The organism is Rhodococcus sp. BP-349 (genome assembly GCF_019835845.1).
In the GTDB taxonomy this organism is placed as follows: Bacteria; Actinomycetota; Actinomycetes; order Mycobacteriales; family Mycobacteriaceae; genus Rhodococcoides.
In genome coordinates this window covers 1-55,577 of the sequence record NZ_JABUDR010000002.1, presented here as the reverse complement: position 1 = coordinate 55,577, position 55,577 = coordinate 1, and the positions used below count along the sequence as shown (strand labels likewise).

The 55,577-nt window shown below is 69.0% G+C and carries 61 protein-coding genes; 25 read left to right on the top strand and 36 right to left on the bottom strand.

Annotation, left to right across the window (positions count from 1 at the left end; all coding sequences use genetic code 11):
* Positions 1-2: 2 nt before the first annotated feature.
* Positions 3-401: an MmcQ/YjbR family DNA-binding protein gene (locus HQ325_RS10705; protein ID WP_222629352.1), complete on the bottom strand. Its 399-nt coding sequence runs from the start codon at positions 399-401 to the stop codon at positions 3-5.
* Between the two features lie 680 nt (positions 402-1,081).
* Here HQ325_RS10705 and HQ325_RS10700 point away from each other — a divergent pair.
* A complete protein-coding gene (locus HQ325_RS10700; RefSeq protein WP_222629350.1) occupies positions 1,082-2,710 on the top strand; it encodes a hypothetical protein in 1,629 nt (542 codons plus the stop codon).
* A 37-nt stretch (positions 2,711-2,747) separates the two neighbouring features.
* Here HQ325_RS10700 and HQ325_RS10695 read toward each other — a convergent pair whose 3' ends face one another.
* From HQ325_RS10695 to HQ325_RS10680, 4 genes are read right to left on the bottom strand one after another with little or no spacing between them, the layout of a single operon-like run.
* Positions 2,748-3,287 (bottom strand): GNAT family N-acetyltransferase, encoded by a 540-nt coding sequence (locus tag HQ325_RS10695; RefSeq protein WP_222629348.1) that lies wholly within the window; start codon positions 3,285-3,287, stop codon positions 2,748-2,750.
* Between the two features lie 2 nt (positions 3,288-3,289).
* Positions 3,290-4,093, bottom strand: a complete 804-nt coding sequence (locus HQ325_RS10690) for a transglutaminase family protein (RefSeq protein WP_222629346.1) — start codon at positions 4,091-4,093, stop codon at positions 3,290-3,292.
* Positions 4,094-4,112: 19 nt separating this feature from the next.
* Positions 4,113-5,282 (bottom strand): zinc-dependent alcohol dehydrogenase, encoded by a 1,170-nt coding sequence (locus HQ325_RS10685; protein ID WP_222629343.1) that lies wholly within the window; start codon positions 5,280-5,282, stop codon positions 4,113-4,115.
* Between the two features lie 9 nt (positions 5,283-5,291).
* Positions 5,292-5,825 carry a hypothetical protein gene (locus tag HQ325_RS10680; RefSeq protein WP_222629340.1) on the bottom strand — a complete coding sequence of 178 codons (534 nt, stop codon included), beginning with the start codon at positions 5,823-5,825 and terminating at the stop codon, positions 5,292-5,294.
* 184 nt (positions 5,826-6,009) lie between these two features.
* Here HQ325_RS10680 and HQ325_RS22430 point away from each other — a divergent pair, with 184 nt between their 5' ends.
* Positions 6,010-6,141 (top strand): hypothetical protein, encoded by a 132-nt coding sequence (locus HQ325_RS22430; protein WP_261778232.1) that lies wholly within the window; start codon positions 6,010-6,012, stop codon positions 6,139-6,141.
* Between the two features lie 24 nt (positions 6,142-6,165).
* On the opposite strand, the gene HQ325_RS10675 is transcribed toward HQ325_RS22430, so the two are convergent.
* The 3 genes from HQ325_RS10675 to lysX are packed head-to-tail and all read right to left on the bottom strand — an operon-like array spanning position 6,166 to position 11,330.
* Positions 6,166-7,050 carry an oxygenase MpaB family protein gene (locus tag HQ325_RS10675; RefSeq protein WP_222629337.1) on the bottom strand — a complete coding sequence of 295 codons (885 nt, stop codon included), beginning with the start codon at positions 7,048-7,050 and terminating at the stop codon, positions 6,166-6,168.
* A gap of 26 nt (positions 7,051-7,076) precedes the next feature.
* Entirely contained in the window at positions 7,077-7,961 is an 885-nt protein-coding gene (locus HQ325_RS10670; protein ID WP_261778234.1) for an alpha/beta fold hydrolase, read from the bottom strand.
* Between the two features lie 9 nt (positions 7,962-7,970).
* Positions 7,971-11,330, bottom strand: coding sequence for a bifunctional lysylphosphatidylglycerol synthetase/lysine--tRNA ligase LysX (gene lysX / locus HQ325_RS10665; protein ID WP_222629332.1), 3,360 nt, complete (start codon positions 11,328-11,330; stop codon positions 7,971-7,973).
* A gap of 223 nt (positions 11,331-11,553) precedes the next feature.
* On the opposite strand from lysX, the gene HQ325_RS10660 reads away from it, so the two are divergent.
* Positions 11,554-12,129 carry a TerD family protein gene (locus HQ325_RS10660; protein ID WP_027505908.1) on the top strand — a complete coding sequence of 192 codons (576 nt, stop codon included), beginning with the start codon at positions 11,554-11,556 and terminating at the stop codon, positions 12,127-12,129.
* Here HQ325_RS10660 and HQ325_RS10655 read toward each other — a convergent pair whose 3' ends face one another.
* Both HQ325_RS10655 and HQ325_RS10650 read right to left on the bottom strand, forming a co-directional pair.
* Positions 12,130-12,417 (bottom strand): hypothetical protein, encoded by a 288-nt coding sequence (locus tag HQ325_RS10655; protein WP_308014537.1) that lies wholly within the window; start codon positions 12,415-12,417, stop codon positions 12,130-12,132.
* Positions 12,418-12,488: 71 nt separating this feature from the next.
* Positions 12,489-13,715 (bottom strand): diguanylate cyclase, encoded by a 1,227-nt coding sequence (locus tag HQ325_RS10650; RefSeq protein WP_222629330.1) that lies wholly within the window; start codon positions 13,713-13,715, stop codon positions 12,489-12,491.
* Between the two features lie 164 nt (positions 13,716-13,879).
* On the opposite strand from HQ325_RS10650, the gene HQ325_RS10645 reads away from it, so the two are divergent.
* A complete protein-coding gene (locus HQ325_RS10645) occupies positions 13,880-14,920 on the top strand; it encodes a nitronate monooxygenase family protein (protein ID WP_222629328.1) in 1,041 nt (346 codons plus the stop codon).
* Positions 14,921-14,924: 4 nt separating this feature from the next.
* Here HQ325_RS10645 and HQ325_RS10640 read toward each other — a convergent pair whose 3' ends face one another.
* Both HQ325_RS10640 and lat read right to left on the bottom strand, forming a co-directional pair.
* Positions 14,925-15,734, bottom strand: a complete 810-nt coding sequence (locus HQ325_RS10640; protein ID WP_222629326.1) for an alpha/beta fold hydrolase — start codon at positions 15,732-15,734, stop codon at positions 14,925-14,927.
* A 60-nt stretch (positions 15,735-15,794) separates the two neighbouring features.
* A complete protein-coding gene (gene lat, locus HQ325_RS10635) occupies positions 15,795-17,132 on the bottom strand; it encodes an L-lysine 6-transaminase (RefSeq protein ID WP_222629324.1) in 1,338 nt (445 codons plus the stop codon).
* A gap of 85 nt (positions 17,133-17,217) precedes the next feature.
* Between lat and HQ325_RS10630 the strand changes: the two genes are divergently transcribed.
* Positions 17,218-18,729: an aldehyde dehydrogenase family protein gene (locus tag HQ325_RS10630; protein WP_222629322.1), complete on the top strand. Its 1,512-nt coding sequence runs from the start codon at positions 17,218-17,220 to the stop codon at positions 18,727-18,729.
* An 80-nt stretch (positions 18,730-18,809) separates the two neighbouring features.
* On the top strand, positions 18,810-19,013 hold the full coding sequence (locus tag HQ325_RS10625) for an RNA-binding S4 domain-containing protein (protein ID WP_222630934.1): 204 nt from the start codon (positions 18,810-18,812) through the stop codon (positions 19,011-19,013).
* Positions 19,014-19,021: 8 nt separating this feature from the next.
* Here the strand turns inward: HQ325_RS10625 and rraA are convergent, their stop codons facing one another.
* The gene (gene rraA, locus HQ325_RS10620) at positions 19,022-19,516 is read right to left on the bottom strand and encodes a ribonuclease E activity regulator RraA (RefSeq protein WP_222629319.1); all 495 of its coding nucleotides are present in this window, start codon (positions 19,514-19,516) and stop codon (positions 19,022-19,024) included.
* 138 nt (positions 19,517-19,654) lie between these two features.
* Between rraA and HQ325_RS10615 the strand changes: the two genes are divergently transcribed.
* On the top strand, positions 19,655-19,954 hold the full coding sequence (locus tag HQ325_RS10615) for a DUF6480 family protein (protein WP_261778238.1): 300 nt from the start codon (positions 19,655-19,657) through the stop codon (positions 19,952-19,954).
* Positions 19,955-20,015: 61 nt separating this feature from the next.
* Here HQ325_RS10615 and HQ325_RS10610 read toward each other — a convergent pair whose 3' ends face one another.
* Positions 20,016-20,783, bottom strand: a complete 768-nt coding sequence (locus HQ325_RS10610) for a MerR family transcriptional regulator (protein WP_222629316.1) — start codon at positions 20,781-20,783, stop codon at positions 20,016-20,018.
* Positions 20,784-20,953: 170 nt separating this feature from the next.
* Here HQ325_RS10610 and HQ325_RS10605 point away from each other — a divergent pair, with 170 nt between their 5' ends.
* From HQ325_RS10605 to HQ325_RS10595, 3 genes are all read left to right on the top strand, one after another.
* The gene (locus tag HQ325_RS10605) at positions 20,954-22,498 is read left to right on the top strand and encodes a succinic semialdehyde dehydrogenase (RefSeq protein ID WP_222629314.1); all 1,545 of its coding nucleotides are present in this window, start codon (positions 20,954-20,956) and stop codon (positions 22,496-22,498) included.
* Positions 22,499-22,623: 125 nt separating this feature from the next.
* Positions 22,624-24,018 (top strand): hemolysin family protein, encoded by a 1,395-nt coding sequence (locus HQ325_RS10600; protein ID WP_222629311.1) that lies wholly within the window; start codon positions 22,624-22,626, stop codon positions 24,016-24,018.
* Entirely contained in the window at positions 24,015-25,031 is a 1,017-nt protein-coding gene (locus HQ325_RS10595; RefSeq protein WP_222629308.1) for a hemolysin family protein, read from the top strand. Before HQ325_RS10600 ends, HQ325_RS10595 begins: the two co-directional genes overlap by 4 nt.
* Here HQ325_RS10595 and HQ325_RS22785 read toward each other — a convergent pair whose 3' ends face one another.
* From HQ325_RS22785 to HQ325_RS10570, 5 genes are read right to left on the bottom strand one after another with little or no spacing between them, the layout of a single operon-like run.
* The gene (locus HQ325_RS22785; RefSeq protein ID WP_222629306.1) at positions 25,032-25,967 is read right to left on the bottom strand and encodes a CopD family protein; all 936 of its coding nucleotides are present in this window, start codon (positions 25,965-25,967) and stop codon (positions 25,032-25,034) included.
* Between the two features lie 3 nt (positions 25,968-25,970).
* A complete protein-coding gene (locus tag HQ325_RS10585; RefSeq protein ID WP_222629305.1) occupies positions 25,971-26,477 on the bottom strand; it encodes a copper resistance CopC family protein in 507 nt (168 codons plus the stop codon).
* Positions 26,474-27,139: a YcnI family protein gene (locus HQ325_RS10580; protein ID WP_222629303.1), complete on the bottom strand. Its 666-nt coding sequence runs from the start codon at positions 27,137-27,139 to the stop codon at positions 26,474-26,476. The genes HQ325_RS10585 and HQ325_RS10580 overlap by 4 nt, the downstream gene beginning before the upstream one ends.
* A 16-nt stretch (positions 27,140-27,155) precedes the next feature.
* Positions 27,156-27,653, bottom strand: a complete 498-nt coding sequence (locus HQ325_RS10575) for a hypothetical protein (RefSeq protein WP_222629301.1) — start codon at positions 27,651-27,653, stop codon at positions 27,156-27,158.
* A gap of 57 nt (positions 27,654-27,710) precedes the next feature.
* A complete protein-coding gene (locus HQ325_RS10570) occupies positions 27,711-28,349 on the bottom strand; it encodes a DUF6474 family protein (RefSeq protein WP_222629299.1) in 639 nt (212 codons plus the stop codon).
* A gap of 152 nt (positions 28,350-28,501) precedes the next feature.
* Between HQ325_RS10570 and HQ325_RS10565 the strand changes: the two genes are divergently transcribed.
* Positions 28,502-30,133 (top strand): TM0106 family RecB-like putative nuclease, encoded by a 1,632-nt coding sequence (locus tag HQ325_RS10565; protein ID WP_222629298.1) that lies wholly within the window; start codon positions 28,502-28,504, stop codon positions 30,131-30,133.
* Positions 30,134-30,392: 259 nt separating this feature from the next.
* Here the strand turns inward: HQ325_RS10565 and HQ325_RS10560 are convergent, their stop codons facing one another.
* On the bottom strand, positions 30,393-31,160 hold the full coding sequence (locus HQ325_RS10560; RefSeq protein WP_222629296.1) for an SDR family NAD(P)-dependent oxidoreductase: 768 nt from the start codon (positions 31,158-31,160) through the stop codon (positions 30,393-30,395).
* 84 nt (positions 31,161-31,244) lie between these two features.
* Between HQ325_RS10560 and HQ325_RS10555 the strand changes: the two genes are divergently transcribed.
* On the top strand, positions 31,245-31,739 hold the full coding sequence (locus HQ325_RS10555) for a nucleoside deaminase (protein ID WP_222629293.1): 495 nt from the start codon (positions 31,245-31,247) through the stop codon (positions 31,737-31,739).
* On the opposite strand, the gene HQ325_RS10550 is transcribed toward HQ325_RS10555, so the two are convergent.
* From HQ325_RS10550 to HQ325_RS10540, 3 genes are all read right to left on the bottom strand, one after another.
* The gene (locus tag HQ325_RS10550) at positions 31,681-32,379 is read right to left on the bottom strand and encodes a TMEM165/GDT1 family protein (protein WP_222629289.1); all 699 of its coding nucleotides are present in this window, start codon (positions 32,377-32,379) and stop codon (positions 31,681-31,683) included. The two genes, HQ325_RS10555 and HQ325_RS10550, sit on opposite strands and share 59 nt — an antisense overlap.
* Positions 32,380-32,696: 317 nt before the next feature.
* Positions 32,697-33,293 carry a peptidase gene (locus HQ325_RS10545; RefSeq protein WP_261778241.1) on the bottom strand — a complete coding sequence of 199 codons (597 nt, stop codon included), beginning with the start codon at positions 33,291-33,293 and terminating at the stop codon, positions 32,697-32,699.
* A gap of 143 nt (positions 33,294-33,436) precedes the next feature.
* Positions 33,437-34,060, bottom strand: coding sequence for a superoxide dismutase (locus HQ325_RS10540; RefSeq protein ID WP_027507329.1), 624 nt, complete (start codon positions 34,058-34,060; stop codon positions 33,437-33,439).
* Positions 34,061-34,261: 201 nt separating this feature from the next.
* Here HQ325_RS10540 and HQ325_RS10535 point away from each other — a divergent pair, with 201 nt between their 5' ends.
* Positions 34,262-35,452, top strand: a complete 1,191-nt coding sequence (locus HQ325_RS10535) for an acyltransferase (protein ID WP_261778242.1) — start codon at positions 34,262-34,264, stop codon at positions 35,450-35,452.
* Here the strand turns inward: HQ325_RS10535 and HQ325_RS10530 are convergent.
* On the bottom strand, positions 35,440-36,366 hold the full coding sequence (locus HQ325_RS10530; protein WP_222629286.1) for an LLM class F420-dependent oxidoreductase: 927 nt from the start codon (positions 36,364-36,366) through the stop codon (positions 35,440-35,442). The two genes, HQ325_RS10535 and HQ325_RS10530, sit on opposite strands and share 13 nt — an antisense overlap.
* A gap of 164 nt (positions 36,367-36,530) precedes the next feature.
* Between HQ325_RS10530 and HQ325_RS10525 the strand changes: the two genes are divergently transcribed.
* The 5 genes from HQ325_RS10525 to HQ325_RS10505 all read left to right on the top strand — a co-directional run bounded on the left by HQ325_RS10525 (position 36,531) and on the right by HQ325_RS10505 (position 40,130).
* A complete protein-coding gene (locus tag HQ325_RS10525) occupies positions 36,531-36,998 on the top strand; it encodes a hypothetical protein (RefSeq protein WP_222629283.1) in 468 nt (155 codons plus the stop codon).
* Between the two features lie 43 nt (positions 36,999-37,041).
* Positions 37,042-37,383 (top strand): rhodanese-like domain-containing protein, encoded by a 342-nt coding sequence (locus HQ325_RS10520; RefSeq protein WP_204869490.1) that lies wholly within the window; start codon positions 37,042-37,044, stop codon positions 37,381-37,383.
* A gap of 214 nt (positions 37,384-37,597) precedes the next feature.
* A complete protein-coding gene (locus HQ325_RS10515) occupies positions 37,598-38,428 on the top strand; it encodes a DUF4328 domain-containing protein (protein ID WP_222629280.1) in 831 nt (276 codons plus the stop codon).
* Positions 38,425-39,207 carry a glycerophosphodiester phosphodiesterase family protein gene (locus HQ325_RS10510; RefSeq protein WP_204869492.1) on the top strand — a complete coding sequence of 261 codons (783 nt, stop codon included), beginning with the start codon at positions 38,425-38,427 and terminating at the stop codon, positions 39,205-39,207. Before HQ325_RS10515 ends, HQ325_RS10510 begins: the two co-directional genes overlap by 4 nt.
* Before the next feature lie 11 nt (positions 39,208-39,218).
* Positions 39,219-40,130, top strand: a complete 912-nt coding sequence (locus tag HQ325_RS10505) for a DUF5926 family protein (RefSeq protein ID WP_222629277.1) — start codon at positions 39,219-39,221, stop codon at positions 40,128-40,130.
* A gap of 3 nt (positions 40,131-40,133) precedes the next feature.
* Here HQ325_RS10505 and HQ325_RS10500 read toward each other — a convergent pair whose 3' ends face one another.
* Genes HQ325_RS10500 through HQ325_RS10485 form a run of 4 tightly spaced genes read right to left on the bottom strand, consistent with a single transcriptional unit; the run spans position 40,134 to position 43,673 of the window.
* On the bottom strand, positions 40,134-40,727 hold the full coding sequence (locus HQ325_RS10500) for a ferritin (RefSeq protein ID WP_081821499.1): 594 nt from the start codon (positions 40,725-40,727) through the stop codon (positions 40,134-40,136).
* A 42-nt stretch (positions 40,728-40,769) separates the two neighbouring features.
* Positions 40,770-42,056 carry an LCP family protein gene (locus HQ325_RS10495; protein WP_222629275.1) on the bottom strand — a complete coding sequence of 429 codons (1,287 nt, stop codon included), beginning with the start codon at positions 42,054-42,056 and terminating at the stop codon, positions 40,770-40,772.
* Positions 42,057-42,081: 25 nt separating this feature from the next.
* Positions 42,082-42,855, bottom strand: coding sequence for a CPBP family intramembrane glutamic endopeptidase (locus tag HQ325_RS10490; protein WP_308014542.1), 774 nt, complete (start codon positions 42,853-42,855; stop codon positions 42,082-42,084).
* 41 nt (positions 42,856-42,896) lie between these two features.
* The gene (locus tag HQ325_RS10485; RefSeq protein ID WP_222629271.1) at positions 42,897-43,673 is read right to left on the bottom strand and encodes a DUF2470 domain-containing protein; all 777 of its coding nucleotides are present in this window, start codon (positions 43,671-43,673) and stop codon (positions 42,897-42,899) included.
* Between the two features lie 89 nt (positions 43,674-43,762).
* On the opposite strand from HQ325_RS10485, the gene HQ325_RS22420 reads away from it, so the two are divergent.
* The 3 genes from HQ325_RS22420 to HQ325_RS10475 are packed head-to-tail and all read left to right on the top strand — an operon-like array spanning position 43,763 to position 46,036.
* A complete protein-coding gene (locus tag HQ325_RS22420) occupies positions 43,763-44,458 on the top strand; it encodes a hypothetical protein (protein ID WP_261778244.1) in 696 nt (231 codons plus the stop codon).
* Between the two features lies 1 nt (position 44,459).
* A complete protein-coding gene (gene pheA / locus HQ325_RS10480) occupies positions 44,460-45,377 on the top strand; it encodes a prephenate dehydratase (RefSeq protein ID WP_308014543.1) in 918 nt (305 codons plus the stop codon).
* A complete protein-coding gene (locus HQ325_RS10475) occupies positions 45,374-46,036 on the top strand; it encodes a histidine phosphatase family protein (RefSeq protein ID WP_222629267.1) in 663 nt (220 codons plus the stop codon). The genes pheA and HQ325_RS10475 overlap by 4 nt, the downstream gene beginning before the upstream one ends.
* Here HQ325_RS10475 and HQ325_RS10470 read toward each other — a convergent pair.
* The 5 genes from HQ325_RS10470 to HQ325_RS10450 form a co-directional block, all read right to left on the bottom strand.
* The gene (locus HQ325_RS10470) at positions 45,979-46,809 is read right to left on the bottom strand and encodes an ESX secretion-associated protein EspG (protein WP_222629265.1); all 831 of its coding nucleotides are present in this window, start codon (positions 46,807-46,809) and stop codon (positions 45,979-45,981) included. The two genes, HQ325_RS10475 and HQ325_RS10470, sit on opposite strands and share 58 nt — an antisense overlap.
* A complete protein-coding gene (locus HQ325_RS10465; RefSeq protein ID WP_222629263.1) occupies positions 46,806-47,984 on the bottom strand; it encodes a PPE domain-containing protein in 1,179 nt (392 codons plus the stop codon). Before HQ325_RS10465 ends, HQ325_RS10470 begins: the two co-directional genes overlap by 4 nt.
* Positions 47,981-48,292 (bottom strand): PE domain-containing protein, encoded by a 312-nt coding sequence (locus HQ325_RS10460; protein WP_222629261.1) that lies wholly within the window; start codon positions 48,290-48,292, stop codon positions 47,981-47,983. The genes HQ325_RS10465 and HQ325_RS10460 overlap by 4 nt, the downstream gene beginning before the upstream one ends.
* An 85-nt stretch (positions 48,293-48,377) precedes the next feature.
* Positions 48,378-48,710 (bottom strand): metallopeptidase family protein, encoded by a 333-nt coding sequence (locus tag HQ325_RS10455; RefSeq protein WP_222630925.1) that lies wholly within the window; start codon positions 48,708-48,710, stop codon positions 48,378-48,380.
* A gap of 13 nt (positions 48,711-48,723) precedes the next feature.
* The gene (locus HQ325_RS10450; protein WP_374107233.1) at positions 48,724-49,830 is read right to left on the bottom strand and encodes a septum formation family protein; all 1,107 of its coding nucleotides are present in this window, start codon (positions 49,828-49,830) and stop codon (positions 48,724-48,726) included.
* Between the two features lie 179 nt (positions 49,831-50,009).
* Here HQ325_RS10450 and HQ325_RS10445 point away from each other — a divergent pair, with 179 nt between their 5' ends.
* Together HQ325_RS10445 and serS are read left to right on the top strand one after the other, a co-directional pair.
* Entirely contained in the window at positions 50,010-50,420 is a 411-nt protein-coding gene (locus HQ325_RS10445; RefSeq protein ID WP_222629257.1) for an ankyrin repeat domain-containing protein, read from the top strand.
* Between the two features lie 28 nt (positions 50,421-50,448).
* Positions 50,449-51,720, top strand: a complete 1,272-nt coding sequence (gene serS, locus HQ325_RS10440; RefSeq protein WP_222629255.1) for a serine--tRNA ligase — start codon at positions 50,449-50,451, stop codon at positions 51,718-51,720.
* On the opposite strand, the gene HQ325_RS10435 is transcribed toward serS, so the two are convergent.
* Entirely contained in the window at positions 51,707-52,135 is a 429-nt protein-coding gene (locus HQ325_RS10435; protein WP_308014545.1) for a hypothetical protein, read from the bottom strand. The two genes, serS and HQ325_RS10435, sit on opposite strands and share 14 nt — an antisense overlap.
* Before the next feature lie 43 nt (positions 52,136-52,178).
* Entirely contained in the window at positions 52,179-52,751 is a 573-nt protein-coding gene (locus HQ325_RS10430) for a TetR/AcrR family transcriptional regulator (RefSeq protein WP_222629249.1), read from the bottom strand.
* A gap of 86 nt (positions 52,752-52,837) precedes the next feature.
* On the opposite strand from HQ325_RS10430, the gene HQ325_RS10425 reads away from it, so the two are divergent.
* Together HQ325_RS10425 and HQ325_RS10420 are read left to right on the top strand one after the other, a co-directional pair.
* A complete protein-coding gene (locus HQ325_RS10425) occupies positions 52,838-53,851 on the top strand; it encodes an NADP-dependent oxidoreductase (RefSeq protein ID WP_222629246.1) in 1,014 nt (337 codons plus the stop codon).
* A 64-nt stretch (positions 53,852-53,915) separates the two neighbouring features.
* Positions 53,916-54,674 (top strand): 1-acyl-sn-glycerol-3-phosphate acyltransferase, encoded by a 759-nt coding sequence (locus HQ325_RS10420; protein ID WP_222629243.1) that lies wholly within the window; start codon positions 53,916-53,918, stop codon positions 54,672-54,674.
* Here the strand turns inward: HQ325_RS10420 and HQ325_RS10415 are convergent, their stop codons facing one another.
* Complete coding sequence (locus tag HQ325_RS10415; protein ID WP_222629240.1) at positions 54,675-55,103, bottom strand: VOC family protein; 429 nt, start codon at positions 55,101-55,103, stop codon at positions 54,675-54,677. It abuts the gene before it with no gap.
* Between the last annotated feature and the right edge of the window lie 474 nt (positions 55,104-55,577).

Genomic DNA, 55,577 nt, shown 5'->3' with positions numbered 1-55,577 from the left:
GGTCACGAGAGCGTTCCGAGTTCTGCCACCAGCCGTGCCGGCGCCGTCCGCCGGAACGACATGTCGAGCAGTTCGTCGACCTCGGTCCAGTCGGGGGTCCCGATCGTCAGGTCGAGCCCCACCCAGCCGCTCGCCGCGGTGTACGCGGGCTCGAAGAACCGCTCGTCGTCCAGCAGCGCTGCTCGCTCGTCGGTGTCGGGCAGGACCTGCAGCGACCGATCCCAGCGGGTGGAGTGGTGATCCCCCTTCACCGTGGCGCCGTAGATCGCGAAGACCTTCGTGGTGCGAAAGTTCGGGCGGCCGTGGGAGACCTTCTCGGTGGCGCCCGGCAGGCGCAGGGCTCGCTCCCGCACCGTGGCCAACAACGGATCGTCGTCGCGGAATCGCACAGGATGCTCCATGACCGAGGAGACTAGGCCCTCGTCATCGAGCCGGGCGGTCGATGTGCGGAAGCAGGTGGACCGTCGATGGGCACTGTTGTCCGCGCCTCGCGTCGGTACGCCAAGACGTGGGTTCAGCGGCACCGACAGAACCTGCGTGCGTGGGGACGGTCAAAGGCGGACGCTCGCATCAAGAATGTGCGTTGGACACCAAGAGGGTCACCACCCGCTTTCCAGAACGGCCTGATGAATGGTCCTGCAAGTCGCGATCGAGGGGACTGTTAATTCGAAGTAGTCCATTTGGCTGACTGTGTAGTCGCTCCTGGCCCGGGACACTTCCCACAGTCGTATCACTCCGTCGAAACGGGCCATTCGTGAAGTACCACCTCCGGCGGACCGTCATCGCCTCGGTTGCAGTTGTAGCAGCGCTGCTCGTGCCTGTAGCCACATCTGAGCTGCATCCCGCATCAGCTGAACCTGCTGCTGAGCCCACGGCCGTCGATTCCAGCTCGAACACACCAATTTTGTCCCAGCCGCTCATCAGGACCGAGGAGCCCGCGCCGTCGATTGTGGGGAACCACACGGACGCGGCCACGACCGAGGGGCGCGCACCGTCGATTGCGGGGAACCACACGGACGCGGCCACGACCGAGGGGCCCGCACCGTCGATTGCGGCAGATCCCGCGGAAAGCGCCGGAACCATGACGGCTCAGACCGAAGTGGTCCCCACCGCAACAGGTTCCACGCCTGCGACATCGACGGCGTCCACGGCTACCGGACCCGACACTGCCTCTGACGCAGCCGGCGGCGCCGAACGGCAGGCGACACCGGGTCGACAAATCACGCCGACGACCGATCCTGTCGCCAGTGCCGCCGTCACCGTTGCTCTCGCTCCCCCCGCACCTGTCAACGCGCCGATCTCCGCCACCGGCGGCTTCACTCGATTCGGAACAGGAGTGAGATACGTCAACGACACAGGCGCAGAGATCATCGTGTTCACGATGATGGACGGCGACGTCGTTGCATCGCAGACCGTGGGCCCGGGCGATTCGGCCGACCTCCCGTTCTGTGCGGGCGCGTCGTCTGAATGCTCGTTCGGTGCCTCAGTGTCCGGACGTCCCTATTCTGACGATCTGGAGGCCGGCATCTCGATCGATGTGACCGGTCAGCCTTGGACAGGACGCGTCGAGACGACCGTGGAGGGTGTGTCACCGGGCTTCGCTGATGGATTCACTGGAGACCGAACATCTCCGGCCTATACCAACAGCTCGACCAGTGCAGTTACCGTCCACGTCACCACCGGTATCGGATCCACGAGTCATGAAGTGCTGCCCGGATCGACGGTGGTATTGCCGGGCTGCGAGGGTGACTGCACCTACGACGTCCTCGAAGGTTTCGACGGCCCGCACGTCTCGTCGACGTTCGTGACTGCCGACGGAGTCGAGAACCAGTTCAGCACCGGATATGGCTCCGTCATCGTGAAGACCGCAGAGGGTTTGAGTTACACCAACACGTCGTCGGAGACGATGGTGGTCGGGTACAGCTTCGCGGGCGATATCTCCGCTCAGGTGACGGTTCGACCGGGCTCTACTGTGGTCGTTCCGGCATGCCCCACAACGGTGACAGAGTGCCAGTACCTCTTCGGACCTGTCATCGGCAGTGTGGACAACTCCACCGCTTTCGTCGTCACCAATCAGTTCCTCGAGGACATCGATCCGACTCAGCCGACGGACCCGGGAAGTGAACCGGTGCCGAACGTGCCGGGTCAGCCCGCCGCGGGGCCGGCCCGATCCGGCCGATCGTCGACTGGATCGAGTCGCCCGACCACGGATCGCACCCGCCCCGGCGCACCCTCCATCAGCGTCGAGAACCAGCGGCCGAACCGTCGCCCGGCTCTTCCCAGCGACAATTCCAACGGATGGGCGGTGCCCATCGATCAGCTCGACATCTGCGGCAACATCGGTGGCCTCGCCAATCTGACGCGCTCAGGATCGGTATCGAATGTTGCATTACTATGTCCTGCAACAAAATTCGGCTATCAACTCGGCAATGGCGACATCGGTGGAGCATTCTCGACGGCATGGGGTATGGGGTGGGGACAAGTTTCCTCGGTTCTGAAGACCCAGGGTCCAGTTGGGTATCTGTCGAGTGTCGCGATCGATACCTGGACGTACACCATCTCCGAGGCGACCAAAACCGATTTCAGCCGTCAAAGCGTGTCCAACACCGTTGCGTATGCAGTCGCTAATCCGCGCGTCGTGGCGCAGGAGACTGTGAAGGCAGTCGGGGTGGTTGCAGCAAACCTCTGGGCAGCGTTCCTCCCCTGGTGACAGGGTGAGACCGTGCCACGGTAGATGGCCCGCGTCGTCACCTTCCGGGGCGGTCGATCGCCATCACCACGTGGTCGGTGGGGTCGATCGGATTGTCCGGGGTGAGGTGGGCCTCGGCGACACGTCGGTACCCGGCCTTCTCGAGCGCCCGCCACGACGCCACGTTGCCCGTGGCCACCGGCACGACGACGCACGTCGCGCTCGGGTACCGCCGCCACGTGTCGGCCGTGAACTCGATCAGTATGCGGGTGCCGAGGCCGTGCCCGACGAGGTGCGCCTCGCCGATGAGGTAGTCGATGGTGACGGCCTCCGCGGGCACGGCCCAGAACGGCGCCAGCTCGTCGACGTACTCCGGGTAGTCGTGCCACCGGGCGCGCTGGAGCAGGCCGACGGGGGTTCCGTCGTCGAGAGCCAGCACATCCTCGGACGGCTCCTCGCCGCGGGCGGACGCTCCGAAGTCGCGGGCGACGGCCTCGGCGGTGACCTCGTGGTTCCACCACCGCGCCACGTGCGGGTGCGACAACCAGCGCGCGAGCAGCGGGAAGTCGTCCTCGGTGACCCGCCGGAAGGTGATCACGATCAGCGCATGGACACGAGTTCGTGCACGTCGTCGTAGGGGAGCATCCCGTCCACCGTGGCCATGACCTGCATGCGGTCCAGAACGATGTACCCGTCGTGGTTGTCGAGGAACGCGGTGTCGGACGCGTCCCGCCCGGTGGCGATGCGCACGAGGCTCTGCCGTGGGGCCAGCCGCGTCGCGTCGACGACGCGCCAGACGCCGTCGACATAGGCCTCCGCGACCGCGTGGAAGTCCATCGGGTCGCAGCCGGGCGCGTAGACCGCGACGAGGCGGGCCGGCACCGTCATCGCGCGCAGCAACGCGACGACGAGATGCGTGTAGTCGCGGCAGACTCCGCTACCCGCGAGGAGGGTGTCGGTGGCGCCGTCGATGGGGTCACTGCTGCCGGGGACGTAGCGCAGACGGCGGCCGACCCAGGCTGAGACGCGCTCGAGCACGTCGGCGTCGGAGGTGTAGCGCCCGAACTCGGTCTCGGCGAAGCCCAGGAACTTGTCCGACTCGCTGTAGCGGCTCGGCCGCAGGTAGACCGACAGGTCCCGCTCGACCACCGGGGCGGGATCCGCCTCGCCCTCCACTCGGGCGCGGTAGTCGACGACGAGTTGCCCACGCCCACAATCGAATCGGTGGATGCGCCCGCCGGTCTCCGCGCGGATCACCGTGGGCGTGATCTCCTCGCCGTCGAGCCGGAACGACAGCGACTCGGTGACCGTCGTCCCACGTAGTTCGGCGACCGCGATCTGGAACTCGAGGTTGCTGGGGTCGACGACGGTCACGTCGAGGTGGGCAGATACGTCACGCGTCACTCCCGCATGATGCCACCGGTCACGGCCGGAAGATCGCCCGGACGCAGTTGTCCGCCTTCTCCTTGAAGATCGCGTACCCCGCGGGTGATTCCTCGAGCGACATGTCGTGCGTGATCAGGAATGTCGGGTCCAGCTCGCCGGACTGCAGGTGGTCCAGAAGGCGCGGGACGTACCGCTGTCCGTGCTGCTGTGCGGAGCGCAGCGTGAGGCCCTTGTTCATGACCAGACCCATGGGGAACTTGTCGGTGACACCGTAGACGCCGAGCACCGAGACGACGCCGCCCTTGCGGACCGTCCGGATCGCCTCCCGCAGCGCCGTCGCGCGGTCGCTCTCGAGGCGCAGCGCCTGCTTCGCCTTGTCGTAGATCTGGCCGACACCGGTGCCGTGGCCCTCCATGCCGACGGCCTCGATCACCGCGTCGGGTCCGCGGCCGCCGGTCATCTCGCGGATCTCGTCGGTGACGCTGTCCGAGGCGGTGTAGTCGACGGTCTCGGCACCGATCTCGTCGCGCGCCATGGCCAGTCGCTCCGGGATCCGGTCGACGACGATCACGCGGCCGGCCCCCATCAGCTGTGCACTGCGCGCCGCCATCAGGCCGACGCCTCCCGCTCCCCACACGGCGATCGTCTCCCCGCCGGTGATCGAGCAGAAGTCCGCACCCATGTACCCGGTGGGAATCGCGTCCGAGGCGAACAGCGCCTGCTCGTCGGTCACGCCGTCGGGAACGGCGAAGCAGTTCTGATCGGCGAACGGCACGCGGATGTACTGCGCGTGCGACCCCTGGTAGCCGCCGAACGGATGCGTGTAGCCGTAGATGCCGCCGGTGGGGTAGCCCATGATCGGTCGCTGCAGGTCCGCATTCGGGTTGGTGGTGTCGCACAGTGAGTACTGCTCGTGGTCGCAGTACCAGCAGTTGTTGCACGCGATGAACGACGGCACCACCACGCGGGATCCCACACTCGTGGCCGTCACCTCCGCGCCGACCTCGACCACTCGGCCCATGAACTCGTGGCCGATGACGTCGCCCTCTCGCATGCCGGGGAGGTAGCCGCTCAGGAAGTGCAGGTCGGACCCGCACGTCGTCGTCACCGACACCTCCAGAATGGCGTCGTGGGGATTGACGATCACAGGATCGTCCACGGTCTCGACGGACAGGGTGTTCACGCCGGTCCAGCAGAGTGCACGCATGTCGGTCTCCTACTTCTCGCTCGGTCGGGCGGACGGAGTGGGAACGAGTGTCGGAATCTCGCCCGTCTGCAGCAGTGCCCGAGCGCGGTAGAGGATCTTGTAGGCCGCGATGCGCGCCGCGACGTCGGGGAGGGGGAGATCGAGCTCCAGCGTCACCTCGGTCCCGAGGTCGAGCGGAGCCTCGGCGAAGCGCACGACAGCGAGGTCGCCGCTGTCGTCGCGGCGGGTGAACTGCACACCGTGGTCGTCGGCCGACCGCGTGGTCTCCACCGCGACGGCGACGACGTTCCCGTCGGAGACCGTCCACGTGACCACGTCCCCGCCGTCGTCCGACACCGAGGCGATGTCGCCCAGCACGCGGGACAACTGCGGGGTGTCCGTCCAGAAGGCGCGCGCGGTGGGAACGTCCACGGCGATGGTCAGGGTCACGGGCCCGGCGGACTCGGTCTCACCGCGGCCGGTCACCTTCTGCACTGCGGGGTTCTGCAGCGCGGTCTCGGTTGCCGCCTTCACCGCGTTGCGCGCTGTCTCGACGATGCTCACGTCCACCACTCCTCAGGTCTGCGTGGCGGGCGCATACCCGAGGAGGAGTGAGGAAAACGTCGCGGGATCCTTCGACGTCCGCCGGCTGCTGGCCTGACGGCACTGGAAGTACGAGCGAGGCCGTCGGCCCCGCTCACACGCCGCTCCCCGAGCCGCCGCTTCTCCCGCTAACAGGAGAAGTGTCATGACCCTGAGACATGAGCGCGTTCGTGACGGCGGTGAAGTCCCGTCACGCCACGACCAGCAGTCGATGAAGGCCGCGGCACTCGTCGGACTCGGGGTGATCCGGGCGCGGTCAGGTCGGATCGACCGCTGAGATGCACACGGTTCGGACGCTGCGTCACGCCGTGGTGCGAGTCAGCTCGTCCTGCGCCGTCGGGCCCGCGCCCAGTGCCCACCGGATGGCGGTAGTGACGGCGATGCCGCTCGCGCGCACGGCGGTGGCCTCGGTGATCGGAAGGTAGGGCAACCGGAGGGGGAAGCGGGTCCACCGCGGCATCATCGACACCGCCACCGACGACAGCAACCCGTAGGCGGGGCGTACTGCCAACGGGATCGGTGGGTTGAGCAGGATGAAGCGGGCCGTGCGACGTGCTGCGGGAGTGCCGCGCAGTTCGGGCCGGTACATCGCCAGCATCTCGTTCAGCTCGTCGACCGTCTCGGGCACGTCCTCGGCGCCGAGCCCGCGAGCGACCCAGGCCGACTCCCGGACGTAGGCGTCGCGGCCGCCGGCATCGAGAGGTCGGGCACCGTAACGATCGTGCGCGCGCAGGAAGCTGTCGATCTCCGCGACGTGGACCCACCGCAGCAGGTGCGGATCCGACGCGGCGTACGGCCGCCCGTCCGGCGCGACTCCCGTGATGCGCTTGTGCACGGCGCGCACGATCCGCACGGCGCGCTCCGCGTCCTCGATGGTGCCGAACGTGGTCTCGGCGAGGAACGTGCTGGTGCGTTGCAGACGCCCCCACGGGTCGCCGCGGTAGCCGGAGTGCTCGTCCACGGCAGCCATCGCAAGCGGGTGCAACGACTGCAGGAGCAGGGCGCGCATTCCGCCGACGAACATCGACGCATCGGCGTGGACGCGCTGGATCGCCGAGTCGGGGCCGTACCGCCGCGGCCCCTCGGCCAGGTGGATCCGGTCGCGTCGAGCGGGGCCCTCGTCGCCCGCGACCCGCGCGAAGATGGTCTCGCCCACTCGGGTCTGGACCGTGCGCAGAGGATTCATCTCTCCAGTGTGCGCTCGCGCGGCGTTCAGCCGGTGGAGACAGTTCTCACCAGCGCCGCGACTCGCCGGGGCTGATCGATCATGGCGTGGTGGTGAGACGGGGACACCACGGCGAAGCGGCCGCCGAGGTAGCGGGCCAGACGCTGCTGGCGCCGCAACCACTGCGCTCCCCACGGGGTCCGTCGTCCCGTGTGCGCGGCGGCCACGATGACGGGGACGGACGGAACGGGCGTCGCGCGGCGCAGGCGGTTCAACTCGAGGGCCATGTCGGCGTACACCGCGTACTCGATCGCGGCGGCCTCCAGATAGGAGGGATCGCGATAGATGCGGCGGAGATCGTCGACCCGGTCGGGCGCGTACCCGTCCGGGGGAATGGCCTGCGTCAGGACGTGGCGCACCGGATCGGCCAGCAACCGTTGCAGACCGGCGGCCGAGACGATGCGGGCGATCACGCGGGTCACCGGAATGCGGATGCGCGGCGGCACCAGGGCCGACGGCGACTTCTCGACGCTCGAGTCGAGCAGCACGAGCCCCGCGGTGCGCGCGGGGTACGACCGCGCGAAGCCCTCGACGTAGAAGCCGGCCATCGAGTGCCCCACCAGGACCACGGGGTCCGTCATCGCGAGGGCGTCCAGGACGGCGAGGATGCGATCGGCCTCCTCGTGCACCGTCGGCACCCGGTCCGGAGGCAGCGGTTCGCTGTCGCCGAAGCCTGGTCGATCGATGGCCACCGTCGTGTGGCCGGCCGCCACGAGCAGCGCGGACACGTCGATCCAGTCGTGCCACGTCGAGGCGAGCCCACCGCACAGCACGACGACCGGGGCGGGCGCCGCCGCCGCGTCGGTACGGGAGACCACCACGTGCACGGCGGTCCCCAGTACGTCGACGACCACCTCGCCGTTCGGTTTCATGTGAAACATTCAGCTCCGCGGCTTGGCCAACGGGAACGCGAGGGTCTCGCGGATCGACCCGCCCGTGATGAGCATGACCACCCGGTCGACACCCATTCCGAGGCCACCGGTCGGCGGCATGCCGTGCTCGAGCGCCTGGAGGAAGTCCTCGTCCAGTTCCATCGCCTCGGGGTCGCCGCCCGCGGCGAGCATCGACTGCGCGGTGAGGCGAGCGCGTTGGTCCACGGGGTCGGTCAACTCGCTGTACGCGGTGCCCAACTCGACCCCCCACGCCACCAGATCCCACTTCTCGGCGACGCCCGCGATGCTGCGGTGGGGCCGGGTCAACGGGGACATCGACGTGGGAAAGTTGGTGTAGAACGTCGGGAACTCGGTGACGTCCTCGACGAGGTGCTCGTACATCTCCTGCGCCACGGCGCCCTCGTCCCAGGTCGACTGATACGGGACGTCGTGCAGATCGCACAGCCGATGCAATTCGGCGAGCGGTGTGTCGGGCCGGACGTCGGCACCGATCTTCTCCGCGACGGCGCCGTGCATGGTCTTCACCGGCCACTCGCCGGAGATGTCGATCTCCGTCATGGTGCCGTCCTCGGCCGGCCGGTAGATCACCTCGCGGCCGTGCGCGGCCACGGCGGCGCGCTGGATCAGCTCCCGGCACAACACCATCGCGCGTTCGTAGTCACTGTGCGCCTCGTAGGCCTCGAGGATCGTGAACTCAGGATTGTGCTTGAAGTCGGCGCCCTCGTTGCGAAACACGCGGCCGATCTCGAAGACGCGTTCCATGCCGCCGACGCACAGCCTCTTGAGGTACAGCTCCGGCGCGATGCGCAGGTAGAGATCGAGGTTGTAGGCGTTGATGTGCGTGAGGAACGGCGCCGCGTTCGCGCCGCCGTGAATCTGTTGCAGGATAGGCGTTTCCACCTCCATGTATCCGCGGTCGCCCAACGTGTCGCGCAGCGATTTCACCACCGCGCTGCGGGCACGCATGAGGGCGCGCGCCTGCGGATTGATCTCCATGTCGACGTAGCGCTGACGCACCCGCGCCTCGGGATCGGTGAGCCCGCGGAACTTGTCGGGCAGTGGGTGCAACGATTTCGCGTTCATGCGCCAGTCGCTCACCAGCAGCGCGAGCGCTCCGGTGCGACTGCGCCCGACCACTCCCGTGCAGGAGATCAGGTCGCCCAGGTCGAAGTCGGAGGTGAAGCGCCGCAACCGATCTCGATCGATACGCTCGCGGTCGAGCAGGATCTGCAGGTCGCCGCTCCAGTCGCGGACGAGACCGAAGACGACGCCGCCGTAGTCGCGGATGCGCAGCAGGCGACCGGACACGCGCACGGTGGTGCCCTCCGGGGCGTTCGCCGCGGCGTCCACGGTGTGGGTGGGCGGGTGCGCGACGGGGTAGGCGTCGACGCCGTCCGCGGAGAGCCTGTCCAGCTTGGACATCCGCACCCGGACCTGCTCCGGCCGTCGCCGACCGGGCACGGTGTCGACGGGTGTGTCGTCGGGCTCGCTCCCGTCGGCGTGCAGCGTGCCGTCGGCGAGCAGAGCGGCGGGGACCGCCTGTCGGGTGCCGGTGTGGGTGCGAGCACCGAGTCCCGGCAGCGTGAGGAACCCCTCCGCGATGGCCGATGCGGTACCCACCTTGGGCAGGTCGCGGTTGTCCTCGAAGCACAGGTACCGCGGCACCCACTCGGGCTGGTACTTGAGATTCGATCGGTAGAGCGCCTCGAGCTGCCACCATCGCGAGAAGAACACCAACGTCGAACGCCACAGGCGCAGAACGGGTCCGGCGCCGATACGGCCGCCCGCCTCGAACACGGAGCGGAAGACGGCGAAGTTCAGGGACACCTTGGTGATGCCCACTGTGTCCGAGCGGGACGCGAGCTCGGAGACCATCAGTTCGACGGTGCCGTTGGGTGATGCGGGGTCGCGGCGCATGAGGTCGAGCGATGCTCCGCTCGCGCCCCAGGGAACGAGGGAGAGGGTGCCGACGACGCGGTCGTCCGCATCGAGCACGGCTTCGACCAGCAGGCAGTCGCCGTCCAGGGGATCACCGAGGCGTCCGAGTGCCATGGAGAATCCGCGTTCGGTCTCGGTGTCACGCCAGCGGTCGGCACGCTCGACGATGGCCGGCCACTCGCCTTCGGGGATGTCTCGATGGCGTCGGATACGCACCGAGAGTCCCTTGCCGCGCGCCCGATTGACGGCCTGGCGCACCGGGCGCATGTCCGGTCCGTTCAGGCTGAACGAGCGGGTCTGCAGGATCGCCTCGTCGCCGAGTTCGAGCACGGCGAGTCCCGCCCGCCGGAACGCGGCGGCACCCGTCTCGCTCGCACCCATCACCGCCGGGGCCCATCCGTACCGCGACGACAACTCGAGCCACGCCTCGATCGCGTGCGGCCAGGATTCCTCGAGGCCGAGGGGGTCACCGCTGGCCAGGCACACGCCGACCTCGACGCGATAGGTGATGGCAGCCTTGCCGTTCGGTGCGAAGACCACCGCCTTGTCGCGGCGGGTGGCGAAGTAGGCCAACGAGTCGTCGTGACCGGAGCGGGCGATGAGCCCGCGCAGTGCCGACTCGTCCGTGCCGGTGAGAGCATTGCTCGCCCGCTGCGAGCGGAACAGTGTCACCACCGCGGCGGCGAGGGCGACGAAGGCGAACAGTCCGAGAAGAAAGTTGAGCAGACCGTGCGGTCGACCGCTGAACTGCTCGTTGTCCACCAGGGCCAGCCCGGCCACTCGGTTGAGCGACCACAGGAACGTCTCGTTCCGCGGCAACGAGCCGGGGAACGCCTCGAGCAGCGCCCAGCCGGCGAGGATGCCGGCGACGAGACCGGTGACGAGGACGCCGAGCGCCTTCCATCCGGCGCCGCGTCGGACCTTGGTGTCGAACTCGGCGCGGGAGGCGAGCAGCAGTGCGATCACCGCGACCTGCAGGACCAGGCCGATCCAGGATCCGACGCTTCCGGAATCGTCCACCAGGGTCAGGACGTTCACCACTGCCGACGCCGCGGTGTAGAGGACGGCGATCCACCACGCGACGCGTTTGCGCGTCGACAGCGCCGCGGCGACGAGCGCGACGACGAAGCCGTAGGACAGGCTCGTGTCGGGAGCGTCGATGACGTACGAGTCGAGCCACTCGCGGGGGACGTGGACGAGCGCTCGGAGCGCGGGCGACAGGCTCCACAGGAGGACCAGCGTCGCGTACACACCGAGCACGAGGCCGACGTGGTGCGGCACCTGCCGGAGGCGCCCCTTGTGCCGCGACCGGCGATCGGCGCGGGCGACGCGGGATGCGTCGGACAGGCCCGACGGGGACGGTGATGCAGTGCCCCCGGCGGGTGCCGCCGAGGTCGCCTGAGTGGCCATGATCGAGCGCCTCCTGCCGAGACCGGATCTACGGATGGGCCCGTGATCCGCAGGACACAGGCTGTGACAGACAACTATGCAACGTCCGCTGCCCACGCGCGTCCTTTGCCGCGCACCACACTGTCGGCGGAGGGTCGGGAACCGGAACGACGTGGGGTTCGTTGGCCGGGCAGCACCGATCCGAATACGGATGAATCGGGCGAAACGAGAAGGGATCTCTCACATGGGCGTCAGCCTGACCAAGGGTGGCAACGTGTCTCTCACGAAGGCCGCACCGAATCTGACCGCGGTGTCCGTCGGACTCGGATGGGATCTGCGCACGACGACCGGAACGGATTTCGATCTCGACGCCAGCGCCATCGCGCTCGGCCCGGACAAGAAGGCCCCCGGCAACGAGTACTTCGTCTTCTTCAACAATCTGAAGACTCCGGACGGCTCGATCCAGCACACGGGTGACAACAAGACCGGTGAGGGCGACGGCGACGACGAGGTCATCGACGTCGATCTCGCAGCGGTCCCGTCCACCGTCGACATCGTCACGTTCCCCGTCTCGATCTACGAGGCCGACGCGCGCTCGCAGTCCTTCGGGCAGGTCCGCGGCGCGTACATCCGTGTCATCGACAAGTCCAACGGCACCGAACTCGCCCGTTACGACCTCACCGAGGATGCCTCGACGGAGACCGCCATGGTGTTCGGAGAGCTGTACCGCAACGGTGCGGAGTGGAAGTTCCGCGCCGTGGGCCAGGGCTACGCCTCCGGACTCGCCGGCATCGCCCGCGACTTCGGCATCAGCGTCTGATCACTGTCGACGCGGGACATCGCGGCGGTCGGCTCGTCGCCTCGCGCGCACGACGCCGACCGCTCCGATGATCATTCCGACGATGGACAGCACGTCCGACTCGGTGAATCCGTGCTGGGGTGAGAACACCACCAACACCCGGCCCTCGAGGGGGCCGTTGAAGAGCAACCAGCCGATCGACGCGAGCACCACCGCGGAGATCGACCAGACGTTCGGCCCGGCCAGGCACCACGCCGACGCGGCGAACAGAGCGTTCATGACCACGAGTGCGTGGAAGACGTCGATCACGGGGTGGGTTTCCTAGTCTGAGTCCGGTGTGAAGCAGGGTGTCGGGAAGCAGGGTGTCGGGAAGCAGCGTGTCACAGAAATGTCGAGAGCAGCCGGTGCCCGCCGGCCGCCTTGGCGCGGTACATCATCGAGTCCGCGCCGCGGGTCGCACGGTCGATCGCCGCGGGTCCGGAACTCCACAGCGACGAGTCGGGACTCAACACGGCGACGCCGACGCTGGCCGTCACGGGAATAGCGTCCTGCTGATCGTGAACCGTCTCGGTGACGAGCGCGACCACCGATTCGAGTCGACCGTCCACATCCGTGAGGACCGCCACGAACTCCTCGCCGCCGGTACGCGCGAGCACCCCGTGGCCGTCGAAGAGCTCGGCCAGCCGGGTCGCGACCAACACGATCACGGTGTCGCCCTGATCGTGTCCGAAGCGATCGTTGACGCTCTTGAACCGATCGATGTCGATCATGACCACCACCACGGGCGTCGCCGTCGTCAGTGCTGTCTCCCACAGATCCTCGACCGAGTTCTGCAGACCGCGGCGGTTCTTGACGCCGGTCAACGAATCGAGATCCGATGCCTTCGCGTCCGTCGAGACGAGTGACCACGCGATGGACGCGAAGATCGGCACCCCACTGCTCGCACCGCTGGCCACCAGCACGGCGGCGATCGCGTCCCACGGTCCCCACAGGTCCTGGACGTATGCCAGGGCCCCGATGAGGACGATCACGGCATTCGTGAACGCCAGGTGGGCGAGCAGAACACGGGGACTGAGGAAGAACGTGCAGAGAGCGCCGTTGATCGCGAACAGGAAGGTGCCGATCAGCGCCGAGGTCGGGGTGTCCAACAGGATCACCGACGCGATGCCGACGTCTCCGAAGATCAGGAAGCCGAGGAACTGTGCCTTCGTGTCCGGCGTCGGTCCGGTGAGCACCCAGATCATCGCGGCGATCTGCAGTGCCAGCACGAGGAAGACGTAGACGATCGCCGGCGTGCCGGAGGGACCGTTGGGCGAGGCGAGCATCAGCATCGACACGGTCGCGTTGAGCAGCACCGCGCCGGCGAAGACCAGCCGGATGATGCCGTGGATGGACCGGGTCGAGTGGTGGACGAAGATCCAGTCGAAATCGTGCGGCGTGGTCAGCCACCGACGGACGACGTCGAGCGCGCTGTCCCGAGGCCGGTGGGTGAGGGGTCTGCGCTGCGCGTTGCGGACGCGGCGAGACCCACTGTGTCGACCCGGCCGAGAGCGATCGCGGGACGCGCGGACGCGCTGCGCGACCGGTCGACGGGTCGGGTGCGACATGCGTGGAGAATCCCTTCGAACTCGATGCGACCCCCGACGCGATGTGTGTCCCTGCTGGCGACCAGTGAAGTGTACGTGTAGTCGGTTTGGTCGGCCCGAAACCGGAGAAACATCGGGTATTCGTGGTGGGTCGGTGGAGGGACCGCCGACGTACCATCGGCCGCATGACCGCTGTCTTCCCTGCCAGGCTCCCCGTCGTGTGTGCGCCGATGGCCGGAGGTCCGTCGACTCCCGCCCTGACCGCCGCCGTGAGCGATGCCGGCGGACTGGGATTCCTGGCCGGAGCACTGCTGAGTCCGGACGCTCTCGACGACAGGCTCGCCGAGGTCGAGTCCCTCACGTCCTCGCCGTACGGCGTCAACCTGTTCCTCCCGTCCGCGCACATCGCCGTCGCCGACGAGATGGCGGCGTACCGCGCCGCGCTCGCCCCGATCGCCGCCGAGTTCGGGGTCGAACCCGGCCCGGCGACACCCGGCCCCGACGACATCGACGCCGTGATCGAGGTGGTGCTCGCCCACCGCCCGGCGGCCGTGTCGGTCACGTTCGGTCGACCCGGCGCCGAGCTCACCGCCCGCGTGCACGAGATCGGCGCCCTGATGATCGGAACCGTCACCTCGGTCGACGAGGCCCGCGCGGCCGTGGCGGACGGGGCCGACATGCTCGTCGTCCAGGGCAGCGAGGCCGGCGGACACCGGGGCGTCTACACCGACGACGCGTCCTCCCCTCGAGGCGGTGACGCGATGTCGCTGCCGTCCCTGCTGCTGGCCGTCGGACTCTCGGTCGACGTGCCCCTCATCGCGGCCGGCGGAATCATGGACGGGTCCGGTGTGGTGGCGGCTCTCGGACTCGGCGCCGTCGCAGCGCAGATGGGCACCGCCTTCCTGTGCTCCGACGAGGCCGGCACCTCGGCGGTGCACCGCGCCGCACTGCTGGACCGCCGCTACCGGCGCACCGTGGTGACGCGCGCGTTCTCGGGACGGCCGGCACGTGGCCTCGAGAACGAGTTCGCCGCGCAGTTCACGGCCTCCGCGCCGGCCGGATACCCCGACGTCAACGCGATCACGGGTCCGATCCGCACCGCGGCGACGGCTGCCGGAAGGGCGGACGTCCCCAACCTGTGGGCCGGTACCGGGTGGCGCTCGGTGACCGCCACGTCGGCCGCCGACATCGTCGCGCGGATCGTCGCGGAGATGGAGACCGCCTAGAACGTCAGGCGGGATCGGCGGTCGGGGTCCGGTCCTGACTCCCCGCGAGGAGGATCGACGCGATCAGCTCGGGGTTGTCCGACATCGGCACGTGGCCGACACCGGGGACCGAGATGACGCGGGCGTGCGGGAAGCGGCGACGGACGCCCCGCACCTGGTAGTGCGGCAGGATCAGGTCCCGCGTGCCCCACGCCACCGTCACCGGCACCAGCGGTTCGGTGAGCGTCGGGAACTCGAACGGTGCGTCGATGCCGGCGTCGATCATCGCGTTGGTGGTGAGTGACGAGGCGTCGACGACGGCGGCCTCGTACGACACCCTGCTCGGATGCGCGAAGAACGGCAGCAGCGTGGGATACCGCACCGCTCGCATCTTCAGTGCCGTGGGCGCGGCCTTGCCGAACGTCCGCGCGACGCTGCGCATCGCGCGGAACGTCACCATGGTCCGAGCCTGATCGGTGTGGTTCAGGAAGAAGCCCGCGGGCGACAGCGCGGTGGCCGACGCGACCTCCCCCTGCGCGGCGAGGCACAGTGCGACGAACCCACCGAGCGAGTTGCCGGCGATGTGGACTTGATGGTCCGGCTCCTCGATCTCGCGGACGAACTCGGTGACCTCGTTCTGCAGCGCGTGCAGTACGTTCTCACCGGACTCGCGCAGCGGCTCCGACTCCCCGTGCCCGGGCAGGTCCACAGTGACGACCCGCCGATAGGGCGTGAGCAGATCCAGCACCGCGTCCCACGCCTGGCGGCGGTGAACGACTCCGTGCACCAGCACGAGGGTGGGACCGTGACCGTCGACGTCGTAGCGCAGTGTCATGGGCGGATGGTAGCGGAGCCGCGCGCAGTGCCTGTCACTCGGCGTACACAGACAATCCGGTCAGGCGCTCAGAACCCGGTCGATCGCCGCGACGGCGTCGGCCAGTGCCTCTTCCGTCACGGTCAGCGCGGGACGGAAGCGGACGCTGCGTGAGCCGCACCCCAGCATGATCACCCGCTCGTCGACGAGGAGCCGCGTGATCAGTCGATCACGAGTCGCGGTGTCCGGCAGCGAGAACGCCCGGAACAGGCCGCGTCCCCGCACGTCGGAGATCGACGGGTGCCGCAGCGCGAGTGCGTCGAGAGCGTCGCCGAGGACCGCGCCCCTCTCCGCGGCGCGGGCGATGAGGCCGTCGCGTTCGATCACCTCGAGGATCCGCCGTGCCCGCACCATGTCGGCCAGGCCGCCGCCCCACGTCGAGTTGATCCGGGATCCGACCTCGAAGACGTTGTCGCGCACCATGTCCACGCGCCGGCCGGCCATGATTCCGCACACCTGGGTCTTCTTGCCGAAAGCGAGGACGTCGGGTTCGATGCCCAGCTGCTGGTGCGCCCACGCGGTGCCGGTGATGCCCGCCCCGGACTGGACCTCGTCGACGACGAACAACGCGTCGAACTCGTGGCACAGAGCCTGCAGCCCGAGGAGGAACGACGGTCGGAAGTGATGGTCGCCGCCCTCGCCCTGGATCGGCTCGACGATGGCGGCGGCGATGTCGTCGGGGAACGACTCGAACGCGGTACGCGCGGCGGCCAGTGAGCGCGCCTCGAGAGCGTCCATGTCCGCGCCCTCGCGCAGGTACGGCGACGGGATGCGTGGCCAGTCGAACTTGGGGAAACGCGCGACCTTGATCGGATCCGTGTTGGTGAGCGACATGGTGTAGCCCGACCGGCCGTGGAAGGCGTGCTCGAGGTGCAGGATCCGTCCGCCCAGTGCCGGGTCGAGACCGCGGGACTCGTTCAGCCGACTCTTCCAGTCGAAGGCCACCTTCAGGGCGTTCTCGACGGCGAGCGCACCGCCCTCGACGAAGAAGAGGTGGGGTAGTTCGGGGATGCCGAGCACGCGCGCGAAGGTCGCGACGAACCGGGCCATCGGCTCGGAGTAGAGGTCGGAGTTGCTCGGCTTGTGCAGCGCGGCCGTCAGCAGATCCGCCCGGAACTCGTCGTCCTCCGCCAGCGAGGGGTGGTTCATCCCGAGGGCGTTGGACGCGAAGAACGTGAACATGTCGAGGTACGACGCACCGGTCCGCGCATCGACGAGTGTGGAGCCGTGCGACCGCTCGAGGTCGAGAACCATGTCGAAGCCGTCGGCCAGGATGTGGCGCGACAGAACGTCGTGGACCGACTCCGGCGCACCGGCGGGAACGGGGGTGGTGGGCCGCGATGGCAGTACCTGCGTCATGAAGGCGAAAGTACGCGATAAAATACTGTCAAACAACAGCTGGGCCGGAATAAATCCTGTCACGACCATCGGAGACAATGAATCCATGACATCGACCGTCGACCTGTCCGCCCGTACGTCCGAGCTGCTCGCCGCAGTCGGGGCCGCGCCGCTCGACCACGACTCCGGCCTGGCCGCGACCAGCCCGATCACCGGTGCGGTGTTGGGCCACGTGCCGCTCAAGAGCGACGTGGACTCGGTGATCGCCGCAGCCGCGGACGCCTACCGGTCGTGGTCTCTCGTTCCCGCGCCGGTACGCGGCGGTCTGGTGCGTGAGCTGGGTGAACTGCTCCGCGAACACAAGGACGCACTCGGTGAGCTGGTGTCCATCGAGGCCGGCAAGATCGTCAGCGAGGGCCTCGGCGAGGTCCAGGAGATGATCGACATCTGCGACTTCGGCGTCGGACTGTCCCGCCAGCTCTACGGCAACACCATCGCCACCGAGCGGCCCGGCCACCGGATGATGGAGCAGTGGCACCCACTCGGAGTCGTCGCCGTGATCACGGCCTTCAACTTCCCGGTCGCGGTGTGGTCGTGGAACACCGTGCTCGCCCTCGTCGCCGGCGACACGGTGGTGTGGAAGCCGTCGGAGAAGACGCCCGTCACCGCGGTGGCCGTGCAGGCGCTGTTCGAGGAAGCCGCACGCCGTGCCGGAGTGTCGCCGGCAGTGGCGCAACTCGTCGTCGGTGACCGTGCCGTCGGGGAGACCCTCGTCGACGATCCGCGCATCGCCCTGGTCTCCGCCACCGGATCGACCCGCATGGGCCGCGAGGTCGGTCCCCGCGTCGCGGCACGGTTCGGCCGCGTGCTCCTCGAACTCGGCGGCAACAACGCCGCGATCGTCTGTCCGAGCGCCGATCTCGACCTCACCGTCCGCGGCCTGGTGTTCTCCGCGGCCGGCACGGCCGGTCAACGATGCACGTCCCTGCGCCGCGTCATCGTGCACGAGTCCGTCGCCGACACCCTCGTCGACCGACTGGGTACCGCGTACTCGTCGTTACCCGTCGGGTCGCCGCTCGACTCGTCGACACTGGTCGGACCGCTGATCGACGAGGCCGCGCACGACGGTTACGCCGACGCGTTGGAGCTCGCGCGGAAGGACGGCGGCACCGTCGTCGCGGGTGGTGAGCGGGTGCGAGTGGCGGGCGCCGAGGACGGTGTCTACGTCCAGCCGGCCATCGTGCGGATGCCCGCGCAGACCGACGTGGTGCGCCGTGAGACGTTCGCGCCCATCCTGTACGTCATGACCTACAGCGATCTGGACGAGGCCATCGCCCTCCACAACGACGTACCGCAGGGGCTGTCGTCGTCGATCTTCACGACCGACCTGCGCGAGGCGGAACGCTTCCTGTCGGCGGCCGGGTCGGACTGCGGCATCGCGAACGTGAACATCGGCCCGTCGGGCGCGGAGATCGGCGGCGCGTTCGGCGGCGAGAAGGAGACCGGTGGCGGGCGCGAATCGGGCAGTGATGCCTGGAAGTCCTACATGCGACGCACCACCAACACGGTCAACTACAGCTCGGAGCTGCCGCTCGCCCAGGGGGTGACGTTCCTGTGACTGCGGGAAGGCCGGAGGCCGGCCGGGATCACAGCGCGGGAAGGCCGGAGGCCGGCCGGGATCACAGCAGTGATCGAACAATCGAGATCCGCGACGAGGTGATCAGGCTGGGGCAGTTCCTCAAGCTGGCCGATCTCATCGAGTCGGGGTCCGAGGCGAAGGCCGTGATCGCGGACGGCCTCGTCGAGGTGAACGGGGAGACCGAACTGCGCCGAGGGCGCCAGCTCCGTGCGGGCGACACCGTCACCGTCGGCGGGGTGTCCGCCCGCGTCTCTCAGGCCTGAGCTGCCGGTCAGCCCTGAGGCGGGAGGGGCTGCGCAGCGACGACGACTCCGTCGTCGTCGCTGTAGACGAACTCGCCGGGGATGAAGGTGATCCCGCCGAACTCGACTGTGACGTTCTTCTCACCCGACCCGGTCTGCGTGCTCTTGCGCGGGTTGGTGCCCAGCGCCTTCACCCCGATGGCAAGGGTCGTCAGGATCGCCGAGTCGCGCACGGCACCGTTGACGATGACGCCCGCCCACCCGTTGTCCACACCGCGCCCGGCGATGATGTCGCCGACGAGGGCGGTGTGGACACTCGCGTCGCCGTCGACCACCAGGACTCCGCCGTTGCCGGGCTCCGACAATGTCTGCTTGACCAGCAGGTTGTCCTGAAAGCAGCGAATGGTGGTGATGGTTCCGCAGAACTCGCGCACGGCCCCGAGCTGACGGAACTGCGTGTCGCAGCTCCGGATGTCCGGCCCGATGGTGTCGGCGAGATCGGCGGTCGCGATGAAGGTGCTCATGGCGTCACAGGCTAGCGGCAGTGCTTCGGTCCGTCGGGTCACGCTGTCGGAGACACCCGCCGGGGCGGCGGTAGGTGCGTCGGCTGTTCGGTCCCTCGAGGTCGATTGGACGGTGCAGGTCGGGGGAACCCGCACGTCATGAGTACAAGTCACGACGGCAACGACGGTCACACCGGTGACGAGACTGCGCGCGACGCCACCCGAGAGGACCACCCCATGTCCGGCCAGAATCCCGATCCCGCAGAGACTGCAGGACTCCAGCCCGGTGGCAGCATCGTGCCGGGTGACACGCCGCCGGACTCCACGTCGGCCGCGGGTCCCAATCATGAACCGCCTCAGCGCACTCGGACACCCGCGATCGTGTTCCTGGTCGCGGTCGGCGTCGTCGTGGTGCTGATCGTCCTCGGTGTCGTGGGCAGGATCGCGGGCCTCGTCTAGAGCCCCCGAGAGAACCGACGACGGAGCACGTGGCCTCTCGGCCTCGTGCTCCGTCCTCGTGTCAGGCCCCGTGCTCGCGGGCGTTCGCTCCGACGACGGCGACGATCCACTCGGCCAGCCCGGCGGCCCGCCTGTCGTAGTGCGCGCGGAAGCGCTCGTCGGCGGTGTACATCCCGGCCACGCAGACGTGCATCGCGTGATCGCAGTCGTAGAAGCGGTCGATCGACGCTCGGTGACGTTCGGCCAGAACGTTCGCCTCGTCCGAACCGGGTTCCACGCCCCCGAGCATCGCCGCCGCGAGATCGGCCTCGAGATGCTCGGTGTCGGCCTTGATCGCACGCCAGTCGTCGGCCGACAACGCGGCAGTGCGCTCCGTGCTCTGGGCCCACGCGTCGGTGTCTCCCCAGCGCTCGCGGGCCTCGTCCTCGTACCTCTCGCCGGCCCAGTCGTCGCCCCAGATCTCACGCTGCTCGGCCGGGGTCAGGTTCGTACCCATCGTCTTCCTCTCGATCACGGTGTCCACGGCGTTCGCCATGGCGGTCAGGTGAGCGATGCGCTGGTCGAGCAGGGCGCGCTGCCGTCGGAGATGCTCGAGCGCGTCCGCGGCGGGATCGTCGAGAATCTCCTTGATCTCGGTCAGCGGGAACCCGAGTTCGCGATAGGTCAGCACGGAGTACAGGCGCTCCACGTCCCGCGCCGAGTAGGTGCGGTATCCCGCGGGAGACCTGCCGCCGGGCACCACGAGGCCCACCGCGTCGTAGTGGTGCAGGGTGCGCACGCTGACGTCCGCCAGCGTGGCCACCTGTCCCACGGTCAGTGCATCGTTCACACCGGTCACTGTCGTGCCTCCCGTCGCGTGAGGGTCAAGCACAATCTTGGCCCGATCCATCGAGGCGTCCGGTCAGGGGCTGTGTCCGAGCGCACTCCTGGCGTACCGTGTCGATACCGACGGTGTATCCGTCAACCGTCGTCACACTCATCCGCCACTGGGAGATACGCATGTCAGCGCCGACCGCAGACACGTTCACACGACTCGTCGCCCTCGCCTCGGTCGCACCGGGTCGGGAGACCAAGCCCGTCATCGAGGTGTTCACCGGCCGCGAGATGGCGACCATCCCCGTCGGCACCCGCGACGACGTGCTGGCGGCGAACGACAAGGTCCGCGCAGCCCAGAAGCGGTGGGCGACGACGTCCATCGCGGATCGAGCGAAGATCCTCCACAAGTACCGCGACCTCGTGTTGAAGCACCGCGCGTCGCTCATCGACCTGGCGCAGGCAGAGACCGGAAAGTCCCGGTCCGCCGCCCAGGAAGAGGTCCTCGACATCGCGATGACGGCGCGGCACTACGCGCGGGTCTCCGGCGAACTGTTGAAGAGCAGGCGCGTCAAGGGCATGCTTCCCGTGCTGACCAAGACGCAGGTCAACTACCAGCCCAAGGGCATCGTCGGCATCATCTCGCCGTGGAACTACCCGATGACCCTCGCGGTGTCCGATGCCATCCCGGCTCTGATGGCCGGCAACGGCATCGTGCTGAAGCCGGACAGCCAGACGCCGTACTGCGCACTCGCGTGCGTCGAGCTGCTCTACCAGGCCGGTCTGCCCCGCGACCTGTTCGCCGTGGTTCCCGGCCCCGGATCGGTGGTCGGCACTGCCATCGTCGACACCTCCGACTACCTGATGTTCACGGGGTCCACCGCCACCGGCCAGCTGCTCGCCGAGCAGACCGGTCGGCGACTCATCGGTTTCTCCGCCGAGCTCGGCGGCAAGAACGCCATGATCGTCGCCGCCGGCGCCAAGATCCCCGAGGTGGTCGACGCGGCCGTCCGTGCCTGCTTCTCCAACTCCGGTCAGCTCTGCATCTCCATCGAGCGCATCTACGTCGAGAAGTCGATCGCCGACAAGTTCACCGCCGCGTTCGGTGAGCGGGTGCGCCGCATGACGCTGGCCGCCACGTACGAGTTCGGGGTCGAGATGGGCAGCCTCATCTCGGAGGATCAGGTCAAGGCCATCTCGAACCACGTGGACGACGCGAAGGTGAAGGGTGCGACCGTGGTCGCCGGCGGCAAGGCACGCCCCGACATCGGCCCGCTGTTCTACGAGCCCACCGTGCTCACCGGCGTCACCGACGACATGGAGTGCTGGGGTGCCGAGACGTTCGGTCCCCTCGTCTCCATCTACCCCGTCGCCAGTGTCGACGAGGCCGTCGAGCGGGCCAACGCCACCGAGTACGGACTGAACGCCAGTGTGTGGGCGAAGACGAAGGCGCAGGGCGAGGCCATCGCCGCGCGACTGCACGCCGGCACCGTGAACGTGGACGAGGGCTACGCGCCGACCTGGGGAAGCACCGGTGCGCCGATGGGCGGCATGGGTGTCTCGGGCGTCGGTCGTCGACACGGACCGGACGGCGTCCTGAAGTACACCGAGTCGCAGACCGTCTCCACGACGCGCCTGATCAACCTCGGTGGACGGCGGTTGCCTCCGAAGCTCTGGGCGAAGACGCTGCCCATCTTCATCCGGGCGCTGAAGTACGTGCCGGGACGGTAGCGGCGCGCATCCCGTAGAATCGGGCGAAACACCCGCAGCGACAGAGGACGAATGGACAGCGACAAACCCGGGCCGGTCATGGCCCCCCTCGTATCGACCGATGCGACCAGGGCGGTGACCGGCAGATGAGCGAGTTGTTGACGCTTCTCCTCGGTATCGTCGTCGTCGTCGGAATCACCGCCGGCACAGGCTATTTCGTAGCCCAGGAATTCGCCTACATGACCGTGGACCGGTCGAGGCTCGAAGCGCGTTCGAAGGCGGGTGACACCGTCGCCGCGCGCACCCTGGCCGTCACGAAGCGCACGTCCTTCATGCTCTCGGGCGCTCAGTTGGGCATCACCGTCACCGGCCTGCTCGTCGGTAACTTCGCCGAGCCGCTCATCGGACAGTCTCTCGGGACTCTGCTGGGCGGCGTCGGCATTCCCAGCGGTGTCGGACTCGCCGTCGGTGCGGTGACGGCGTTGGTGGTGTCGACGTTCGTGCAGATGCTCTTCGGCGAGCTGTTCCCCAAGAACTTCGCCATCGCGCGCCCCGAACCCGTCGCCCGATGGCTCTCGCTGTCGACGACGATCTACCTCAAGCTGTTCGGCTGGCTCATCCGCATCTTCGACGCCTCGTCGAACGCGCTGCTGAAGGCGCTGAAGATCGAGCCGGTCCACGACGTCGAGCACTCGGCGACCCCGCGCGACCTCGAACACATCGTGGCCGAGAGCCGGGGCACCGGTGACCTTCCCGAGGAGCTGTCCACACTGCTCGACCGCATCCTCGACTTCCCCACCCAGACCACGGGTCACGCGATGATCCCCCGTGCGAAGGTGGCGACGGTGCGCTCCGACTCCACCATCGCCGAGGTGCGCGCCCTCATGAGCGTCGAGCACTCGCGGTATCCGGTGCTCCACGCCGACGACTCGATCGAGGGCGTCGTCCACCTGCGCGACGTGCTCGCCACCGACCTGCCCGGCGACACACCGGTCGCCGTGCTGTCCCGCGACGCACTGGTGCTCCCCGAGACCCAGATGCTCCCCGACGCCATGGGCGAGCTGCGCGCGTCGAAGAATCAACTCGCGTGTGTCATCGACGAATACGGCTCCTTCACCGGTGTCGTCACCATCGAGGACCTGGCCGAGGAGCTGGTCGGTGAGATCACCGACGAGCACGACGATGCCGACGGCGCGGAACCCGTGCCCGGCGACGACGGTGTGTGGACGGTGGCGGGCGACGTCCACCTCGACGAGGTGGAACGTGCTCTGGACCGCGAACTTCCGGAGGGTGACATCGAGACCATCGCCGGACTGGCCATCAGCGTCCACGGATCGCTTCCCGAGGTCGGCGACGTCATCGAACTCGAGCTGCCCATCGACCCCGGTGACCTCGCGACCGATGCCGAACCGCCCCGACGGTTCCTCGTCATGAGGATCCAGGAGATCGACAACCACGTGCCGTCGTCGGTCACGCTCGAGGTCGTCGAGCGCACTTCCGACGACGTCCCGGCCATGAGCGAGACGGAGGACGCGCTGTGAGCAACCCCCTGGTGTTTCTCGTCGTCACCGTCGGCCTGATCGCGCTCAGCGCCTTCTTCGTGGCCGTCGAGTTCGCGCTTCTCGCCGCCAAGCGGCACCGGCTCGAGGACGCGGCGGCCGATTCGCGCTCGGCGCGCGCCGCGCTGCGCAGTTCCACCGAGCTGACCGTGTTGCTTGCGGGTTCGCAGCTCGGAATCACGCTGTGCACGTTGGCACTCGGTGCGTTCACCAAGCCGACCGTGCACTACTGGCTCCGGCCGATGTTCGAGTCCGTCGGTCTGCCCTACTGGGCATCCGACGTGCTCGGCTTCGTCCTGGCCCTGATCATCGTCACCTTCCTGCACCTGGTCGTCGGCGAGATGGCGCCGAAGTCGTGGGCCATCGCGCATCCCGAGAAGTCGGCGACGATGCTGGCCATCCCGATGCGTGTCTTCATGTTCTTCACCCGCCCGATCCTGGTGTCGCTCAACGGAATGGCGAATGCACTGCTGCGCCGGGCCGGTGTCACGCCGGCCGATCAGGTGATGTCGGGCCAGAATCCGGACGATCTCGAGCAGCTGGTCGCACACTCGGTGAGTGTCGGATCGCTGGACAAGGGTTACTCGGATCAGATCTCGAGTGCGCTGGAACTGCAGAGGCTCACGGTGGCAGACCTCGTGCGCACCGATTCCGAGCCCACTGCGGTGGCGACGTCGGCGACGGTCGCTGACGTGCGGGCGGCGTCGCTGCGCACGGGCCATCTGCGCATCCTGGTGCGGGACGGGGCCGATGTGATCGGTCTGGTCCACGTGCGGGACACGTTGCAGGCCGAGGACTCCCGCTCCGTGGACGACTTCGTGCGACCGGCCTTCGAGCTCGACGCGGCCGCGCCCGTGTACGTCGCGCTCGCGGAGATGCGGGAGACCCGCAACCACCTCGCGGTGGTACGGAACGGCGGCGCGGTGGTCGGTGTCATCACCATGTCGGACGTGCTCGTTCGATTGCTGCCCAGCGCGGACCCGCTGCCCGCGTGATCAGGCCGTGGTCGCCAGTGCGGCGGCCACGCCGAACGCCACGGCCATCGCCGCGGTCTCGACGACAGCACGTCGGGTCGAGATCGCGGCGTCGGTGGTGTGGGCACCGATGACGCTCACCCACGTGCGCCGTCGCCACCACCCGCCGATCACCAAGGCGACCAGCAGGACCGTCTTGAGCAGGATCAGCCGCCCGTAGCCGGTGTCGACCAGGTCGGTCACCGAGGCGAGCCGCACGGCGGCGTTGACGACACCGGTGACGGCGACGGCGACCACACACCACAGCGCGGCCGCCGAGTAGCGCGGGAGCAGATCCGCCCAGGCGGTCCGTGACCGCAGGGTCACCGCCATCGCGATCAGCAGCCCGAGCCACACCGATGCCGCCACCACGTGCACGGCCACCAGCAGCGCGCCGACGGCTTGCTGCGCCATGTGGCCGGTCATCGGGCGAGCGATGAGGGCGACGGCGGTGGGTACGACAACAACGATGCCGGAGACTTCCAGATCGGTGCGGAGGGCAGTGGCCGCCAGCACGGCCATCGCGAGCGCGACGACCACGACCGCGGAGCCGATCCGGCCGTTGGCGATGTTCTGGACGTAGTCGGTGAACGTGCCGAGCGACACCGCGGTGGCGCTGACGGCCTCGGAGCGCGCAGCCCCCAGCACCATCAGCGTGACCTCGGCGACGGCCCAGCACGCGGCGGCGACGAGGGCGCCGCGCCACGCGAGGTGGTCGTCGACGTGCCTGGATTCGCGGGCCCACAGGATCAGCAGACCGAATCCGAGGACCACGGCACCGGCGACGTCGGCACCGGTCCGTACGAAGGAGTCGAGCGGAAGGTCGGAGGGCGCCAGTACGAGGGCGGCGATCACCCCGAGCAGTGCGGCCGGAACGACGGCGAGCGGTGACCACCGCGCGGTCGTCGTCCCGGCCACGACTCAGTTCTTCTTCCGCAGAGCGAACGCGAGACCGCCGAGGAACACCACCGCGGCGGCGACCAGGAACGGCCAGAGCGGCACACCGCCCCCCGACTCGGTCGAGGACGCGCCGGCGTCGGCCGCGGGACCGGGGGTCCCGGTACCGGCCGTCGTCAGCTCGAACGTCCGGGTACCGCTGACCGGGTGGCCGTCGGCGGACGTGACGCGGAACGCGATGGTGTACGTTCCCGTCGGGCCGAGCTCCCGGAGGTTCACCGCGACGGTGGAACCCGACACCCGCGGGTCACCGTCGGACCAGAGGTTGCCGTCGGGACCGACGACGGTCAGCGAGGCGAACTGCGACTGCACAGCCTCGTTGAACGTCACCGTCGCCTCCGCCGGACCCTGATCGACGGAACTCTCGTTCTCGGGAGAGCTGGACACCACCACCGAGTGCGCGGACGCCGTCGAGGTGCCGAGCAGCAGCGCCGCGGCGAGGGCGAGCAGTAGAGCGAGGAACCGTCTCACGAGCGTCGACTCCGCACCGTGGCGCCGATCCCGAGTGCGGCACCGAGTGCTCCGAGAACCAGGCCGATCCCGCCGAGCCACCGGGCCGTGGTGTCGGACGACGACGCGGCGGCCTCGGTGGTCGAGGACGCTGCCGACACCGTGGGGCTGCTGTGATGATCGCCGTTGCTCGCGGCGAGTTCCAGTGTGGGAGCCGGCAACTCGGGCTCGGTACCGTCCTCCGGTGTCGGCTGGTCCCAGTTCACGACCTCGCCGTCACTGTAGGTCTGGCGGGCCGGGAAGGACACGCTCTCCTCCTCCGGCAGGGGGCCGGCCGAGAGCTGGAACTGCTCGAACTGTCCGGGCCCGACACCGGGGTTGCCGGGATCCGCCGTCCAGGTGACCGAGGTGGCCAGTTCGTCCGCGGAGCGTTCGACGACGGCCGTCCAGCCGGGCATGGGCTGCGTGCGGGCCGAGGTGAGGCCGGGCAGCTGGACGGTGACGGAGGTGGTGGACGCCGCCTCCGACTCGGTCGGCACCCGGAAGGTGAGAACGCCGTATCCGCCCTGTGCCGCGTCCGGAGCGGACACGACGACGTGGGCGGACGCCAGTCCTGCGGAGGCGAGGAGGGCGGCGGCGGTGAGGACACTCGTGCCCAGGGCACGCGTGGAGAAGCTGGTCATGACAGATGTCTTCCGTTCAGGTGAGGGAGTACCGCGATGTGAGTGGCTGCGCGAGCACCTGCGGTGGTCCTCTCCTGGAGACGGCGGACAGAGCGGGAACCGGGACCGGTCGATCGAGCGGCGCGGTGGCGGTGACGGGTCGGGGGCGGCGCGGCGGCGAGAACGTGAGCCGCGGTGCGCGCAGCACCGACGTGATCGCGGCGAACAACCGCTCGGACGAGGCGACGAGGACGGCGCCGACACCGACGGCGACGGCGTGCGCAGCCAGCATGGACGCGTCGAGCGGGTGGGTGTGTTCCGCGACGGCGGCCAGTGCCTCGTGCGCGACGACCTGTCCGCCCACGAGCCACAGGAGGATCGGGAGTGGGCCGGTCCGGGCGGTCCCGACACCGGCGGCGAGCACGCCCGCACCGATCGCGACGGCGAGCAGCAGGGAGAGAGCGGACGAGGTGGGCACGCCACCACCGCCGACACCGTGCGCGGCGACGGCGAGCGTGGCAGTGAGTGCTCCCACGGCACCACCACGCCACACGCGCGTGCGCTCGGTCCCCATCGTCGACTCAGGCAGGGATCAGCGCACGCCGAGGCGCGCGAGGATGTCGGCCTCGATGCCGTCGAGCTCGTCGGAGATGGCGCCGTGAGCCAGCTTGCGGCGCGACGGCGGCATCTGCTCGGCGGCGTGCACCGCGGTGGTGAGCTCGGTCAGGCGCGACCGGATCGCGTCGGCGAAGGCGCCCGTCTCGGTGTCCTGGTGCGACGCGGCGACCTCGGCGACGGAGCGCTCGGCACCGACGATGCGAGCGCTGAGCTTCGCGCCGTGCCCGGTGTACTGGCCCAGCTCCTTCACGTCGACGCCGATGCGGCCGGCGCGGTACTGGTCGAGCTGACCCCGCAGGAGGGTCGCCGCGCGGTACGCGATCGGCACGAGGACGGGGGCCAGCACGCGACCGATGCCGACGTACTTGCGCACCCTCGCAGCGTTGATCTTGCCCTCGCGCGCGGCCTTCTCCCGTGCGGCCAGGGTCCTGATGTGCGCCTGATCGACCTTCTGTTGGCTGGTCAGCGCCTTGGCGTCGTTCTTCGCCAGCTTCTTGAGGTGCTTGCGCTCGTTACGGGCGGTGTACTTCGCCTCGAGGCCGGCCTTGTGGCGCAGGGCCTTGGCCTCGGCCTTCCGGGTCGCACGGCGAGAACGCTTCTTGCGCAGAGCCATGGTGTACGTGCCCCTATCGTGTCCGACTACGTCGCCAGAACGCTCCGACCGGATGACCGACGAGCGCCTGAATGCCTGCCGTCAGCCTATCGGTCCGCTCCCGGTGCGCTGCATCCGCGTGAGGTGTCGGCCCGTGGATCTACGCTGCGAGAATGTCCCACGTCGTGCCGCCCCCCGCTCCGGCGTCCGGCCCCTCCGTGCTGATCGACGCGTCGTCGCTCACCCGGTGCCGCCACCGCGTGTATCTCGACACCGCCTACCGCTCGTTGCTCGTCGACACCGCGGAGGACACGGGTGTGCAGATGCGCCGGGAGGCGGCCGCCGCGTACCGAGCCGAGATCCGGGACACCCTGGTCGCCGCGGATCCCGAGTCGTGGGTGGTGGTCTCGCCGTCTCGGTCCCGATCGATGCAGGTCCGCGCCACGCGCGCGGCATGCGAGTCCGGTGTCGAGCGCATCTGGAACGCCACCTTCGCCGACGACGAGGACGCCGGTCGGCGTGGTCGGTGCGACATGCTGATGCGCGATCCGGACGGCGGATACATCCCGGTGCTGGTGGTCAACCACAAGGTCACCGATCCCGGCAGCGGCGCGGTGACCACACCGTTCACGTCGTGGGCTCCCGCACTCGACCCCACGCGCAAGGTGCGACCGCAGTTGCGGGACCAGTTGGCGGCCGTGCACGTGCATCGGCTCCTGGGCCGCATCGGTCAGGCCGGGGTGTCGGCGCGCGCCGGTGTCATCGGCTTCGGTGCGGACGTGATGCTCGTGCACGATCTGACGGCGGTCGAGGCGGAGTACGACGCGCGATTCGGTGATCGACTGGCCATCGCGTCGGGCTCGGTCGTCACGTCGCCGTCCAAGGTGTCGGAGTGTCGGTCCTGTCCGTGGTGGTCCGAGTGCGGAGAGACCTTGCGGCGTACGCGGGACGTCTCGCTGGTGGCGGCGGGATCGCGAGCGGACGCTCTGCGGTCCGCCGGCATCGTCAGCATCGACGACCTGGCGGACTGGACGGGTGGCGTGCCCGACGAGTGGCCCCACGGCGATTTCGAGGAGACTGTGGTCATCGCCCGCGCGTGGATCGCGGACCTGCCGCTGGTCCGACGCCGCGACGCCGTGACGGTCCAGCGGGCCGACGTCGAGGTGGACGTCGACATGGAGAGCTACCAGGAGCACGGCGCCTACATGTGGGGAACGCTCCTCGACCGGAGGGACGGGGCCGAGCCGCAGTACCGCGCCTTCGTGACGTGGGAACCGGTTCCCACGATGGACGAGGCGCGCTCGTTCGGTGAGTTCTGGTCCTGGATGCAGGGCGTGCGTGCGGACGCGCACGCGGCGGGCCGGACATTCGCGGCCTACTGCTACTCGCGCGCTGCGGAGGACAAGTGGCTCCTGGGGTCCGCGCGCCGGTTCGCCGGCATGCCCGGTGTCCCCACCGAGGCCGAGGTCCGGGAGTTCATCGACGGGCCCGACTGGGTCGACATCTACATCGCGGTGTCCCAGAACTTCGTGTGTCCGTCGGGCAAGGGCCTCAAGAAGGTCGCACCGGTCGCGGGCTTCCACTGGCGGGACGACGAGGCGGGCGGCGAGGCGTCGATGGCCTGGTACCGCCGCGCGGTGGGTTACGACGGAGACATCGACGCGTCGCAACGCGCGCGGTTGCTCGAGTACAACGAGGACGACGTGCAGGCCACCCGCGCGCTGCGGGTCTGGATGGACGGGGCGGCCGCGCGGGAGATTCCGACTGCGGACGAGCTCGGCGGAAGTTCCTCTGTAACGAAGTGACACGCTCGCCCCGGCGTGTAACGAAGTGACACGCTCGCCCCGGCGTGCAACGAAGTGACACGCTCGCCCCGGCGTGCAACGAAGTGAAACGCTCGCCCCGGCGTGCAACGAAGTGACACGCTCGCCCCGGCGTGCAACGAAGTGAAACGCTCGCCATCGCTACCAGTCGGGGGTTGGCAGCGACGACGAGCGTCTCGAGATGTGATTCGTCCCAGTACCCGGTGTGGATGGGTGGTGACGAAAAACTTTTTTCGAGCAGTTACCGCGGTGCCATCCGGAGTGCGCCGTCCATGCGGATGGTCTCGCCGTTGAGGTAGTCGTGCTCGACGATCATCTGTGCGAGCTGCGCGTACTCGGTGGGCTGAGCGAGTCGGGACGGGAACGGGACGCCCGCCTCGAGGCCGGCGCGGTACTCCGGGGTGACGCCGGCGAGCATCGGGGTGTCGACGATGCCGGGGGCGATGGTGTTGACGCGGATGCCCACCTGGGCGAGGTCGCGCGCCGCGGGGACGGTCATGCCGTGCACGCCGCCCTTGGAGGCGGAGTAGGCGATCTGGCCGATCTGACCCTCGAATGCGGCCACCGACGCGGTGTTGATGATGACGCCGCGCTGCCCGGCCTCGTCAACGGTCGGCAGCGTCTGCATGTGATCGGCCGCCAGACGCATGACGTTGAAGGTGCCGAGCAGGTTGATGGTGATGACCGTGCGGAAGAGCTCGAGATCGTGCACGCCCTTCTTGGACAGGATGCGTCCCGCCCAGCCCACGCCGGCGCAGTTCACGACGATGCGCAGCGGGACGCCGGCCTCACCGATCTGTGCGAGGGCGGCCCGTACCTCTTCGTCGCTGGTGACGTCGGCGGCGATGAGCGTCACACCGTCAGGCACGGAGTCACCGGCCTTGTCGATGGACTGCTGCAGGTCGAGGCCGAAGACGGTGACGCCGTTGTCGGCGAACCGCTTCGCCGTGGCCGCGCCGAGCCCCGATGCGCCGCCGGTGACCAATGCCGCTGTTCCCGCGATCTCCACTGCCGTGTCCTCTCGTTGGACGGCCGACTCGGTTACCGGCCGCTCACTGAAACGAACCCTAGTCGGTGGGTGCAGACTCGGGACATGACGTTCCCCGGTTCCGCAGACGAGGTCCATGTCCGGCGTTGTGTCGCGCTGGCGCGCGAGGCATTCGAGGCCGGTGACGAGCCGTTCGGGTCGGTGCTGGTCGACGCGGACGGTCGGGTGCTCTTCGAGGACCGCAACCGCATCGGTGGTGGGGACTCGACGCGTCATCCCGAGTTCACGATCGTGGAGTGGGCCGTGCGGAACCTGACGAAGGACGAGCGCGCCCGGACCACGGTGTACACCTCGGGGGAGCACTGCCCGATGTGTTCGGCGGCGCACGCCTGGGTGGGACTCGGCGACATCGTCGTCGCGGTGACGAGTGCTCAGCTCACCGCATGGCGGTCGGAATGGGGCCTGGAGCCGGGCCCCGTCGTCGCGCTGCCCATCGGCGACGTGGCGCCGCGGATCAGGGTGCGGGGGCCCGTGCCGGAGGTCAGCGCGGAGATGCGGTCACTTCATCGTCGGAATGCCGGTCTGTCTTCGGACGGGTGAGCGCCCAGCTCGTCGCTGCGATACCGATGACGAGGACCACGGCCGCGGCTATCAGTCCGACGGGCGTCCCGGGGAGCAGCCCCTCGAGGATCAGCCAGACGCCGAAGACGAAGAACAGGGTCGCGGCACCGAGGGTGATGAGCCGTTCGGGCAGGTGCTTGCCCAGGGTCGCGCCGATGACGATCGCCAGAGCGTCCGCGGCGACCATGCCCAGCGTCGAGCCGATCCACACGCCGACCCAGTCGTTGTCGGAGGCGAGGGTGACCGTGGCGAGCATCGTCTTGTCACCGAGCTCGGCGAGGAAGAAGGCGGACGCGACGGCGATGAAGGCGGACTTGGTCACCCGGTCGGCCTTCGTCTTCTCCTCGTCGTCGAGGGAGTCGCCGCGCAGGGTCCACAGGCCGAAGACCAGGAACGCGACTCCGCCGACGATGCCGATCAGGTGCGTCGGCAACGCGACACCGAGGTAGTGGCCCACGGCGACGGAGACCAGGTGGACGAGCGTCGTGGCGATCGTGATGCCGCCGATGACGACCCACCAGCGGTACTTCAGGGCGAACGTCATGGCCATCAGCTGGGACTTGTCACCGAGTTCGGCGACGAAGATCACTCCGAAGCTGAGGAGCAGGGCGGCGAGCACGTCGAACCTCCAGGGCAGGGCGCGTCGGCCGACACGAGGGGAGAACCTGGCCGACGCTCGGTGCAGCGCACCGTGCGGTCATCGGGACCGGTGCGGGAAGGCCGGAGGCCGGCCGGTCGACGAAAGGTCTCGCCCACCTGCTGCCACGTGTGCGGCAGCTCGGTTGACCGAGCCGGGAGCGCTCCGGCGAACCGGTGCGCGCCAGGATCTCGACTGGGTGATCGGGGGCTACTCCCCTTCGCTGTTCTCCACGCTAAAGCCCTGGTCAGGCTTCTGCAACTTCGACAAACCAGTTCGGCTACCCGAAAATTTTCGTGTCATGCAGCCAGCAACATCGCGAGGACGGCCGTGTCGGGATGGCTGATGGGATCGAGGCCCACACGGCTGATCATCGACGTGACGGTGCCGTCCGCCTCGGCCTCCACCCAGGCGGCGCGATGGTCCAGACCGAGGTGCGGCAGCCCCGGCAACAGCACGCATCCTGACGCTGCCCCGGCGCACTCCGGCAGCGTCGGCATCGTCTCCGACGGCGGATGCAGCATCATCAGTGCGGCCGGCTGATGCAGCGCGAACCTCTCGGGCGTCACCGCGTGGTCCCCGATGACGGGCCCTTCGGACACCACGATGCCCACGGTCCCCTCGTGTGGGTCCTCGGGCAGTTCTTCACGGACACAGAAGACGGTGCTCGTGTCCAGCAGGCCGGGTGTCGACGCGACACGCACCGTGAAGGCGAGGAGTTGCGCCCATTCCTTCGTCGTGTCGGGCCACCGGCCGGAGATGACGAAGCCGCGCAACGTTCCCGAGGCGTGGAACGGGGCCACACCGATGATGCGACGATCAGGACTGGTCACGACGTTCTCCTCGCACTGGCCGGCATCGAGCGGGACGGCCTGCGCGGAACGTACGCGGACCATCGGCACACAACGTCGGGTAGGGGAAGAGAACACCACCTTTGCACTGGCACACAAGTGGTCACGAGTGCCAGGTGTGGCGGGTGAGACGACGAATGCCGCGCCCTCGTGGGACGCGGCACTCGCGGTACGACTGTGCGGCGGAACTACGGGAAGATGAGTCCCGAGGTCTGCGACGTGGCTGCGGCGAAGCGCTGCTGCACGTCGGCCCAGTTGACGACGTTCCAGAACGCCTTCACGTAGTCGGCCTTGACGTTCTTGTACTGCAGGTAGAAGGCGTGCTCCCACATGTCGACCTGCAGCAGGGGAATGATGCCGAGCGGCACGTTGGCCTGCTGGTCGTAGAGCTGGAAGGTCAGGAGCTTCTTGCCCAGCGTGTCGTAGCCGAGCACTGCCCAGCCGGAGCCCTGCAGACCGTTGGCCGCGGCGGTGAACTGCGCGCGGAACTTGTCGAACGAGCCGAAGTGGTCGTCCAGTGCGGCCGCGAGCTCGCCCTCGGGCTTGTCGCCACCGTTGGGGGAGAGGTTCTTCCACCAGATGGAGTGGTTCACGTGGCCACCGAGGTGGAACGCGAGGTTCTTCTCCTGCAGGAAGATCGAGCCGTGATCGTCCTTGTCACGGGCGTCGGCCAGCTTCTCCAGTGCAGTGTTCACGCCGGCGACGTAGGTGGCGTGGTGCTTGGAGTGATGCAGCTCGTTGATCTCCCCGGAGATGTGGGGCTCGAGAGCTGCATAGTCGTAGTCGAGGTCGGGCAGTGTGTACTCGGACACGTGTTTCCCTTCTCTTGCATCTGTTGTAGCTGACTGCTGGCGTTACCCAGCCAACGTCATTCGTACACCTCGCGCAAGAGTTCGACGCAGCCGGAGTGCAGCGCCGACGCACCGATTCGGACCGCGGTCCCCTTGTATGAGGGCAGGGATGACGTGGGCGAACTCGACCGACAGGTGAACGGAACCTTAAGATCGGGGGCGATGACCTCCCCGACGCCCGAGCCAGACGGCGGGGTGGTCTCCGTCCGGACGGCGGCCGATCCGCCGCGGATCCGGTTCGGCGGAGTCGACATCCTGCGTGCGCTGGCGGTCCTGACCGTCGTGTACTCGCACATCTCGTACTTCCTGGTCGACGATCTCGGAACACCGTGGTGGCTCATCGACGTCGTCACCCTCGTGTTCGTCGAGCACGGCGGTCTGAACCACCATCTCTCGTTCGTGGGCGTCGCGTTCTTCATGATCCTCACCGGACTGGTCGCGACCGCGTCCGTCGTCCGTAACTCGCCGCGCGCCTTCCTCGTGGGGCGGGCAGCGCGGTTGCTCCCGGTGTTCTGGCTGTCGGTCCTCGCCGCGATCGTGCTGGTCCGCCTCGGGGTGAACGGGATGTTCTCGCAGACCGTGGGCATCAGCAACGCCGAGGCCGCCATGAGCTTCGTGCTCGGCGGCTTCTTCGTGCGCCCGGAGGTCGTGGTCCTCGGGGTCACCTGGACGCTCGTGGTCCAGGGGGTCTTCTACGTGTATGCGGTGTGCATGCGCCGGGTGCTCGCATCCCGCCCCGTGCTCGTTCCGGTCGTCGGCGCGGTCGTGTGCTGGCTGATCCTGCTCTACACCGATCTGGTGCCGTACGAGTACACGATCCCCATGGTCGACAAGGTCGCGGCGACGTTGCCCACCGTCTTCCTGGGCCAGATCGCGTACCTCGCGTTCGCCCGGCTGGCGTCGTGGCGGGCCCTTCTTCTCGCGGGTCTCGCCCAGTTCGCCGTCATCCGGTACGCGACGACGGTGGACGCCTTCCACGTCGGTCAGCAGGGTCACCTGTGGACGGTGCTGGTGCTCGTCGTCGCGGTGGTGCTGGTGGCTCCCACCGACACCGCGTTCGGCCGCTCGCGCGTGATCCACTGGCTCGCGACGCGCAGCTACACGATCTACCTGGTCCACACTCTGGTGCTCTACCGCATCTACTCGCTCGTCGAGCCGCATCTCGGTGCGACCGTCGCGGTGCTCGTCTTCGCGCTGATCACCGGTGTGCTCTCGGATCTGGTGTATCGCTACGTCGAGACGCCGGCGGCACGGTGGATCGCCCGCCACTGGTCGGGGCATCCGCGGACGCCTGCCCCGACCGCGAACGAGCCGACCTCGAGTGACCCGACCTCCGGCCCTCAGGCCAGCTGACGCATCACCTCGGCGGCGACCAGCTCGATGTGGTCGAGATCGGACAGGTCCAGCATCTGCAGGTAGAACCGGGTGGATCCGAGCTCGGCGTACGTTCCGAGCTTGTCGACGATCTCGGCAGGCGTCCCTGCCGCGCCGTTCGCCCGGAGCTCGTCCACGTCCCGTCCGATCGCGGCGGCGCGGCGGGCGATCTCGTCCTCCGTGGTGCCGCAGCACAGCACCAGCGCGTTGGAGAACGTCATCGACGACGGATCACGGCCGATGTCCGAGCACGCTGCGCGCACCCGGTCGAACTGTGTCGCCGTCGCGTCGGTGTCCGCGAACGGGAGATTGAACTCCGTCGCGTGACGCGCGGCGAGTTCCGGCGTCCGCTTCTTCCCCATGCCCCCGATGATGATGGGCGGCGGACTCTGCACCGGCTTCGGCAGAGCGGGTGACTCGGCCACGGTGAAGTGGTCGCCCTGGTACGAGAACGTCTCACCCGCGGGAGTGCCCCACAGACCGGTGACGATCGCGAGGGTCTCCTCGAAGCGATCGAAGCGCGTACCCACCGACGGGAACGGGATCGCGTACGCCGCGTGCTCGTCGGCGTACCAGCCTGCTCCGAGCCCCAGTTCGACGCGGCCGGCGCTCATCGCGTCGACCTGCGCGACCGAGATCGCCAGGGGACCCGGGTACCGGAAGGTGGCCGAGGTGACGAGGGTGCCGAGGCGGATCGTGGAGGTCTCCCGGGCGATGCCGGCCAGGGTGATCCAGGCGTCCGTGGGTCCGGGGAGACCGTCCGTGCTCATCGCCAGGTAGTGGTCGGAGCGGAAGAAGGCGTCGTACCCGAAGTCCTCGGCGGCGCGCGCCACGCGGACCAGGTCGTCGTAGGTCGCGCCCTGCTGCGGTTCGGTGAAGATTCTGAGGTCCATGGTTCGACAGTAGAAGTGTCCGCGGGAGTCGGGGTGCGACACCCGGTCGAGAAACGGGATCGAGTCCCGTTTCTGGGGATGTTCCTGTGGATGGTGGGGATAGTGGTTGTCGATCAGCAACCTTCGAGTCGGTCGGTGGGTGTCGATCAGCAATACTCGTCCCCATGGACTACACCGCCGAGGCCGAACTGTCCGCCGCGCTCGACGACCTCGACGCTGCGGACACCGACCTCCTGGCCTCGGCTGTCGCGCCGTTTCGAGGACGCCTCACCCGGAGCCATCTCGGACGCGCGCGCCTGCTGATCACGGTCTCGGCCGACGGTCTGCCGCAGGCCGTCACTCTCGCCACAGTTCTACTGCGAGATCTCGCCGGCGGTCGCGATCTCGTGTCGCTGTCCGTCCGCACGGCACGGGACCACGAGTCGGTCGCAGGACTGCCGCCCACCGACGGGTGGTCGTCGGTGTCCGAGGTGGCGGCGGAACGCGCGATCTCCCGCCAGGCGGTGCTCGCGCAGATCGCGGCGGGCACCCTGCCGGCGGCGAAGGTGGGAACCACGTGGGTGGTGGCCCGCGGCGCACGAAGGTTCGAGAGCGGGCGGTTCGAGCGCGGGCGGTTCGAGAACGACTGGTGATCGACGGTGGCACCGGGGCGAGGGGCGTGACAGGATCGAGTGCGTGAGCTTCGGATCCGTACCGTCCGTGTCCGTCTCCGACGTCCCGGAGCCCGGTCCCAGCGCCGCTCTGCTCGACGTCCGTGAGGACGACGAGTGGACCGCCGGGCACGCTCCCGGCGCGCTGCACGTCCCGATGGGCGACGTCCCGTCGCGGATGGCCGACATCAGCGTGGACGGCACCCTCTACGTGGTGTGCCGACAGGGTGGCCGTTCGGCCCGCGTCGTCGAGTACCTGCAGCACGCAGGAGTCGATGCGGTGAACGTGGACGGCGGCATGGTGGCGTGGCAGCAGGCCGGCCTTCCGGTCGTCGACGACGCCGGTCGCCCGGCCACCGTGTACTGACGCCGTGACCGCTCCTCGGCCGGTGGCCTGGTTCCAGATCTGTGCGCGCTGCACACGGCGCATCGACGTGGGGCCGTCGCCGCGGCAGTGGTGTCCCGTCTGCCACGGGGTCCTGCTCTCCCCAGTGCCGGTCGGGCAGTCGACTGTTCCTTTCGGGCAGTCGACTGTGACTGTCGGGCAGTCGCCCGCGGCCGTCCGTCGTAACTTCAGATGGGTGGCCTCCGCGCCCGGGTCGGCGCCGCGGCGCCGTGTCCGCCGGGTCCCGACCCCCACCCCCCGCTACGACGTCATGCCCACCTGGGGTCTGCCGATCGCGCCGCGCCCGCACCCCAGTGCGCCCGAGAGCGCCACGGACCGGCTGGCCCGGCGCTCGACCTCCCTGCTCACGGCAACCGTCGCCCTGTTCGTCGCGGCGGCTGTTGCCGAGCTGGCCCGGTACGTCGTGCTGCTCGTCAGTCGCGACCGACTGATGCCCGCCGCGGTCCTGGCACTGTCGGACGCCGCCGTGTGGTGCCTGTCGTTCCTGTCCCTCGGGGTCGGTCTGGTCGCCGCGGTGGCGACGGTCGCCCGCGTGGTCCGGTTGCGCCGGAGTGCCTACGCCCGTCACGGACTCGCGGATCCGAGGCGCACGCGCACCCTCTACCTCGGATCGCTGCTACCGATCGTCACCCTGCTGTTACCCGGGGTCTTCCTCACGGAGTTGGCCCGCACGAGCGACCACAGGCTTCGGCTCGAGCGTCTGGTGCCGTGGTGGTGGACGGCCTGGGTCGGCAACTGGCTGCTGATCGCCGCGACCGTCGCGTGGCGCACCGTCGACGGCATCCAGGCGCAGGCGAACGGTGTGGTCCTCACCGCGATCACCGATCTGGTCGCCGCGGGGGTGGCCGCCCTCACGCTCACCGTGATCCGCCGAGCCGACGGCCGCACCGTGCGCGGCGACACCCGCACCCTCACGCGATGGACGGTCCTGCCGACCACCCCCGTGTCCGACACGACCCCGGCCCCGGAGGACACCGCACCCGACCAGCTCGCCGACGTCCGATGATCTACTCCGCACACGAGGCCACACCCCTCGTCGTCGCACATCGTGGCTCGTCCGGAACGCGGCCGGAACACACACTGGTGGCGTACGAACAGGCGCTGCGCGAGGGGGCCGACGGCGTCGAGTGCGACGTGCGGCTCACGCGCGACGGCCGGGTGGTGTGCGTCCACGACAGGCGGATCGACCGGACGTCGTCGGGAACCGGGATCGTCAGTGCGCTGACCTACGAGGCACTGTCCGGCCACGACTACGGGACGGCCGACGATCCGGCGAACGTGCTGCTGCTGAGCGACCTCATCGACATGGTCATGGCGTGGAAGGCGAAGCCCGCCAAGATCTTCATCGAGACCAAACACCCGGTGCGCTACGGAGGCCTGATCGAGAACGCCGTGCTGGCGGAACTGCATCGCTTCGGCATCGGCCGGCCCGGGTCGGCGTCCCTGTCCCGCGCCGTCGTCATGTCGTTCGCGCCGTCGGCGGTGTGGCGGGTGCGGAGATCGGCACCGATGCTGCCGACCGTGCTGCTCGGCACCGCGTCGCGCTACATCGGCGGCGGCGCCGCGACCACAGTGGGCGCCACCGCGGTCGGGCCCTCGATCAAGACGCTGCGTGATCATCCGAACCTGGTCGACCATGCCGCGGCGGCCGGTCGAGCGACGTACTGCTGGACCGTGAACACCGAGGAGGACGTGCATCTGTGCCACGACCTCGGGGTGCGCTGGCTCGCCACCGATCATCCGGGTCAGGCGCTCGCGTGGTTGGACGACAGCATCACCCGGTAGGTTCGACGCTCGTGGGTAAGAAGAGCAAGAGAAACAGCGGACCGAAGCCCGACAGTCGACGCGCGGAGCTGCTCGAGCAGCGCAGAGCCGAGCGCGAGGCGATGTCGTCCGCACCGGTGCGGCCGTTCGAGGGCCTCGCCTTCGAGTGCGACATCGTGGCGATGCGCGAGTTCGTCGCCTCCGCGTCGGCATCCCTCCCGGTGACGGGAAGCGACCGGCCCTTCACCCTCGCGACCGTGCTTCCCGGGGCCGTCGCCGCACTCGTGCGTGACGACGAGCAGAAGAACGCGTTCGTCGCGATGCAGGTCCAGACCTTCTCGGAGGATCTGTCGGCCGACCTCGCCGCCTCGATCGTGTGGGCCTCCTCGGCGACGCCAGGAACCTCGACGGCGGCGTCGAACCCGTCCGCCGAGACGCCCGCACTGACGGAACTCGTGGACGCGACGGCGCCCCTGGACATCACCGTCCACAAGGACTTCTCGTGGTGGATCCCGGAGGGCGCGGGAGCGGACCCCGAGGTCGACGCCACCATCGAGCGCGCCAACAGCGCGATCCTCCCGTCCGCCCGCATCACGGCGGACGGTGTGTCCGCAGCCTGGTGGGTCGACGCCGGCGACAAGGCGCACATCCGCTGGGTCCGCCCCGAGGACGAGGATCAGTTGATGATCGCGCTGGCTCGCTTGCAGTCGGTGGGTGAACTGCACGTGGGCGAGGGATCGCGCTTCGCCGGCTCGTTCCGCACCCACGGCCTGCTCGTGCCCGTCTTCGACCTCGATCCCGAGGTGCACCCTGACGAATGGGCAACGGGCACAGCGGCTCTCGGCCGCAGGCTCGACGAGACGCTGGCCGACACCAGCGAGCTTACCTCCGAGCAGCGGCGCGCCCGTGACGGCCTGCGCAGCCGCCAGGTCACCCTGCGCTGACGATCAGGCGAGTCCCCCGGCGGCCCTCGGCGCGTTGCCGCCGCCGCGGGACTCGCTCGTCATCTCGCGGGCGATGAAGTCCTCGATGTGGAAGAGGTTCTCGCCGGCACGGTCGACGATGGTGAGCAGCGTCGTCATCGACGCCACCTCTTCGATCTGCTCGGCGAGGAACCACTGCATGAACTGCTCGCCCAGGTAGTCGCCGGTGTCGCGGGCGGTGCGTGCCAGCGTCGTGATCTGCTCGGTGACCTTCTTCTCCTGCCGCAGCGCCAGCTCGACCGGCTCGCGCACCGACCCGAACGCGTTCACGACGTCGTCGACCCCGGGCACCCGGACCTCGAGGTCGTTGTCCAGCAGGTACTGGATCATCATCATGGCGTGGCCGCGTTCCTCGTCGGCCTGGGCGTAGAACCGTGCGGCGAGCTGCGGCAGATCCGCCCCGTCGAAGTGGACCGCGATCGCGATGTACTGCTGCGAGGCGGTGAACTCGTGTCGCACCTGTTCACGGAGGAGAAGGTGGAACGCGCTGGACTCCCTGTCGTGGAACACCCCGGAATCCCGGGCGTCGGAGGCAGCGGACACGTCGTCGAGGCTCATGACGACACACGGTACTGGGTCGAGCGTGTCCGTCGGGACGCGTCATCCGCCGCCGACGAGGTCGGGGGGCAGCTGCTGATCGGTGGCAAGGAGCTCGAAGAACCGGGACGCCCGCTCGCGGTCGGACAGCAGGACGTTGCCCGAGCCGTCGACGTCCTCGAACCCGGAGACGGGAATGGTGGTGGTGACCATCTCCCCGCGCAGCGCCCAGCCGAGGGAGGCCAGGTTCCAGATGTGGTCGCCGTCGTCGACCTGCAGCGACGTCACGACCCCCCGTACCAGCGGCACCGCCCGGAACGGGTTCAGGAAGGTGGTCGGGCTGGTCGCCTTCGAGAGCAACGACGACAGGAAGAGTCGTTGGTTGTTCATCCGATCGATGTCGGCGAGTGCCGTCGCGCGGCTGCGGACGAAGCCGAGCGCCTGCGGACCCGAGAGCTCCTGGCAGCCCGCACGCAGGTCGATTCCTGCCAGGGGGTCGACGATGTCGTAGGGCACGCAGATGTCCACCCCGCCGATCGCGTCGACCATGTCGGCGAACCCGCCGAAGCCCACCTCGGCGTAGTGGTCGATGCGCAGGCCCGTCACACCCTCCACGGTCTGCACCAGCAGCGGCGCGCCGCCGATGGAGAACGAGGCGTTGAGCTTGTCGGTGCCGTTGCCGGGAATCGGCACGTACCAGTCGCGCGGGAGGCTGACCATCGTGGTCGGGCCGCTCGCCGGCACGTGGATCAGCAGGATCGTGTCGGTCCGGCCCGCACCGATGTCCCCACCGGTCGCGAGTTCGGCCTCCTGCTCGGGAGTGAGTCCGGTACGACTGTCCGATCCGACGAGCAGCCAGTTGGTCCCCGGGGTGTCCCCCGGGCGACCCTCGTAGTTCCCGAGCGCGTCGACTCGGGACAGCGACGTGTCCGCCCAGACGGCGCCCCCGACGACCAGCAGGAGCAACACCACCAGGGCGATACCTATGCGGCGACCCCACCGTGGCCGCCGGCGTCGACGCGTCGGCTCGGGCGGCACCTGGCGCGGCGGAACCGGGGCGGGAGCAGGGGCGCGGCCTCGATCGGCCGGCCCGCGCCCGTCGTCGTACGGTCGCCGGTCGTCCCGGTACCGATCGTCACGCCGTGGCGCGTCCCGCGCCGGGGGAACCGCCGACCACGCCCGCGGATCCTGCCGGGGTGGTGGCTGCTGAGGACCCCGCTGCACACGGGTCTGGTCGGCCCACCCCGGAGGGCTGCCCGCCCGTCGCCGCACCACCGGCGGTTCCTCCGGACCCGGACGGCGAGGGGGTGGCGGTCGCCGCCGCGGGTCGTACGGAGGTTGCTGGCTCATCCGGCGACTCTAACCGGCCGACCTGTCAGCCCGGCAGCCACGAAACGTGATCCCGCAGGGCGGCGAACCCCACGAACGCCACGATGTCGATGAGGGCGTGGGCGATCACGAGGGGCCACAGTCGACCGGTGCGCTGGAAGTACCGGCCGAAGATCAGACCCATGACGAGGTTGCCGACGCCGGCCCCGAAGCCCTGGTAGAGGTGGTAGCTCCCGCGCAACACGGCCGACGCGAGCAGCGATCGGTTGTCGGTCCACCCGAGGGCGCGCAGCCGCGAGATCAGCCACGCCACCACCAGGACCTCCTCGGCGACCGAGTTGGCCACCGCGGAGAGCGTCAGCGTGATCGGGCGCCACCACACGTCGTTCAAGGTGCTCGGCAGCACCGTGACGTTGAGATCCAGTGCGACGGCGACGAGGTAGAACAGCAGACCCGGGATGCCGATGATCGCGGCGAGGATCACGCCGTGCAGCACGTGCGGGCGCAGACGGGGACGTGCGAAGCCGATGGCGCGTGGCCCGATTCCACTGCGCCACAACAGGTACAGGCCCAGTGCTCCCCACGCGCAGAGTCGAACGACGCCTATCAGCTGACGGAGGAAGTCGATCGGCCCGAGAGTCGACTGCGACACGTTGATCGCCACGGTCTGGTCCGACAGGGCGCCCTGCTCGAGCGCGCTCTCGACGAGCGACAGGATGCTCGACAGTCCGCTGAGTCCGAACGTGAACAGCAGGACGACGACGATCTCGATCCGGATCGACCGTGCCGACTCGGTGGTGGGTGTCTTCTCCGGATGCACTCGGTCGATTGTGCCCGTGACCCCGGTCCCGTGGGTGTCGGCTAGTGGTGGTCGCGCGCCCGCAGACCGTTCATGAACGGGCATCCGGCGAGCACCCGCAGCGCGCGACCGAGCTCGGTCACGTCGGATACCGGGTTCGCGAACGGCACCCGCACGTCGTGGTCCTGGCCGTGACCCTCCACCCGGATGCCCACGCCGTAGCGGTCGATGCTCAGTGGCCGGGCACGACCGATGCGCAACGACGGCGGGAGACGGCGTGCGATCTGCTCGACCATGTCGGAGTGGTCGCTGTCGAGGTGCTGCAGCCAGCCTCCCTCGACCTCCCAGAACGGGTCGGGATCGGCGTTCACGAGGTCGCGCACCGGTACCGGCTCCGCGCCCGTGGCATCGGCCACGACGACGGACTCGAGCAGGAGACGCATCAGGATGCCGCTGTGTCCGATGTCGAGCAGTCCGGCGTGCGGGTACTGGGACGCGACCGCCGCGGCGACCGCGCGCTCGGCGGTGTCCGGGACGCGTCGCAGCTCACCGCTCATCCAGACCAGCGATCGCACGGGTTCGCGCAGGTCCAGGGGGGTGTGGTCGGTCAGCTCGAGCACGGCGGGGATCCCGGCCGACCCGGCCTGGAAGGACACGGCTCCCACGGTGCTGTCCGCGGGCACCACCATGACGATCTCGCCGGGCGAGCGCAGGAAGTGCATGGTCGTGGCCACGGGGGCGCTGCCCTCCACCGCCAGGACCGTGTGCTCGGCACGCAGACACACGCTGCGCACGCGCTCGGCGGTGGACGGCGCGGTGGTGGTGACGACACCGTTCATGACGGCCCCCTCGGGATGGAAGTAATTAGGTAAGGGTTAGCTAACCAGCCCTCGCGCCGGTGCGCAAGACGTCGAACTAGACTCGGTGCGTGCCCACGATGCTGACCCTGGGCGTGCGCCCCCGGCGAGATCCCGAGGCCCTCTTCGCCGACCTGCTCGTCGCGACCGTCGACGATGTGGCGACGGCGGAGGCCCTCGAACCGCACCCACTCGTCGGAACGGCCTGCGTCCCGCTGAGTGCGGTGGACGACTCGGCCGCCCTCGGACAGTTCCTCGTACGACTGGACGTGGCTCCGCCCGACGAGCCGCCCGAGGTACGTGCCTACGTCGTCGAGGCGACTGTCGATCAGCTCGGCGACGCCGTCGCGATCGCGCCGGGCTCGTCCGTCGTCGTGCTCTGTGCGGACGGCGACGTCGTGGAGACGACGGCGCTCGTGGATCGGGCCGGCCGGCATCCCGGCCTGGACGCGGGGTGGTCCGCGGATCGGGTCGCCGACTTCCTCGCGGTCGTCGCGCACGCGGAACACGGATTCTTCGCCGTCGCGACCGACACGTCCGCCGTGCTCGCCGTACTCGCCGGAACGGTGGCCGCACTGCGTGGCGACGACGTCCGCAGTGCGCTCCGCTCCCCGGATCTGGCACGGCTGGTGGCACTCCATGCCGACGCCGCGGCCGCGACCCGAGAGGTCCTTCTCGGTGTCCTGGTGCCGAACGCCGGGAACATCGCACGCGAACTTCGCCGTCGGATCGACGAGATCACCGGCGACGCGGCGGGGGACGCGTAGCGTGACCGGGGTGCGCATCGCCTACTTCGGACCCTCGGGAACGTTCACCGAGATGGCCCTCGGGAAGCTCGAGGCGGACGGGGCGTTCGGCGAGACCGTCGAACGCGTGAGTGCGTCCAGCCCGCCCGCGACGCTCGAACTGGTGCGCTCCGGCCAGGCCGACGGCGCCGTGGTGCCCATCGAGAACTCGGTGCAGGGTTCGGTCCCGCCGACCCTCGACGCGCTCGCGATCGGTGACCGGTTGCAGATCCTCGCGGAGACCGAACTCGACGTGGCCTTCACCATCGTCGCTCGTCCGGGCACCGCCATGGCGGACGTGCGGACGATCCGGGCGTACCCCCACGCCGCCGCCCAGGTCCAGCAGTGGATCGCCGCCACCATGCCCAATGCTCAGGTGGAGTTCGCGTCGTCCAATGCCGGTGCGGCCGAGGACGTCGCGGCCGGACTCGCCGACGCCGCGGTCTCCACCGGTCTCGCGGGCCGACGGCACGGACTCGACGTGTTGGCCGACGGCGTGGCCGACGTGGAGAACGCACGCACTCGCTTCGTGTACGTCACGCGTCCGTGCCCACCGCCGGCTCCCACGGGTGCCGACCGCACCGCCGTGGTGCTCACTCCCGCCAACCGGCCCGGCACGTTGGTGTCCGCGCTCGCCGAGTTCAGCACACGCGACATCGATTTGACGTTCATCGAGTCTCGGCCTCTCCGAACGCATCTGGGGACCTACCGCTTCTACATCGATTGCGTCGGCCACATCGACGACGTCGCGGTGGCAGACGCACTGCGAGTCCTGCACTCGCGCACCGACGTGCGGTTCCTCGGCTCCTGGCCCAGCGCGCACGTCGCCGCCGGCGGCCCGCGCCCGACCGATGATCGCGGCCGGGACTGGTTGGACGCGTTACGACGGGGAGATCGGTGAGCGGCCGACTCGTCCTGGTGCGGCACGGTCAGACTCACTCGAACGTCGCTCGCCGTCTCGACACCCTGCCCCCCGGAGCCGAGTTGACCGAGCTCGGACACCGACAGGCACAGGAGTACGCCCGGACCGTCACCGACACGCCGGCGGCCGTGGTGTCGTCCATCGCTGTCCGCGCCCGCCAGACCGCGCAGTACCTGGCCGACGCGACCGGTACGCCGCTCACGGTGCGCGACGGTCTGCAGGAGACGTTCGTCGGTGACCTCGAGGATCGCAGCACCGAGGAGGATCACGCCCGCTTCACCGCGGTGTATCGGAGCTGGCTGGACGGTGACCTCGATGCCCGCCTGCCCGGGGGTGAGTCCGGAGCCGAGGTGCTCGCCCGCTACGTGCCGGTACTCGACGACCTGCGCGCCACCCATCTGGGCGACGACTCCGCCACCGTCCACGTGGTGAGTCACGGTGCCGCCATCCGGCTCGTGGCCGCGGTGCTGTCCGGGATCGATCGCGACTTCGCCGCCGACAACCATCTCGACAACACGGGGACCGTCGAACTGGTTCCAGCCGAGGGTGTCTCGGCCTGGGACTGCGTGCGCTGGGGTGACTACACGCCCCCGTTCGAGACGAAGGGCAGCCGCACGCCCGACGACCCTATGGGCTGAGCGGACACGCCGACCAGGTGCTCGTCGAGGATCGAGCGTCGTTCCAGGGAGGTGATCAGCGAGCGGAGTGCTCCGACGGTACGTACCGGCGTCGCGGATCGCACGGACGTGCTCGACCGCCCGGACGGATCCTGGACCGTGGTCGTGAGGACACGGCCGGAGTCACTGTCGTACACCGCGATCGACGGGTCGACCGTGGTGGCGACACCGTGATCGTGTCGGAGTCCGACGATCTCGGTGTGGTGGGTGCAATGCGGGACGACGTCCTCGAAACCGGCCGCGAGGACGTCGGTGTACTCGCTCAGCGGATCGATCGGCGCTCCTGCCGCGTCGCCGAGCCAGGCCGCGATCAGGACGGCCGCGTCGGTGTCGAGCCGAGTGACCGTCACCGATCCCGCACTCGCGACCAGCCAGACCGGATCGTCGATGTCGTTGCCGCACAGACATGCTCGTGCATCCTCCACGCCGACGGAGTGGCCGACTGTGCGGATGTCGACACTCCAGCGAGGCGCCGCCGCCGAGCGCAGCAACGCACTCAGTCCGCGGTGTGGGCGGCCGTCCGCCGACACCAGGAGACGATCGGCGAGGCGTCGGGCGGCACTCGCTTGCACGGTCGCGCGATCGGTCATGGTCGCGCCGGCCGGGTGCCATCCGAGAACGGCAGGGAGAGAATGCCCCCCGATCGCGTCGAGAAGGTACGTGAGTTCTCCCGTGTCGAGCGTGAGCGAGCTCTCGAGCGGGTCGTCCCCGCCCAGCACCGGCGCGCGGCTCATCTCCGCGCCCCGATGACGGCGGGAACGACCGGAACACCGGCCTCCTCCTCGACGACGACCGGTGTCCTGCGGGCGGGTACGACGTCGTCGGAGCCGAGCCTGCCGTGACCCATCGGAAGTCCCGCGCCGAACGGTGAGCGGGGGTGCGCGGCGGTGGACACGGAGGAGTCCTGGCCCGCAGACACCGACGGGTCCGAGTCGACGCTGGAACCGAGGAACGGCGACGGCGTCCGTGTGAGCGCCCCACCGGCCGCGTGCACGGAGCCGCCCTGCCCGCTGCCACCTCGCCCGCCGCCACCCCACCCGGCGGCGACCATCGGAACCTGCTGCGGCACAACGTGGGTGATCGTCGGTGCCGCACCGGCCTGCGGTGCCGACGACAGAACGGAGGACAGCGTCGACCCGGCCTGCGCCGGCATCTGCTGGATCAGCGACGCCGCCCTCGTGACGGCGGGATCGTGTCCGATGCTCTCCGGGACGAGGCGCGACGGATGGCCCGGGTGCGATGACTGGACCGAGGATGCGTCCCCCTGCCGGTCGGATGCGGTGCCGTCCGACGGCTGCGTACCGGCCTCGCTCGGTACCGGCCCGTGACCGGGAACAGCGGAGATCACGGTGGTGGTGGCCACCGTGACCGCCGTGGTGATCTGCGGGGGCATCTGCAGACCGTCGACGAGCGCGAGCGGCGCCGTCGCCGCCTCGTACGCTTCCATGACCAGAGCCGCGCGCACATCGAGCGCCGCGTCGGCGGCATCGGCAGCCTGTGCCGCGCCGGTCAGGGCGCCGCCGGTGGCGTACGCGGTGGTGCGTCCGGCCTTCACCGCGGCGATCTCCGGCAGGCTCGGCATCACGGCGAGCGCGGTCACGACCGTCGCGGACTGGGCGGCGGCCCGAGCGGACACGGCCGCGGCGTGCTGCGCAGCTCCCGTGCCCCACGTCGCGAATGCCGTCATGCCCGCTCCGGCCGCGTCGGCGGCATCCCCGTCCCAGGTGGTTGCCAGTGCGGCTGCGACACCGCTGACCGTCGCGGTGGCCGCGGCGAGTGCAGTGGCCATCGCGGCCCACGCGGTGCCGGCGGCGGCGAGCGGGGCGGGGCCGGCACCCGCGAGCAGTGCGGCCGAATTCACCGCCGCGGTGCGCGGGAGCCAGAACACCCCGGTGGGCCCGGCCGTCACGCGACGCCTGCGGACAGGGCCGTGGAGAACGAGGAGTCGACCTCGCGGTACGCCGCCGCCTGGACCCGGAGAGCCGCTGCCGTCTCGTGGAGCTCGCTCACCGCTGCGGACGTCGAGGCGTCGAGAGACTGCGCGGTGGACCAGAAGTAGCGTGCCGCCAGCGCGGACACCTCGTCGCTGCCGGCGGGGGGAGGACGGAGCGCGACGGATACGGAGGTGAGGGACGACGCCAGATGCAGCGCCGCGGCATCGAGCTCTGCCGCGGCCGCGAGGAGCGCCTCGGGATCGACGAGTACATGGCCGGGCATGGGGGTCTCCGTTCGAGCGTCCGGTCGGATCTCGAGACTTGGACGCGCGACGGCGGGAATCGGTTCCGCGGGCGGAGATCGGAGCTCAGCCGAAGCCGAGTTCGTGCAGCCGATCGTCGTCAATACCGAAGTGGTGCCCGATCTCGTGGGCGACGGTCACCGCGATCTCGCGGCGCGCGTCGTCCTCGTCACGGGCGATGTCGAGGATCGGCAGTCGATAGATCGTGATGACGTCCGGCAGGTGCCCGCTGTACTCGAACCGTTCGGTGAGAGCCACGCCCTCGTACAGGCCCAGGAGATCCTCCGTCGGATGCTCGTCCTCGACCAGCACGACGACGTTGCTCATGAAGGCGGCCAGCTCGTCCGGGAGAGTGTCCAGCGCATCGCCGACCGCGTTCTCGAACTCCGCCTCGGACATGCTGACCGACACGTCACGCACCGGGCAGGGGAGACGCTCCGGGGAGCGGGGTCGGCAGGCTGCGGCCGTCCGGGACGGGAGGCGGCGGAACCGGCGCCGCGCCGTCGATGGTGATGTCGCCCTTCGCCGAACCGACGATGGACGCGAACCCGCCCGACTCGACCTCCTTGCCGATGGAGCAGCTCACCTTCTTGCTGCCCGCCAACCAGCTCGACGCGTCGACGTTGTCCCAGAACAGGGTCAACGTCTTCTCCCGGAGAACGTCCGAGCCGCCCAGGTACGCGTCCGACGCCTGGGTGCACGTGGGTTCGAGGTACCGGTCCTGGTCCTCGACGGACGGTAGTCCGCCGGGGAACTGTGAGGCGAGATCCACCACCGACACCACCTCGAAGGCGTGCGGAGCGGTGCAGTCGATCGGGTCCGTCGGAACACCCGACTCGACGCCGACGCAACTGCCGGTCTCCCAGACCGTCGACTGGTCCTGGTCCGCGACGCTGCCGGTCATCACCTGCAGCGCGCTGGTCGCACCGGTCTGCTGGATGCCGCACCGGATCGCGCGCTCGCCCGCGGCCCACCCGGCCTGGCTGGGGAACATGAGGCCCACCGAGTACTTGCCCGTGGGGTCGAAACGGCCTCCGGTGTAGTCCTGCACCGCGGTCTCGCAATGTTCGTCGCGCAGGGAGGCGAAGCGGGCCGCGTCGGGATACGGCGATCCCGTCGCGAACTCGGCGACCGGGTACACCCCGAGATCCACCGTCTCGGCGACCTCGAAGCGGTGCGGCTCCGCGCAGCTCACCTCGGCCAGATCCTGGCGGTCGGTGTCCGGGTCGTCGGTGGGGGTCCACTGCAGGCAGTCCCCGGCGTCGGACGCGCCGAACGACGTGGTCGACGCGGTACCGACGGTTCCCGCGGTGGACGGTGTCGCGAGCTTCTCGCTCCGGTCGAAGCCGCCGGACACACCGATGGTGACGGCTGCCGCTCCGATGGCACCGATCGCGACCAGGGCGAGCAGCCGACGGGCGTTCGAGGCCTGAACGGTGCGCGGACCACTCTTCTCGTCCGTCGCGGTGTCGGTCTCGTCGGCCGTCGGGTCGTCGGCAGTCGACGCCTCGGGTACCACCGCGTCGGTCGTGGACGTGTCGGTCGTGGACGTGTCCGTCGTGGACGCGTCGGCTGCCGCGATCTCGGACGTCGGGGCGTCGTCGACCGCCGGGCCGTCCTCGCCGGACGGGCTCGGGGTGGGATCTTCGGGCTTCGGAGACATCGGCTCCATCATGCCTGCCGGTAGGTTCGGACGGTATGAGTGGTGCAGATACCGAGGACACCGGGCTCGAGGCCGGGATCGAGGACCTCGCGACGCGCGTGTTCGACATGGCGCGCAGCGGCGACACCGCCGCCCTCACCGCCTACGTCGATGCGGGAGTTCCCGTGGATCTGACGAACGGATCCGGAGACACTCTGGTGATGCTGGCGGCCTATCACGGTCATGCCGAGAGCGTCGTGGCTCTCGCGCACCGCGGAGCCGACGTGAATCGCGCGAACGACAAGGGTCAGACACCCCTCGCCGGCGCCGTGTTCAAGGGCGAGGACGACGTCGTCCGAGCGCTCGTCGACGCCGGAGCCGAGCCCGATGCGGGGCATCCCACCGCGGTCGACGCCGCGCGCATGTTCGGCCGCGAGGACTACCTGGACGTCCTCGGACGAGGGTGACCACATCGCCCCAGTAGGCTGACGTCCCGTGATCGACCTCAGAGTTGTCCGCGAGGACCCCGACGCCGTCCGACAGTCGCAGCGCACCCGTGGCGAGGATCCGTCCCTGGTGGACGCACTGCTCGAGGCGGACACGGCGCGCCGGGCCGCCGTGTCGGCTGCCGACAACCTTCGTGCGGAGCACAAGGCGTTCGGTAAGAAGATCGGCAAGGCCACTCCCGAGGAGCGCCCGGAACTGCTGGCGACGGCGTCCGCGCTCGCCGCGCGGGTGAAGGAGGCGGAGGCCGAGCAGAATGCCGCCGACGCGACTCTCGACACCGCGCACCGTGCCATCTCCAACATCGTCCAGGAGGGCGCGCCGGCCGGCGGCGAGGACGATTTCGTCACCCTCGAGACGATCGGTGAGATCCCGACCATCGAGAATCCGAAGGACCACCTCGAGCTCGGCGAGGCTCTCGGGATCATCGACATGGAGCGCGGCGCCAAGGTGTCGGGCGCTCGGTTCTACTTCCTGACCGGCTACGGCGCACTGCTGCAGCTCGGTCTGCTGCAGCTCGCTGCTCAGAAGGCGGTGTCGAACGGGTTCACGATGGTCATCCCACCGGTGCTCGTGCGGCCGGAGATCATGGCCGGGACCGGCTTCCTGGGCGCGCACTCGTCGGAGATCTACCACTTGGGCGACGACGACCTCTACCTCGTCGGCACGTCGGAGGTGCCCCTCGCCGGCTACCACTCGGGCGAGATCCTCGATCTGAACGGCGGCCCCAAGCGCTACGCGGGCTGGTCGTCGTGCTTCCGCCGCGAGGCCGGCAGCTACGGCAAGGACACCCGCGGCATCATCCGTGTCCACCAGTTCGACAAGGTGGAGATGTTCGTCTACACCCGTCCCGAGGACGCGGACGCGGAACACCAGCGGCTCCTCGGATGGGAGAAGGAGATGCTCGCCGCGGTCGAGTTGCCGTACCGCGTCATCGACACCGCCGGCGGCGACCTGGGATCGTCGGCTGCGCGCAAGTTCGACTGCGAGGCATGGCTTCCCACCCAGAACACCTACCGCGAACTCACGTCCACCTCGAACTGCACCACGTTCCAGGCGCGTCGACTCGGTGTCCGGTACCGGGACGAGAACGGCAAGCCGCAGACCGCCGCGACGCTCAACGGCACCTTGGCGACGACGCGGTGGATCTCCGCGATCCTCGAGAACCACCAGCAGCCCGACGGCAGTGTCCGCATTCCCGAGGCACTCGTCCCGTTCGTCGGGACGGATGTGTTGCGCCCGCCGGCGACTACTCGTCCGTGACGGGCGGCTCGGCCACCAGGACGTCGTCCACCGGCAGTGGCACCGCCAGTTCCACCATTCGCTCCGGATAGGACGGGTAGGCGGGGCGGACCCACACCTTGGTGTCGTCGAGCTGCGTCATCACCATGCGTCGCCACGTCCAGTCCGACCGTGGTCGACGCAGGTCGAGTTCGCTGACGACGGGCAGGGGCGCGCGGGCCCAGTACGGGGCGGACAGCGACCCGAGTCCGTGGTGCTCGAGCACCTCGATCGCGTCCTCGAGAGGCAGATCCTCTGCAACGACGTGACCCACCGGGTTCACCGCGTCGACCAGCTCACCGCTGTCGAGCGCGAGGTCGGACACCGTCCAGCCGACCAGTTCCCCGTCGGAGGAACGGGTGACCGGCAGTCGGCTTCGCCATCGATCGATCTCCACTCCGTCCACGGTACCCACGCTGTCCCGGGGGTCGGGTCGGCGATCAGAGCGCCGTCACGGACGATGTCCAGCCACGGGCGAGCATCCGCGCCGCGTCGATGACGGCCAGCGCCTCGGTGCGGTCCACTCGGGCCTGGAGCAGCGCGCCGACGCTCATCGTCACGAGGATGCGGGATCTCGTCTCGACGTCCGCGTCACCGCGCGCGGTCAAGGCGCCGCCGATCGCCTCGGTGAGTGCCTCCCGATAGGCGTTCACCACCACGGCGAGGGTCTCGTCGTGTGCCGCGGACGTCGCCGCGGTGGTGATCAGCAGACACCCTCGGCGTTGCGTGCCGGACGATGCGATGTCCCGAGCGAGTGAGGCGAAGTACGCGTCGACACCGTCGGGTCCCGAGAGCAGCGTGAGGCGCGGGGCGACCACGCACGCCAGATAGTCGGCGACGGCGGCGTCGAACAGTCCGCGCTTGCTGCCGAACGCGTGATAGATGCTCGAGCGCGACAGTCCCGTCGCCTGCTCGAGGTCCGGCAACGAGGTCTCGTCGAAGCCGTTCTGCCAGAACCTGTCCCGAGCGGCAGTGACTACGGAGGGGGCATCGAATGCGGGTCGTCGTCCCACTGCGCGTCATCTCCTTGGATCGATCGGTACAGAATCCAGCGTACAGTAAATAGTGAACCGAACGATCCACAACGAATGAGGACGACATGCGCAGCACCCAGATCCAGTTGGTCTCCCGTCCCACCGGATGGCCGACCGAGGAGAACTTCCGCACCGTCGAGACGGAGTTGCCCGAGCTCGGCGACGGCCAGGTGCGCGTCGCCAACGACTTCCTGTCCGTCGACCCGTACATGCGAGGGCGCATGAACGACGTGCGGTCCTACGTGCCGCCCTTCGCGCTGAACGAGACCATGACGGGCGGCGCTGTGGGCCGGGTCGTCGAGAGCCGTTCCGACGAGCATCCGGTGGGCAGTGTCGTCGTGCACCAGCTCGGATGGCGTGACGTCGCGCAGGCTGATGCCGCGCAGTTCCGTGTGGTGCACGAGATCGAGGGTGTTCCCACCTCGGCCTACCTCGGCATTCTCGGCATGACTGCACTCACCGCGTACGTCGGACTGCAGGACGTGGCGCGCATGCAGGAGGGCGACACGGTGTTCGTGTCCGGGGCAGCGGGCGCCGTCGGCAGCGCGGTCGGTCAGATCGCACGGATCCTCGGTGCGGGGCGCGTCGTCGGCTCTGCGGGATCACCGGAGAAGGTGGGCCTGCTGACCAGCAAGTACGGGTTCGACGCGGCCTTCGACTACAAGCAGGCTCCTGTGCGTGACCAGCTGCGTGAGGCAGCCCCCGACGGTATCGACGTGTACTTCGACAACGTGGGCGGTGACCACCTCGAAGCAGCGCTCGACTCGTTCAACGACGGTGGCAGGACCGCACTGTGCGGAGCGATATCCGCCTACAACACTGTGGGAACGACGCCGGGGCCGGACAACATGTCGAACATCGTGACCCGCGGTCTCACCCTGCAGGGATTCACGGTCGGCAACTACCTGCACCGATTCACCCAGTTCGCGGAGGACATGGGGACGTGGCTCTCCGAGGGCCGCGTGACCTTCGACGAGACGGTCGTCCACGGCATCGACAACACGGTGGCGGCGTTCCTCGGGATGCTGCGCGGAGAGAACACCGGAAAAATGGTCGTGGCGCTGGGCGGTTCTCGCTAGCCGGGGACTCCCACCGGGCCGAGGCCCCTCTCGACGGCGGCGGCGAGCCGCTACGCTGCTGTTTGTGGAACCTGTCTATCGCACCATCATCGGCATCGCCCGCACGGTCTTCGCTGCTCAGGGCCTGAAGTTCGACGTGACCGGCGCGGAGAACATTCCCGCGCAGGGCGGTGCGGTGATAGCGGTGAACCACACCGGATATCTGGACTTCACCTACGCCGGCCTTCCCGCGCGCAAGCACAAGCGGTACATCCGGTTCATGGCGAAGAAGGAAGTCTTCGACAACTCGAAGTCGGGCCCGATCATGCGGGCGCTCAAGCACATTCCCGTGGATCGCGGCGCCGGCGCCGAGTCGTACAGGTCGGCAGTGGACGCACTCGCGCGCGGTGAACTGGTCGGCGTGTATCCCGAGGCGACCATCAGTCGTAGCTTCGAGATCAAGGACTTCAAGTCCGGAGCAGCCCGGATGGCGATCGAAGCCGGGGTTCCGATCATCCCCATGGTCATCTGGGGTGCTCAGCGTGTGTGGACCAAGGGGTTCCCGAAGCGTCTCGGCCGCACGAACACACCGATCGCCATCAGGGTCGGTGAGCCGATCGCAGCGGATACCACCGCCGGCGAATTGACCGCACACCTGCGCACGACGATGCAGTCGATGCTCGCCGAGATCCAGAAGAACTACGAGCACCCCGCCGGTGAGTACTGGGTACCTGCCCGTCTCGGGGGGACGGCCCCGACCCTCGAGGAAGCCGACACGTTGGATGCCGTCGACCTCGAGGCTCGGATGGCAGCGCGAGACGAGCGCAAGCGCGCCTCGGACTGACTAGCTGTTGGGGCCGGCGATCTCGAGCGCGATGTTGTCGGGATCCCGGAACTCGAGGATCGCCATGCCGGCGTCACCGAGATCCTTGACCGGCTCGTGCTCGATGCCGAGGGTGTCCAGCAGTGCCGCGGCATCGTGCAGATCCTGCAGCGACGCGACACTGAAACTCAGGTGGTCCAGGCCGGTGCGGTCCTCGGTGAACGAGTCGTCGCCGGGCGCCACCGGGCGCAGTCCGAGCAGTCCGCCGCCGAACTTGTAGATGACTCCTCCGAAGAGGAAGCCCAACGCTTCCTTCGTGGCCTCGTCCGGGTTCGGGGGGAGTTCGAAGGCCACCTCGAAACCGAAGACGTCGTCGTAGAACTTCCGCGAGGTCGCGATGTCACTGACAGTGAGTCGCACATGGTTGTAGTCGACTGCTGCGATGGGCACGAGCTACTCCGTTCCGGTACGCCTGCCGACACGACCGTCGGGCCGGCTCGAGCGCACTCCTGATGTATTCGTGGCCGTGCATGGGAACGATGTGCCGATGTTCGCGGCGGCGGACACGCTGCGACCAGGCGATTTGCATCTCGAGAACCACTCACGTAACTTTCTTCCAGTCAGAGCGACACGGACACCGACCGAAGGCCTTCAGGGGCTGGGCGAACGAGGTGGGACGGAGTCGCATGGCCGATCGGACAGAAAAGGTTCGTCTGCACCTCGTGTAGGCTGAGCGTACAGTCCAATTTCCTGATCCGTGTGGTGCCTGGTGTTTGACTCGGGTGTCGCGGTGTGGTTAGGCTGGAACGGTTGCCCCGGATCCTCCTGCTTCGTGTGGGTGGTGGTGGTGTGTGCGTGTTCTTTGAGAACTCAACAGTGTGTCGATGAATGTCAGTGCCAATATTTTGTTTTGGTTTGCTGGTT

What these genes read in the sequence shown, in the direction of transcription:
- HQ325_RS10530 (WP_222629286.1), bottom strand. Translation starts at nt 36,366, where the DNA reads ATGGACCTCAGAATCTTCACCGAACCGCAGCAGGGCGCGACCTACGAC.
- lat (WP_222629324.1), bottom strand. Translation starts at nt 17,132, where the DNA reads ATGACGCAGGTACTGCCATCGCGGCCCACCACCCCCGTTCCCGCCGGT.
- HQ325_RS10445 (WP_222629257.1), top strand. Translation starts at nt 50,010, where the DNA reads ATGAGTGGTGCAGATACCGAGGACACCGGGCTCGAGGCCGGGATCGAG.
- HQ325_RS22430 (WP_261778232.1), top strand. Translation starts at nt 6,010, where the DNA reads ATGACCCTGAGACATGAGCGCGTTCGTGACGGCGGTGAAGTCCCGTCA.
- HQ325_RS10565 (WP_222629298.1), top strand. Translation starts at nt 28,502, where the DNA reads ATGTCCCACGTCGTGCCGCCCCCCGCTCCGGCGTCCGGCCCCTCCGTG.
- HQ325_RS10660 (WP_027505908.1), top strand. Translation starts at nt 11,554, where the DNA reads ATGGGCGTCAGCCTGACCAAGGGTGGCAACGTGTCTCTCACGAAGGCC.
- HQ325_RS10545 (WP_261778241.1), bottom strand. Translation starts at nt 33,293, where the DNA reads ATGGTCCGCGTACGTTCCGCGCAGGCCGTCCCGCTCGATGCCGGCCAG.
- HQ325_RS10455 (WP_222630925.1), bottom strand. Translation starts at nt 48,710, where the DNA reads ATGTCCGAGGCGGAGTTCGAGAACGCGGTCGGCGATGCGCTGGACACT.
- HQ325_RS10425 (WP_222629246.1), top strand. Translation starts at nt 52,838, where the DNA reads ATGCGCAGCACCCAGATCCAGTTGGTCTCCCGTCCCACCGGATGGCCG.
- HQ325_RS10580 (WP_222629303.1), bottom strand. Translation starts at nt 27,139, where the DNA reads ATGACCAGCTTCTCCACGCGTGCCCTGGGCACGAGTGTCCTCACCGCC.
- HQ325_RS10535 (WP_261778242.1), top strand. Translation starts at nt 34,262, where the DNA reads ATGACCTCCCCGACGCCCGAGCCAGACGGCGGGGTGGTCTCCGTCCGG.
- HQ325_RS10650 (WP_222629330.1), bottom strand. Translation starts at nt 13,715, where the DNA reads ATGTCGCACCCGACCCGTCGACCGGTCGCGCAGCGCGTCCGCGCGTCC.
- rraA (WP_222629319.1), bottom strand. Translation starts at nt 19,516, where the DNA reads ATGAGCACCTTCATCGCGACCGCCGATCTCGCCGACACCATCGGGCCG.
- HQ325_RS10685 (WP_222629343.1), bottom strand. Translation starts at nt 5,282, where the DNA reads ATGCGTGCACTCTGCTGGACCGGCGTGAACACCCTGTCCGTCGAGACC.
- HQ325_RS10605 (WP_222629314.1), top strand. Translation starts at nt 20,954, where the DNA reads ATGTCAGCGCCGACCGCAGACACGTTCACACGACTCGTCGCCCTCGCC.
- HQ325_RS10500 (WP_081821499.1), bottom strand. Translation starts at nt 40,727, where the DNA reads ATGAGCCTCGACGACGTGTCCGCTGCCTCCGACGCCCGGGATTCCGGG.
- HQ325_RS10510 (WP_204869492.1), top strand. Translation starts at nt 38,425, where the DNA reads ATGATCTACTCCGCACACGAGGCCACACCCCTCGTCGTCGCACATCGT.
- HQ325_RS10570 (WP_222629299.1), bottom strand. Translation starts at nt 28,349, where the DNA reads ATGGCTCTGCGCAAGAAGCGTTCTCGCCGTGCGACCCGGAAGGCCGAG.
- HQ325_RS10645 (WP_222629328.1), top strand. Translation starts at nt 13,880, where the DNA reads ATGACCGCTGTCTTCCCTGCCAGGCTCCCCGTCGTGTGTGCGCCGATG.
- HQ325_RS10460 (WP_222629261.1), bottom strand. Translation starts at nt 48,292, where the DNA reads ATGCCCGGCCATGTACTCGTCGATCCCGAGGCGCTCCTCGCGGCCGCG.
- HQ325_RS10555 (WP_222629293.1), top strand. Translation starts at nt 31,245, where the DNA reads ATGACGTTCCCCGGTTCCGCAGACGAGGTCCATGTCCGGCGTTGTGTC.
- HQ325_RS10495 (WP_222629275.1), bottom strand. Translation starts at nt 42,056, where the DNA reads ATGAGCCAGCAACCTCCGTACGACCCGCGGCGGCGACCGCCACCCCCT.
- HQ325_RS10705 (WP_222629352.1), bottom strand. Translation starts at nt 401, where the DNA reads ATGGAGCATCCTGTGCGATTCCGCGACGACGATCCGTTGTTGGCCACG.
- lysX (WP_222629332.1), bottom strand. Translation starts at nt 11,330, where the DNA reads ATGGCCACTCAGGCGACCTCGGCGGCACCCGCCGGGGGCACTGCATCA.
- HQ325_RS10615 (WP_261778238.1), top strand. Translation starts at nt 19,655, where the DNA reads ATGAGTACAAGTCACGACGGCAACGACGGTCACACCGGTGACGAGACT.
- HQ325_RS10630 (WP_222629322.1), top strand. Translation starts at nt 17,218, where the DNA reads ATGACATCGACCGTCGACCTGTCCGCCCGTACGTCCGAGCTGCTCGCC.
- HQ325_RS10640 (WP_222629326.1), bottom strand. Translation starts at nt 15,734, where the DNA reads ATGACACTGCGCTACGACGTCGACGGTCACGGTCCCACCCTCGTGCTG.
- HQ325_RS10700 (WP_222629350.1), top strand. Translation starts at nt 1,082, where the DNA reads ATGACGGCTCAGACCGAAGTGGTCCCCACCGCAACAGGTTCCACGCCT.
- HQ325_RS10600 (WP_222629311.1), top strand. Translation starts at nt 22,624, where the DNA reads ATGAGCGAGTTGTTGACGCTTCTCCTCGGTATCGTCGTCGTCGTCGGA.
- HQ325_RS10675 (WP_222629337.1), bottom strand. Translation starts at nt 7,050, where the DNA reads ATGAATCCTCTGCGCACGGTCCAGACCCGAGTGGGCGAGACCATCTTC.
- HQ325_RS10670 (WP_261778234.1), bottom strand. Translation starts at nt 7,961, where the DNA reads ATGAAACCGAACGGCGAGGTGGTCGTCGACGTACTGGGGACCGCCGTG.
- HQ325_RS10525 (WP_222629283.1), top strand. Translation starts at nt 36,531, where the DNA reads ATGGACTACACCGCCGAGGCCGAACTGTCCGCCGCGCTCGACGACCTC.
- HQ325_RS10470 (WP_222629265.1), bottom strand. Translation starts at nt 46,809, where the DNA reads ATGAGCCGCGCGCCGGTGCTGGGCGGGGACGACCCGCTCGAGAGCTCG.
- HQ325_RS10485 (WP_222629271.1), bottom strand. Translation starts at nt 43,673, where the DNA reads ATGAACGGTGTCGTCACCACCACCGCGCCGTCCACCGCCGAGCGCGTG.